This is a genomic window from Pseudomonas orientalis, assembly GCF_002934065.1.
In the GTDB taxonomy this organism is placed as follows: Bacteria; Pseudomonadota; Gammaproteobacteria; order Pseudomonadales; family Pseudomonadaceae; genus Aquipseudomonas; species Aquipseudomonas orientalis_A.
In genome coordinates this window covers 122,501-180,171 of the sequence record NZ_CP018049.1, presented here as the reverse complement: position 1 = coordinate 180,171, position 57,671 = coordinate 122,501, and the positions used below count along the sequence as shown (strand labels likewise).

Sequence of the window (57,671 nt, the reverse complement as noted above, 5' to 3'; positions counted from 1 at the left end):
ACTGCATTTCAGGGTTATTGCGCGCCGCCCATTGCACCGGCTTTGGACATCACGAAGCTGATGAACTGTTCGACGGTCATCTTCTGGCCGTTGAAGGTCACTTCGTTGTTGGCGTAGTGCAGCTTGGATACCACGTCGGTGCCCTCCAGGGTTGCCAGTTGCGTGCCCACGGCCACGCCGCTGACCATCTCGGCCGCCATTTGCGATTGCTGTTCGATGGCTTTCGGGTCAGTCACGCCGCCGACCTGGGCTTGCAGCGCGGCCACGTCGCTGATCATCGGTTTGGACAGGGTGAGATTGGCGTCCAGCAGCGCAATCATCTGCTTGCCCAGCTCAACCGGTGGCAGTTCCATGGAGGCCGGCTTGGCCAGGTCCAGGACAAGGTTGAACTTGCTCTCGCCATGGGTGGTTTTCAGCGACAGGTTTTCCACGGCCACTTGCGGCTTGGCGGCCAGTACCTGGTTGACGTTAGCTTCGGCCAGGGTCTGTTCGGCTTCGGTCAGTTGCAGCTCGGGCGCGGGTTGACCGGCAGCGGCGGCGGCTTGCACCGGCTGCATCTTGTCCTGGTAGAGCTTGGTCAGCACCAGCATTGCCGGGATGTCGACGTTTTTCATGCTGACGGCCATGGCGGCCGAGCCCACGGGCTTACCCTGGTAACCGATCTCGTCAATCTTGTAGTCGACGCGGCCGGCCAGGTTGTTGTCCTTGGTCTCGCTCGAATCTTTCTGCTCGAAACCCTTGAGGGTCAGCACCGACTTCTGCGGGCCGAAGGTGACCTTGGTGTCGGTCAGTTCAATGGTGTTCTGGCCGGTGTAGAAACCGAACGTGGATTTGGCCAGGTTGCTGGCAACGGTCAGGCCGGCCAGTTCAGCTGCGAACGCGTCGCCATTGGCATCGACGGCCGCGACCTTGAGGCTGTTCATGTAGCCGTCGGCCTTGACCTTCTGGCCTTCGGCGGTGCTGTCGAATTCCAGGTTGGCGCCGGAGAAGCTCACCGAGGACTTGTCGTCCTTGAATTCCAGGGGCAGCAGTTCGACGTTGCCGTTGACCGATCGGCTGTAGCCGATATTGGCCACGCCTTTGAGCGGCGACACGTCTTTGGCGGCGGCGAACCATTGTTCGGTGGTGGCGTTCTTTTCCAGTTCGTAGTGACTGGTGGCCATCACCGGCAGCCATTTCAGGGTGACCAGGCGCGAGAACGGCAGCGGGCCGTGTTCGATATGGTCGACGAACAGCAGCTCGGGGTTGGGGTTTTGCTCGCCGAACACACTGCCCTGGCCTTTGAGGCGGTAATGGGCGGTGCTGCTGAACACGCCACGTTCCAGGGAGACCAGCTCCAGGGACACGCTACCGTCCACGCCGGCCATGGAGGTCTGCAGTTCCTTGTTGGCGTTCTGGATCGCGGTTTGCAGGACCGGCTCCAGTTGTTTACCGGTGTACCAGGCGCCGCCTGCACTGACGACGCCAACGGCGACAACGAAACCCAAAAGAACGACTGCTGGCTTATTCATGAAGTGACCTGATCAAATCCTGTGAGAAGTGGGCTGTCTTCCTTGAACCCCGGAGGGGTCCTTGTAGGAGCGAGCTTGCTCGCGAAGAACTCATAGGCACCGCGTTTATTCAGAATGCACGCGTTACCGTTGACGTTTTTCGCGAGCAAGCCCGCTCCTACAGTAGTGGCCCGTGTGGCCGAAAGGCTGGGGAAGATTAGCACTGGCGGGCGCAAACGGCCCAGCCTTTCAGAGGGATCAGTTCATCAGGAGTTCAGGAGTACTCCAGCTCTATTTCATCCAACTGGTGATCAAAACTCTTCAGGCGCGCCGTCCAGGTGTAGACCAATACCTCAAACTCACGGTGTATCACCGCGTTGCCCGGGGTGTCGGCCTTGGGGTCGCAGAAATCCAGCTGATAGCGCTCACGAGCCATTTGCGTGGCAACATCGGACAATTCCCGCGCGTTATTCAGCCAATGCCTGCCGTCAGCGACCTGTCGATCCAGCACGACACATTGCGTCTTCAGCACTTCGAGGCTTTTTTCCAGGGGCGTGCCGGTGAGGTCGCCCATGACTTCCTGGAACGTGCGACCGGGTTGCCAGTAGCTGCCCCAGAAATAGCGGTCGAACACAGTTTCGACACGGCGCAGGGCCACCTTGGTGTCCCAGATTGCGACGCGGGTCTTGCCTTGTTCCAGCAGCTTTCGCTTCACGCGTTGGTTTTGATAGGAGGCCCAGGCCACCACGCCGATGGACAAGGTGCCGATCACCAGGCAGGCGCTGTCGAGAAAGACCATGGCCTTGTCGAGTTGGTGGGCGAGCATGACGCCGTAGAAATACGCGGCCGATAACAGCACCAGTGCGAAGAGCACGCACCAGAAAGCGGGAGCATAAGGGTTTTTCATTATTGGAATCCCCATGAGCAAACGCGAGCAGTGTCGAGTGAGGCTTCACGACGCCTCACCTCACAAAGCATAGCTATCACCTCACGGTTTGCCGGGTTTTATCCCTTGCGTTCGTCCGCTTTCCCAGCCGCCGCCCAGGGCCAGGAACAGGTCGATCTGGCTCATTGCAACCTGGGTGTTGGCCGCCGCCAATTGCGCGCGCATGGCGGTGTAGGTGCGGGTCGCCTGCAGGTCGGCGAGAAACGACTCGCGCCCGGCCTGGAAGAAGCGGTGGGTCTGGTCCGCCGCCTCGCGGGCCGAACGCTCGGCGTCGGCCAGCGCTTCACGGCGCTGCAGCATCGCGGTGTACTGCGCCAGGCCGGTCTGGGTTTCGCGGATAGCATTGAGTACCACCCCATCGAAATGCGCCAGGGCGCCCTGGGTCGCGGCTTCGGCTTCGTGAATGCGCGCGCGGGCGCCGTTGGTTGGCACTGTCCAGCTGATCATCGGGCCAAAGCCCCAGCGATTGGTCGCAGGCTGGCCGAGGTTGTCGAGCAGGCCCACCGTGCCCACCGTGGCGCCGATGGCGATGTCCGGGTACAAGGCGCCGGTGGCCACGCCGATGCGCGCGGTCGCGGCGGCCAGTTGGCGTTCGGCCTGGCGCACATCCGGGCGGCGCTTGAGCAACGTCGCACCGTCGCCCACCGGCAACAGCTGGGCGATGTGCGGCAACTCGGCGCAACTGCCGGTGCCGGCCGGCAATTGATCGAGGGGCTTGGCCAGCAGCATCGACAGACGGAACAACCCGGCCTGACGCGCCGCTTCGTAGCGCGGCATATCGGCGCGCAGGGATTTGTATTGGGTTTGCGAGCGCGTGACCTGGGTTTCATCGCCACGGCCGGCGTCGCGCAGGCGCTGGGTGAGCTTGGTACTTTGGGCTTGCAGGTCGAGGGACTCGTTGGCGATGGCCAGCTCTTCGTTGGCGGCGCAGACCTGGGTGTAGGCGCGCACCACATCGGCCACCAGGGTAATGCGTGCGATATCGGCGGCGGCCTGGGCCGCATCGGCGTTGGCCTGGGCGCTTTCGATGCCGCGCTGCAAGGTGCCGAACAGGTCGAATTGATACGAGGTGGTGATGCCTACGCTGCCGATGTTGCCCACCGGCACTTTGTCGGCCAGCAGAAAGGCTTCGCCGGACTCCTGCAAACGCTGCGCTTCAGCCTTGGCCCCGGCACTCCAGCCGCCGGCGGATTCGGCCTGCTGGGTCTGGTAGCGCGCGCGTTGCAAGTTGGCCGCGGCCACGCGCAGGTCGGTGTTGGAGGCCATGGCCTGGCGCACCAGTTCATCCAGGCGCGGGTCTTTGTACAGCTTCCACCAGTCCGTCGGCACGGGCGCCGACACCACGTTATTGCCCTCGCCGGCGATGGCACCTTGCAGGTCGTCACGGTTGACGGCGGCCGTGTCCGGCAGTTTGTAGTCCGGGCCTACCGCCTGGCAGGCCGACAGCAACACCCCCAACGCAGCGGTGGCCAGCAGTTGCTTCATGGCTGGTCTCCGGCATTGGTCTTGTCGTCGATGATCGACACGGTCGCGGTACGCCCGGCGATCATGCGGAAGTCCGCCGGCACGTCATCGAAGGCGATACGCACCGGAATCCGCTGGGCCAGGCGTACCCAGCTGAACGCCGGGTTGACGTTGGGCAGCAGGTTGGAACCGCTGCTGCGGTCGCGGTCCTCGATACCGGCGACGATGCTCTGCACATGCCCATGCAAGCGGGCGCTGTCACCGATCACGCGGATATCCACGCCCATGCCGACGCGAATGCCGTCCAGTTTGGTCTCTTCGAAATAGCCGTCGATATGGAAGGAGTTGCTGTCCACCACCGACAGCACCGGCCGGCCGGCGGTGACGAATTCCTGGGCGCGTGGCGCGCGGTCGTTGACGTAGCCGTCCACCGGGCTGCGGATCACCGAGCGGTCGAGATTGAGCTGGGCGGAATCCACCGTCACTTGCGCTTCGGCCAGCGCCGATTGAGCACGGGCCACGCGGGACTGGCTTTCTTCCAGTTGCTCGCTGGGCACCAGGTTGCCCAGGCCACGGTTACGCTTATACTCGCGCTGGGCCTGGGCCAGGGTTTCCTGGCGGTCGGCCACGGCGGCCTGGGCCTGGCGCAGGGCCAGCTTGAAACGGTCCTGGTCGACGGCGAACAGCACCTGGCCTTTGCTCACCAACTGGTTGTCGTGCACATCGACCCGCTGAATCAGCCCGGACACGTCCGGGGCGATCTGCACGATGTCGGCGCGAATGTGGCCGTCACGGGTCCAGGGCGCAAACATGTAGTACATGACCATGCGCCACACCACGACGACCGCGAAGCTCACGATCAACAGCGTCAGGACGACACGGCCGATAGTCAAAAAAGGTTTTTTCATGTCATCAGATATCGACTGAGTGAGTCCACCGCGCCCAGCAACAGCGCGTACAGCCCCACATTGAACAATGCCCGGTGCCAGACCAGGCGATAGAAGTGCATGCGCGTCAACAGCCCGTGCAGCACCAGGAACAACACATAGGTAATGCCCATCAGCACCAGCAGCGTGGGCAGGAAGACGCCGCTGATATCCAGGTCACCGATCATAGGGGCGCTCCATCCGGTAACGGCGCTTCGATTTCCGTGCCGCCAATGAACTCCACACCAGGCAACAGCGCCAGGCGCAGGCCGGCCAGGGCATGCAGCAGGTGCAGGCGCGTGTCATCGCCGTCTTGCAGGCCCTGGCCGTTGAGGGCGCGGCGCGTGCGGTCCAGGGTCATCAGCAGACCGCTGGGCGCGGGCAAGCGTTCACCGGCCTTGAGGCAGGCCTTGAAATAACCGCCCACGCCTTCCACCACCTGGTTGAGCAGCACGCGCGGCACGCCGAGGATGCGCGGCGAGTAGGCGAGCAGATCGAGCAGGTTCAGCGCCACGCGCAAGTCGCGCAGGGCGGTGCCGGTGTCCTGGCCCGTGAGGCCCAGGCGCGGCAGGTGCTGCATCAGGCGGTCGAGCATTTGGGCGGCCATGTGCCGATGTTCGGCCAGGGTGGCGGGTTCGGTAAGGCTGACGATGTCGCGCCAACTGAAACGGGTCAGGCGCTTGGCCGCCAGTTCGGCGCCGAAGGGCCGTGCAATCAGGGTCCATACAAAGGCAAACAGCAGGCCCACGGGCCCGGCCAGATTGACGTTGGCGAAGTTGAGGAAGTCCGCGTCATAGGCGCCCTGGATGCTGATGAACGACGAGGTGTTGACCAGCGTCAGCAGCATGCCCAGGTAGAACCGTGGCTGCACGGTGAGGGTGCCGATGCAGATGAACGGCACGGCGAACGCCAGCACCAGCATGGGGAAATCGTGCAGGTTGGGCAGCACCAGGAACAGATAGAGGCTGGCGAACAGCACCGACATGGCGGTCCAGAAAAAGAACCGATAGATCTGCGGCGCGGGGTCGTCCATCGAGGCGAAAAAGCTGCACGCCACCGCCGCCAGGATCACCGCACTGCCGCCGTCGGTCCAGCCCAGCAAAATCCACAACACCGAGGCGACGATGATCGCGGTGACGGTGGAAAACGCCGAGTAGAACATCAGGCCACGATCAAGAAATGGCGTAAGCCGGCCCAGGCGCCAGTGGCGGTAGACGGCGCGCCAGGTGTCCTGGCTTTCGCACTGAATGGCGGCTTGCAGGCTGCGGCAGTCCTGCCACAGGTCGACCCACTCACCGAGGCGATACAGGGCGTTGGAGAACAGCAGCGTGTGGCGGTCGTCCAGCGCTGCGCCCTGGGGTTGCGCGGCGTCGATCTTGTCACGCAGCACGCGCCAGCGTTCCAGTGGCGCGGTTTCGGTGGTGCTTTGCAGCCAGGCGTTGGCGGCTTGCAGCAACGGCGTGAGCCGATCGAGAAATTGCGGCGCGCGATGTTCAATGGCGTACACCGCATCGTCCAGGGCATCGATCACCGGCAACAGGTGGATCATGCGCCCGCGCAATTCCTTGGTGTTGCGCACCGTCTGCGGCCGCGCGCCTTCGTGGGGCAACTGGCCGATCATCAACTCGAGGGTGTTGAACGTGGCGACCATGCCGCCGCGCAGGCCGCTGATGGCTTCAGGCTCCACATCGCGGGTGAGAAAGCGCTGGCTGTAGACCTGGGCGTCGGTAAACCACTTGGCAACCGAGCCATCGAACACCGGCATCAGGCGACGCGGCCAGAACATCGCACCCACCACGGCCGCCACGGCGATGCCGAGGAAGATTTCCTCGGTACGCGCCTCGGCCACATCCCACACCGCCAGGGGGTTGTCCACCACCGGCAGGGCAATCAGCGGCAAGGTGTAGCCGGCCAGCATCAGGGCGTAGCTGTTGGCCGTGCGCAGATGCAGGGAAAGGAACAGCAAGGTGCCCGTCCACAGGGCGATCACCACCACCAGAATGTAGGGTGACTGCACGAACATCGGCACAAATAACACCGCCGCCGCCGCGCCCATCAACGTGCCGATCGCGCGGTACAACGCTTTGGAACTGGTGGGGCCGACAAACGGGCTGGAGACGATATACACCGTGGCCATCGCCCAATACGGACGCGGCATTTGCATGAGCATGGCGATGTACAGCGCGATCATCGACGCGGCGAAGGTACGCACCCCGTAGAACCAGTCGCGAGCAGGCGGAAAACCGGTAAAGAATCCGTTCAAGGCGCTACCGCCTCGGCCGCCTCGAAGGCGCGCAGCACGCGCAGCGCGGCTTCCAGATCGGTGGCGGCGATGTCTACCAGGACTTCCTTGCGCAGGCGCACCAGTTGGGCTTCCACTGCCTGCACCAGCTCACGACCGCGCTCGGTGAGGCTCAACGCCTTGGCGCGACGGTCATGGATGTCTTCGGTGCGGCACACATAACCGTCGCTGCACAGCCGGTCGAGCAGGCGCACCAGCGACGGGCTTTCCATGCCCGAAGCCTGGGCCACTTTGACCTGATGCACACCATCGCCCAGGCGGCCGATCATCAACAGCGGCACGGCGCAGGCTTCAGAGATGCCATAGCTCACCAGCGTGGCCTGGCAGATTTTGCGCCAGTTACGGGCGCCCACCACCATGCTGCTGCTGAGGTTCATCTGGAGTTGTTCGAGGGATTGGGACACTGGATAGTTCGCATACAGTTAGTTTGCTAACTATTAATATGGTGGAGGGATGAGGTGCCGTCAAGTTTTGAAACAATTTCTCGATGGGTGGAGCGATTCAGCGGCGACACCGCAGGACCAATGTGGGAGGGGGCTTGCCCCCGATGGCGGTGCGTCAGTTATTGACGCATTCGCTGACACTCCCCCATCGGGAGCAAGCTCCCTCCCATATTCAGATCTGGGAGGAATCGCTCTTTTACTCGCCAATCAACCTCATGGTCTCCTCTTCAATAAACCCAAACACCTCCTCCGGCACGCAGTACTGAAACTGCTTGCGTCGGTGCTTCGAGACCTTCCCCTCGTTATCCAGGCACATCATTACCAGCTTCGACAAATCACTCCCACGTACGTCGTAGCGTTGGTTTACCGCCTTGATCACACGGTCGTAGCGGTCGAGGAATTCGGTTTCTTCGCGCAGTTCGACTTCCAGTGCGCGGCGGGCCATTTGCAGGGTGAATTCGACGCAGCGGGTGGCGTCCCAGTAGCGGTAGATCGAGGGGTGACCGATGAAGTCGAACGCCATGTGGTCGGCGTCCAACCAAGTAACCTTCCAGAACTCCCGCGTCGGCTGGGAGAAGGTCTTGAGTGCCTCCAGATAGGCTTGCTCTTCGTGCTTCATGGCGACGGAGACCGGTAGCAACAAGCCATTTTCCAGTGCACCGTAGTGGCAAAGCGTCTGGTGAATCAGGAAGCGAGACAGGCGCCCGTTACCGTCCATGAACGGGTGCAGGAAGACGAAGCCGAAAGCGGTGACCGCCGCCGCAACCAAAGGATCGACGTCTCGCACGGGTTGGTTGGCGAAGGCCATCAGCTCTTCCATCAATTCCTGGCAAAGCGCGGGGGCTGGCGGTACGTAGCTCACACCGGCTGCGCCGCGCAGCCCGTTGTGCAGGTGGTTCTGTTCGTGGCGAAACGCGACGGCTTTGTCGAAGGGGTTGGAGACGGTGCTGTTTTGCAGCTCGACCAAGTAGTCCTCGGTGAGCAAACGGCCTTCGTGAGCCTGGCGCAGGAGTTGAACGAAGCGACGGGATTTTTCTTCGCTGGGTTGTTCTTTTTCGATGGCAAATGAATCGCGGGTTTCGTGCAGGTACGCCCACTGGATGGCGCGGTCCATCATTGCGGGTGGGAGGGTGGCCATGAAGGATTTGGCACGAGCCAATACATCAAGCGCCAACAACGCTTCCAGCTCAGGCGTTCGCTCTACGGTGGCGCAATAATGCAAAGAGCCCAAACCATTGAAATCCACTCGCCAACGACTGTTGCGAATACTTGGGCCAGTCACATAGCGCTGGGGGTCGAACAAGGGAACGACGCGCCCACGAACAGGAAGGGTGTGATCAAGCATTTTCCCGGTAAAGCCCTCCCAAAGAAAACAGGCTTTTCGGATAAACGCACCATTGGGCGAGTCGGCCAGCGCCTCCAGGAACGGTTCTGGGCCGAGCTGTTCAAATACCGGGGCAAGTAGCGCCAGATTCACGCCTTCATGCTTAAGTGCAAACAGTACGTGCTCAAACAGCGCATGTTTCGGGGGCGCCACCGAATGGGGCACCGCCAGACAGTCACCGATCAGGGTAATCCTGGTCACCGGCTTGATCATCGCAGCCCGCAGCGGTGCTATCACCTTTAGATCCAGCGCCTCACACAGGTGAGCGTATCCGACTGTCGGCATGGCGAGCCCTTTCAGAAAAAATTAACTTGAACGATTAAATCCCAGTTTTTTTTACCACTCACCAATTTTTTTTACATATTTGCGTTTTTCTGGATATTTTTTTACACCCCTCGACCATCCTGCAACGTCAGGTTCAACTCGCTGCGCAGGGGCGATTCCATGGAATGTTCCTCATAAACCTGTTCAACAGCGTCTAGCGGCAACCCTCAGGCTGCGGCGCCGGCACATTGCACAACACAAACAACCGCGCCCTGGCGCCTCCGCCGTCCTGGCGACTGAGTTCGCGCCAGCCGTTCGGCAGCGGCGCGAATTCATCCGGCGCTTCGTTGCTGCTGATCAACCATACCCGCCGCGTTTGAACAGGCAGTGCTGACAGGCGATCCAGGTAGATGCGCCCACCGTCCTGGTCCACCAGCGTGCCGAAACCATAGGCATTCGGTCGCGTCGAGGTGCCGTCGGGTTTGGGCGGGGTGTAAAGCTGCAACTGCGCGTCGGTCTGGTCGTAATACACGTAGCTGAGGTACCACATCATGTCGCTGAGGACGATGCGGTCGTCCTCCTGGTAATTTCGATTAACGAACTCCACCGGCACGTTGAATTGATCCTGTTCATCTACCTCGAAGTTGTTCTTCAGGCCCAGCAATTCCATGCCCACAAACAGCACCAACAGCGCTGCGCCCAACCATGACTGGCGTGACGGCAAGCGGTCGATGGCCATCGCCAGGACGATCGGCAAGCCCAGGGCGTACACCGTGAGATAGCGCTCGATAAAGACCGGCGAGATAAACGACACACCGTACACCAACAGCAACGGCAGCAAGAAAAACAACGCAGGCAAATGAGCCCCGGAGTTGCGCCATGCCGTTACCAGGACCACTGCGACCAACAGCAGCGGAAAGGCCCAGAACAGCGGCGCCCAGAAATCAACGCCTTCATCCTGCAACACGAACTGCCAGATCATAGAGGGCAGGGACAGCAGGTTGACCGGCTCCTCCCAACCAATGTCCCCGCCTACCTTGAGTTGTTCGACGTGCTGCACCAGGTCCAGAAGATTCGGCAGCCAGGGCAGGTACAACGCCACAATCGCGGCGTTGGCCACCCACCATGCCGGGCGCGTGATCAGACGCGGGCCTGGCGAGTGCAGCCCCAGGTACGCCCAGTGCACCAGCACGCACAGCGCGGTGAAATAATGGGTGTAGAAACCGGCGCTCATCAACAGCACATAAGCGGCCAGGTAACGCGTGCGCTCGGGCTGGCGCAGCCAGTAGACCAACGCCAGCGTCGCCCCCAACAGCCATACGCCGAGCAGCGAATACATGCGCACTTCCTGGCTGTAGCGCACCGCCGTCGGCAGCAGCGCCAGCAGGATGCCGGCCAGCAGCGCCGCGCGACGGGTGGACAGCTGCCGCGTCAGCCAGATCCCCAGGCCCACCACGACGGCACCGGGGATGGCGCTCATGCTCCTGATCGACCAGATGCTGTCGCCAAACACTTCGATCCAGCCGCGCAGCAGCACAAAATACAGCGGCGGATGCACATCGTGGGCGGCGTGAAACCACAGGTCGGCCAGCGCATATTCGCTGAGCAAGAGGCTCGAGCCTTCGTCACCCCAGATCGCCGCCGACGTCAGGTGGTAGAACCGCAGGACCATGGCCAGCGCCAGGATCGGCACCCACCAGAGGCGGCTGAGCCACCCGGCGCCGTCCCGGGTCAGGCGATTGAACGCAGGCAAGACCCGGACTTTTTCATTTTGCTCTACCACCGACCGACGCATATCGACTCCGTTACGACTGCCCTCTACAGGACACACCCTGCGCATGCGCAAACACCGCCACTTTAGGCCAAAAGCGGTGGGCCCGTTGCTGGAATCAGACAAATCAACAATTTGCGTAGGCCTTCACCGAAGCACTCGTAGGATCAGGCTATGATTGCCCTCCTCCACGGACTCAGGATCAAGGAAACGTTATGCGCATCGGTTTGCTGTCACCTCTGGCTCTGGCCTTGCTGGCCGTTATTCCCCTGGCGGCCCAAGCCAGTTCCGACGACTCGTGCTACCCCGACTGGCGGGTCTCGCGTGACAGTCTCGAACCGTGCAGCAACCAGCCTTTCCTCAGCCCGGGCAACGATAGCCGGGTCAACCTGCGCCTGTTGCTGGCCGATAAAAAAGCCGCGCCGCTGACGCCCAATGCCTTGGGCGAAGACGACTTGGCCCAAGGGTTCGGCCCGGTGCCGTTTCCGGTGTATCGCCTGATGCCGATTCCAGCCGCGAGCGATGAGCCCGATAACCAGGCGGACGATTCACGCACCGCCGAGCTCGACACCCTGCTCCAGCCGCTGGGCATCAAGCGCGAGGAATACAAGACCGCCGGCGAAGCCTTCCTCAATGGTGAAGGCAGCCGCTGCCGCAGCAACAATGACGACAGCGCCACGGCGTATATCAGCCAAGTGATCAAGGCCGATATGCCGCCGGCTGAGCGCGACGTATTGGTCAAAGCCCGTTTGCAGCTGCTGACGACCTGCGACTGGGACGGCCAGGTGGTGGACGCGCAGTTGACGCCCTCGGCCAACGCCCAACTGTTTCGCACTTATTTGCAGGCCGCCGCTGACTTCTACAGTGGCCGCTTCGGTGACGCCGAGCGCGGTTTCGCCGCCGCCGCGACCAGCGATGCGCCCTGGCTGAAGGAAACGGCGCTGTACATGAGCGCGCGCACCTCGCTGAACCAGGCCCAGGCCCAAGCGTTCGACGAATACGGCATGCCGCAGCGCGAGCAGGTGGACAAGCCCGCGTTGAACCACGCCGAACAAGGCTTTCTCGCTTACCTGAAAACGTATCCACAAGGCGATTACGTGGCCTCCGCCCGTGGCCTGCTGCGCCGGGTGCACTGGCTGGCGAACGACGATGCCAGGCTTGCCGAAGACTTCACCTGGCAGCTGACCGAGGCCACCGACGCCCAGCGCAATGTGAGCGTGGACGAATTGGTCGAAGAGGCCGACCTCAAGTTACTGATGGCCGGCAACACGTCGACGAACAGCCCGATGCTGCAGGTGGTCAGCGACCTGATGGCGATGCGTGCCCACACCCCGCCCCTGTTGAGCCGCGCAGACCTCGACAAGCAAAAGAGCACCTTTGCCAACGAACCGGCATTGTTCGACTACCTGCAAGCGGCGTATGCCCTGTACGTCGAGCATCAACCCGACACTGCCCTCAAGCACCTGCCGGCGGACGTGCCGTCAACCCTGGACTATTTCGCCTTCAGCCAGCAAACCCTGCGCGCCCTGGCCCTGGAAGCCAAACAAGACTGGGCAGGTGCGCAAGCCCTGTGGCTGCAACTGCTGCCGCTGGCCAGGCAACCGCTGCAACGCGACCAGTTGGAGCTGGCCCTGGCGATGAACTACGAGCGCAGCGGCCAACTGGCCAAGGTATTCGCCGCCGACTCGCCGATCAGCGCCAAACAGGTGCGCTACATTCTGCTGCGCAACGTCGCCGGCCCCGACCTGCTGCGCCAGCAGATCGCTAACGCCAGCGACCCGACCGAACGCCAGAGCGCACAATTCGTGCTGCTCTACAAAGACCTGCTGCACCGCCAGTTCGCGACCTTTGCCGACGACCTCAAGCAAGCCTCGTTGTCCGAAGACAAGCTCGGCACCAGCCTGGGCTACACCTACACCAGCGGCCAGACCTTGAAGCTGTTCCAGTGGAACGGTGACAAGGCCGAATCCGGCTACGCCTGCCCAGGCATCGCGCAAACCGCCACGACCTTGCAGGAGGATGCTAAAAACCCTCACGCCCTGAACTGTTTCGGTGAGTTCATCCTGCGCAACGGCCTGGACGGCATGCCCCTGGAACAACCCCGCGCCGCCGGGAGCCTGGGCAGCACCGCCTCGGACTTCAAGGGTGAGACCTTCTCGCGCCTGGACGGCTACAAGCAGGTGATCGCCAACGCCAAGGCACCGAAAACCGACAAGGCCTACGCACTGTTTCGCGCCATCAACTGCTACGCGCCGGCCGGCTACAACAGTTGCGGCGGTGAAGACGTGGCGCCGGCCGTGCGCAAAGGCTGGTTCCGCCAGCTCAAGAGCGGTTACGCCGACACGCAGTGGGGCAAATCGCTGCAGTACTACTGGTGAAGTCGCTGTGGCTGGGCTTGCTGTTGCTGGCGAGCCCGGCCTTCGGCGCCGTCGACGCCCGTGACTACGACGCCTTCTGGTTGTGGAGCGGCGTCACGCCCCAGCCGGTGCTCAAGCAGGCCAAAACCCTGTACATCCTCCAGGGCCAGATCAACTCCACGCGCCGCGCACCGCAACGCGGCGTGCAACTGATCGCCCAGGGCATGAGCGTGCCGCGCATCACCCAGGGCACTATCTGGGTGGTCTACCGCGCCCATACCTTGCACTGGCCGGAACCGGTCTACACCCAACTGCTCGGCCAGGTGCAACGCTGGCGTGACGCGGGCAACCCGGTGGTCGGCATCCAGATCGACTTCGACGCCCGCACCCAATACCTGCACGAATACGCCGCCTTCCTGCGCGACCTGCGCCAGCGCCTGCCGGCCGACCTGCGCTTGAGCATCACCGGCTTGATGGACTGGAGCAGCAACGCCGACCCGGCCGCCATCGCCCAGCTCAAGGGCGTGGTGGATGAAGTGGTGGTGCAGACGTACCAGGGACGCCACAGCATTCCAGACTACGCGGCCTATTTGCCCCGGATGAACCGGATGGGCGTGCCGTTCAAGGTCGGCTTGATTCAGGGTGGAGAGTGGGAGGCGCCGGGGTATTTGCAGGGGAGTGAGTGGTTTCGGGGGTATGTGGTGTTTTTGCAGAATCGTTGACACGTCGGTTGAATTTATGCAAGAAAGTGTCCTCTGTCCGCGGACAGAGGACACTAACTTTTGGGGCCATATGAAAAGTCAAGACATCGTAGTCCTGTTCAAACTGATCAGCCTCGAACTACGGGCCAAAGGGGAGCGGGTAAAAAAACGGGTGTTTTCTGTGGAGAAAGACACCGCGGCCCTCGGTTTTCAAAGTCTTGCGGCCTATATTGAAAACTTCGAAACCGTTCAACTTTCAACAATGGATGACTGGCGTGGGTGGGATGACGCAGACGAGGATTCTGAAGAACACGCTTCGCAAAACTACTCTGTGAGAGCGCTGTCTTCAGCTTTGGGTCTGAGCAAAACCGAAGTGTCTTCATCCCTGAATCGTTGCAGGGAAATCGGCTTGATTTATACGAGGCACATCGATGGAATCCCGCTGGTAAGAAGCACAGCGCTGCTGGATTTGGTTACGCACAGCATTCGCTATATTTTTCCGGTTAAGCCTGGCGCTATCGTCCGAGGCATTCCAACGGCCTTTGCCGCACCGGTATTGGCAGGCAAAGTGATGAGCGGAGGCGACCTTATTCCCGTCTGGCCAGATGCCTACGGAAAAAGCAAAGGGCAGGCAATTACACCGTTGTACAAAACCGTTCCCGGCGCCGTGAAGAAAGACGAGCTTCTCTATCATTTCCTGGCCCTCGTTGATGCCATCCGCATCGGCGGACCGCGTGAGACCAAAGTCGCCGACGCCATGCTGCGGGAGTGGATACTGTGACGTCCAACCGAACAATGATGCTGCAAATGCTTGAGGAGGTTGCCGAGGCCCTGGGCGAAGAGTTATGTGAGCAAGTTGCCTTTGTCGGTGGATGCACCACTGGAGAGGCGATCTGAGCCATTCGCTCATGGCCAACTCTCCAGCCCGCAAAACACTGCTCAACTGCATGAGCCACCGACGGGCTCATGAGCCTCACATTCAATCCATGCACGTTGCCCAAGACACGACATGGATCATGGCGACAGATGGATTCTGGGCCGAACTCTCAGCCGAAGATCAGTTCAAGGCCGTCGTAGAACGTACCCTTGACGGGTGCGCAACCGAAGACGACGTCACGTTCATGTTATTGCGTACGTAAAAAAGCTATTACCAAACGTAGGTTACGCTCGACACCACCTTTGGCCATTCGTCGTAGCAGCAATCCAAATTACTGGAGCACAGCGAGACGCAGGTCTTGTGGGTACGCCCGATTTCCTCCGATCACTGAACAGCCTGCAACGGATACACCGACTCCCACCCTCCTCCCAACGCCTTGTACAAGCCGACCATGGCCAACGACACGCCCGTGGAGCTTTCCACCCACTGTTCCTGGGTCGCCAGCAGCGCGCTTTGCACGGTGAGCACATTGACGAAATCCGCTACCCCTTCGACGTACTGCTGTTGCGCGGTGGTGAGCGCGATCTGGTTCTGGCGCACGGCTTCGGCCAGGCTGTCGCGGCGCAGTTGGCTGGCGTTGTAGCGGGTCAGTTGGTCGTCGATCTCATGCCAGGCGCGCAGCACGGTTTGCTGGTAGGCCAGCGCCGCTTCCTGTTGCTGGGCTTCACGTAAATCGACCATGCCTTGCAGGCGCCCGCCGTTGAACAGCGGCAGGCTCAATTGCGGGCCGAAGGCGAAGGCGCGTGAGCCCCAGGAGCCGAAGTCCGAGAGTTGCAGGGCCTGGGAGCCGAGGCTGCCGGACAGGGTGATGCGCGGATAGAAATCACCCTTGGCCACGCCGATGCTGGCAGTGGCGGCGTGCAAACGGGCTTCGGCCTGGCGGATGTCCGGGCGGCGCTCGGCCAGCTCCGACGGCAGGCCGATGGCGACCTGGCGCTGGGTCTGCGGCACGGCCGCGTCCTTGGACAGCTGCGTGTGCAGGGCTTGCGGCGGCTCGCCCATCAGCAGGCTCAGGGCGTTGATCAACTGATCCTGGCGCTGCTGCAGATCGGGCAGGCGTGCTTCGATGGCGGCGACCTGGGCGGCGGCTTCGGCCACGTCCAGGTCGGTCGCCACACCGTCGGCCAGACGTAGTTGCGAGAGCTTGAGGCTGTGGCGGGCGACGTCGAGGTTTTGCTCGGTGACGGCGCGGGTGTTCTGGACGCCGCGCAGTTGGATGTAGTCCTGCGCGGTCTCGGCCAGCACCGACAGCAACACGGCGCGGCGGTCGTTTTCGGCAACGTCCAGGGTGGCGTCGGCGGCTTCGGTCTCGCGCTTGACCCGGCCCCAGAAGTCCAGCTCCCAGGCAGCGGAAAAGCCCATGTCCCACTGGCTGAAGGCCGAGCGGCCGTTCTCGCCGGAAGGGTCGTTCAAGCCTTTAGCGCTGTTGCGCTTGCGCTGGTAACCGCCGCCCGCATCGACGTTGGGGTAGCGTTCGGCGGTGGTCACCTGGCGCACCGCGCGACTTTGTTGCAGGCGGCTGCTGGCCAGCTTCAGGTCGAGGTTATCGCTGAGGGCGCGACGCGTGAGCGCTGACAACTGCTCGTCGTGGAACACGTCCCACCAGCGCTCCTGCAACGGGTCGCTGCTGGCACGACTGGCTGCCTGACGCCCCTGGGGCTCACTCCATTGGGCCACCTGCGGGCCTTGCGGCCGTTGGAAATCCGGGCCGACGGTGCAGGCACTCAGGCTGATGAGGCTCAAGGTGAGCCAGGCGAGCTGTCTCATTGCTGGGCCACCTCAGGGTGGGGCGCGACCGCCTGTGTGTCGACACTGGCCTCCACCGACATACCGACGCGCAAGCGCTCGGTCAGCGGCTGATTGGGCTCCAGCACAATCTTCACCGGAATACGCTGCACCACCTTGGTGAAGTTGCCGGTGGCGTTGTCCGGCTTGACCGCGGCGAAGGTCACCCCGGTGGCCGGCGCCAGGCTTTCCAGGTGACCGTTGAGCAACTCGCCGTCGAGGCTGTCGACGCGCACTTGCACGGCTTGGCCGGCATGCATGTGGGACAGTTGCGTCTCCTGGAAATTGGCCACGACATAGGCCTCGGCCAGCGGCACGACCGCGAGGATCTTGCTGCCCGGGGTCACATAGGCGCCGACCCGTACCGCCCGCTCACCGACCATGCCGTCCACCGGCGCGACGATGCGCGTGTAGGACAGCTGATAACTGGCCATTTCCAGTGCGGCCTGGGCGCGCTTGAGCCCGCCTTCGGCGGCGTCACGCTGGGCCGTGAGGATTTCCACTTGCTTGCGTTCGGCGGCCAGCACTGCCGTGGACTTGGCCAGGCGCGCGGTGGCCTGGTCGATGCGGGTCTTGGCTTGCTGGGCGTTCTGCACGGTGCCTGCGCCGACGCCGGCGAGGTGGTTGTAGCGGTTCAGTTCGTGTTCGGCGAACGCCACTTCGGCACGGTCCGCCGCCACGGTGGCCTGGGCCTGGGCGATCACCGAGCTTTGGCGCTCCAGGGTCGCGCTGGCGTTTTTCAGTTGGGCCTGGGCGACCAGGGTGTCGGCATCGGCGGCCTGGGCGGCAGCGCGAAAGTCGCGGTCATCGATCAACGCCAACAGCTGGCCGGCTTTGACGCGCTGGTTGTCCTGCACCAGCACTTCCTTGATGAACCCGGCCACGCGAGGGGCGACCAGGGTGAAATCAGCGGCGACGAAGGCGTCGTTGGTGGTCTGGCTCCGGCTGCCCAGAAGGCCTGGCGCAACCAGGTACACCAGCACGCCGACGGCAAACACAGCGATAACGGAGACGGCCATTTTGTCTTTGCGTTTCATGAGAAATCCTTGGGGTCAGGTCGGTGCGCGAGGCGGAAAAATCCGCGTAGGCATCCAGAAAATCAGCAGGATCAACGCCACCGCGACACCGGCCATGACGACATACAGATCCGAAGAGGTGAGCACCACGACTTGCGCGTGCAGGCGCTGCGCCAGGCCCGGCGCGTCGCCGTCGGCCAGGGGCGAATTGCCCAGGCGGTCCACCAGCATGGTCGAGTGAAAATGCCCGCGCTGGGTGGTCAGCGTATCCAGCACAGCGGTGGCGATCACGGCGGACAGGCCCTTGACGGTGTTGAACCAGGCCGAGGCGAACGGCCCTTCGATGGGCTGGATACTGCCGGTGGACAGCATCAGCAGCGGCAGCACAGCCATCGGTTGGCCGAAAATCTGCAGCAGGTACCAGCCATAAAAATCATCGCGAATCCATGCCGACGTCAGGTGCGAACTGCCGATGCAGCCCAGCACCAGCATGCCCAGGCCTATCCCCAGCACCCAGCGGCAATCGACCCAGCGCAGGTTGCACAGCGCGGCCACCAGCGGCAGCGCGATCAGTTGCGGCAGCGCCATCAGCAGCATCACCGGCGCGGTTTGCAGGGGGCGGTAACCCTGGACCTGGGCGAGAAAACTCGACGGGATGATGATGACCGAGGTCAACACCATCAACACGCCGGCCAGCACGATCAACGCGAACGACAGGTTGCGCAGGCCGAGCATCTGCAATTTGAAGAACGGCAGCGGCTGCGACCACTCGTTGAGCATGAACAGCACCATCAGCAGCGTGCCGCCACTGAGCAGGAAGGTGATCAGGCCTGACTCGAACCAGTCCAGGCGATTGCCTTGCAACAGGCCGATCACCAGCATGCAGATGGCCGGGAAGCCCAACAGCAGACCACGCCAGTTGAACTGCTTGAAGCGCTCCAGGCGCAGCGGGTCCTGCGGCAAGCCGTAGGCCACGGCGGCCATCGCCAGCAGGCAAGGCCCGACGATCTGCCAGAACGCCCATTGCCAGCCGACGTATTCGGTCCACAGCGCCGCCAGCGGCGTGCCCAGGCTCGGGCCGAAGGTGGCCGTCAGGGCATAACCGGCCAAGCCGTATAACTTGACGTTGGCCGGCAGGAACCGCAGCGCCACGGTCATCAGCATCGGCGGCAACGCGCCACCGGCCAGGCCTTGCACCGTGCGCAGGAGCAGCAGGCTTTCGTAGTTCGGTGCGAACGGGCACAGGATGCCGAGCAGGGTAAACAGGCCGATGGCACACAGGGTGAAACGGCGCAGCGAGAGCGTCACCGCACACCACGGCGCGAACGCCATCGCCGCCACGGAGGTGGCGGTGTAGGCCGCGACCAGCCAGGTACCTTCGTCAAAGCCGATGTACAGCGCACCACGGATATCGGCGAGGGCGACCTTGGTGACCATCTCGTTGAGGCCGGACACCAGCACCGCCAGCAACACGCCGACCAGGCCGATGATGATGCGCGGACCGAATACCTGTGGGCTGGGCGCAGTGGGTTTGGCTGCGGCCTCGAAGGCGGGGGCAGCGAGGGATGTCATGGACAGGTAACTCGGAATAAAGAAATACCCGAGCAGTTTAATCAGGCTCTAGCATGACAAAAAGTTACTTGTTGTCAGCTTATAAGTGCGTCAGACGCAATCCAAATGCGGGAGGGGGCTTGCCCCCGATTGCGGTCTGCCAGCCACCTGATGTGAACCTGATACATCGCTATCGGGGGCAAGCCCCCTCCCACATTTGACCGAGCATGGCTTGGGATTTCAGGTGGGCTGAGCTTCGAGCCAGGTGGCGTGGCAGCTTTCGCGCATGGTTTCGCGCAGCCATTTGTGTGCCGGGTCTTTGTCAAAGCGTGGGTGCCAGGATTGAGCCAATACCAGCGTCGGCAATGAGATTGGCAGCGGGAATGCGCGCAACGGCAGCTTCAGGCGCGTGGCGCTCAGGAGCGCTTCCTTGGGCACCGGCAGCAGCAGGTCGGAGTCGGGCAGCATGAACATCGCACCGTGAAAGCCCGGGGCGATCATTGCCACGCGGCGCTCCAGGCCCTGGGCATTCAACGCGGTATCGATCGGCCCACGGGCGATGCCGCGCCGCGAGATGCTGATGTGGGAATAACTGGCAAACCGCGCGGCGGTGATCTCTGCGTCAAACAGTGGATGATCTTCCCGCGCCAGGCCGACGAAGGTGGTCGAGAACAGGTTCTGCACCTTCACTTCGGGGCTCGCCGGCAGGGTATTGCTCACGCGCAAGTCCAATCGCCCTTCGCGCAGCGCTTCGTCGTCGGTGTCGCCTTCGGGCACGAAGCGCAGCTCGCAGAACGGCGCCACGCGCTGCATGGTGTCGAACAGTCGCCCGCCATACACGCCGATGAAAAAGTCGTTGGCGCGCACGCTGAAGCGGCGGCGCAGGGTGCTCAAGTCCACTTGATCGGCCGAGCGAAACAGCAACGCCGCCTGCTCCACCACAGTGCGCACCTGGCCTTGCAGCTCCAGCGCCTTGGGCGTCGGCACCAGGCCGCGACCGGCGCGTACCAGGATCGGATCGCCGACCGCTTCGCGGATACGCGTGAGGGTGCGGCTCATGGCCGCCGGGCTCAGGTTCATCCGCCGCGCCGCGCCCACCACGCTGCCTTCATCGAGCAAGGCGTCGAGGGCGACCAGCAGGTTCATGTCCGGTAGTTGCATGCCAAGCACTCGTGATCGATCGGGAGTGAACTGGGCGCAATCCTAGCAGGCTTTACCGTTTCAGAATGGCGCATCGCCCTGGATGGTGGTACGGAACAATTTGCGCCGCAGGTGACTCGGGCAACCGGCGGCCAAGTGGATCAGCGAGCGGTTGTCCCAGAACACCAGGTCGTGGGGCTGCCACTGGTGGCGGTAGATGTTTTCCGGCAACACACTGTGAGCGTAGAGCTGGGCCAGCAGGTCGCGGCTTTCGTCATCCGGCAGGCCGACGATGCGGGTGGTGAAGCCTTCGCTGACGAACAGCGCCTTGCGGCCGTTTTCAGGATGGGTACGCACGATGGGGTGCACCACTTCGGCCACCTGGGCGAGCTGTTCAGGGGTCAGGGTCGGGCGCCAGTTACCTTCGAATTTGGTTTCGCTGTAACGCGCCGTGTAGGAATGCGCGGCGCGGCGCCCCTCGACGGCGTTGCGCAGGTGCTCGGGCAGTTGCTCCCAGGCCTTGTGCATGTCGGCAAACAGGGTGTCGCCGCCTTCGGACGGCAGTTCCTGGGCGTGCAGCATCGAGCCCAGGCTGGGCAGTTGCTTGTACGACAGGTCCGAGTGCCAGAACTTGCCCGCATCGCCCAGGCCGATGGATTGGCCGTTTTCGATGATGTTGGAGACGATCAGGATTTCCGGGTGGTTGGCCAGCAGGAACTGTTTGAGCACGTGGATCTGCAGCACGCCGAAGCGCCGACTGAAAGCGATCTGTTGTTCAGGGGTGATGCGTTGGTCGCGGAACACGATGACGTGGTGGTCCAGGTGCGCGCGGTGGATGCGGGCGAAGTCCTGGTCGTTGACGGGTTGGGACAGATCCAGGCCGACGATTTCGGCGCCGACACTGCCGGGGAAGGGGCGGATGTCGAAGGTTTGAAGGGTGGCGGGCATTGGGTTCACTTCCGGCGGACAGGGCAGTGAATTTATAGGCCTGAGAATGGAAGTTTAAATACTGTTAGGGCATATCCATATGCATTGGTGAGGCTGATGGCCTCATCGGGGGCAAGCCCCCTCCCACATTTTAAGTGTGTTCACAAATCAAGTGTGGGAGGGGGCTTGCCCCCGATGAGGCCGGAGCAGGCGATAGAGATCAACGCTCGTGCAACGCCTCCGCCCGCGCCTTGATGATCGGCTTGAGCAGATAGCTGAGGATGCTTTTCTTGCCGGTGATGATGTCCACCGAAGCGACCATGCCGGGGATGATCAGCAGCGGTTTTTCATCGGTGCCCAGGTGGCTGCGGTCGGTGCGCAGGGTGATCATGTAGTAGGTGGTTTTCTTGTCTTCATCGGTGATGGTGTCGGCGCCGATGCGTTCGAGCTTGGCCTTCAGGCCACCGTAGATGGTGTAGTCATAGGCGGTGAACTTGACCACCGCTTCCTGTCCAGGGTGCAGGAAGGCGATGTCTTGCGGGCGGATCTTGGCTTCCACCAGCAGGGTGTCGTCCAGCGGTACGATTTCGACCATGTCGCTGCCCGGCTGGATGACGCCGCCGACGGTGTTGACCAGCAACTGCTTGACGATGCCGCGCACCGGCGAGGTGACCAGGGTACGGCTGACGCGGTCTTCCAGGGCGCGGCCGGTGGATTCGGCCTTGTTCAGTTCGGTGCGCGCTTCGTTGAGCTGGGTCAGGGCTTCGCTGCGGAATTTGCCACGGGTCTCGTCGATCTTGCGCTGCACTTCCTTGATCGCCGATTCGGCGCGCGGGATCGCCAGGGTGGTGGCATCCAGTTGGCCTCGGGTTTCCATTTCGGCGCGCTTGAGGCGCAGCACTTCCACCGGCGACACCGCGCCCTGGGCCACCAGCGGCTCGGACATGTTGATTTCCTGGCGTTGCAGGGACAACTGGCTGCGGTACTGGCTTTGCTTGGAGGTGAACTCACGCAACTCCTGTTGGCGCTGCACCAGTTGCTCCTGCAAACCGCCGACTTCGTCTTTCAACTGCTGGCGGCGGCTTTCATACAGTGAGCGCTCGTTGGCGGCCTGGCTGGGCGCGGCTTTGAGCACATCGTCGGGAATCGTCAGCGGGCGGTCGTCCACCTGCGCACTCAGGCGCTCGACGCGCAGCTGCATGGCCAGGCGCAGCGCTTCGGTTTCCCCGGCGTTGGACACAAACCGCGTGTCGTCCAGGCGAATCAAAGGCGCACCGGCCTCGACGATCTGGCCTTCCTTGACGTACAGCTCGGCGACGATACCGCCTTCCAGGTTCTGGATTTTCTGCAGCTTGGACGACGGAATCGCCTTGCCGTCGCCTCGGGTCACTTCGTCGATTTCGGAGAAACCCGCCCACACCACCAGGAACACAAAGAACGCGATGATGGCCCAGATGGTCAGGCGGATGACCCGCGGCGCATCCTCGATCAGCGCTTTGTTGACCTCGGGCAGCGGCTGGCCCTGCAGCGAGTCGGAACCTTTGAAGTAGCGCCCGACCGCGCTCTTGATGGCATTAAGCGACACTGATCTGCCCCTTCTTCAACGCTTCCATGACCACGGCTTTCGGGCCGTCCGCGAGGATCTGCCCACGGTCAACCACCAACAGGCGGTCCACCAGGGACAGCAGCGAGGCACGGTGCGTCACCAGGACGACGGTCTTGTTTTGCACCACGGCATGCAGGCGTTGTTTCAAGCGTTCTTCACCGGTGTTGTCCATGGCGCTGGTGGGTTCGTCCAGCAGCAGGATGGGCGGGTTCAGCAGCAATGCACGGGCCAGAGCGACGTTCTGGCGCTGGCCGCCGGACAGGTTCTGCCCACGCTCACCGACCTGCAGTTCATAGCCTTGCGGGTGCAGGCGGGCAAATTCGTGCACACCGGCTAGCTCGGCGGCTTGCAGCACCATCTCGTCCTCGACGTAGCGTGCACCGCTGACCAGGTTGTCACGCAGGGTGCCGGCCAGCAGTTGGATGTCCTGGGCGACGTAGCCAATGTTGTGGCGCAGTTCGCTGACGTCGATCTGGCGCACGTCCACACCGTCCACCAGCAACGCGCCGGAGTCGGGTTGATACAGGCCGACGATCAATTTGGCCAGGGAGCTTTTGCCCGAGCCGCTGCGACCGATGATGCCGATCTTTTCCCCTGGCTTGATTACCAGGTTGATGTTTTTCAGCGCCGGATTCTGTTGGTTCGGGTAGGTGAAATTCAGGCCCCGGCACTCGATGGCGCCTTGCAGGGTGCGACGGCTCATGGGGCGCTCTTCGAAATTGCGCTCCTGGGGCAGCTCCATCATCTGGTCCACCGAGGTCATGGTGACCTTGGCCTGCTGGTAACGCGTGAGCAGGCCCGACAGCGAGGCCAGCGGGCTCAAGGCGCGGCCGCTGAGCATGTAGCAGGCAATCAGGCCGCCCATGCTGAGGTTGCCGTCGATGATCTGGTACACGCCGAACACGATCATGATCACGCCGGCCAGTTGCTGGATCAGCAGGGTCATGTTCATCGACAGGCCGGACAGCAATTTCACCCGCAGCTCGAGCCGGCTCAAAGTGCCGATGGTCTGTTCCCAGCCGTACTGGCGTTCGCTCTCGGCATTGTTGACCTTGACCGCATCCAGCCCGGCGAGGGTTTCGATCAGGCTCGACTGGCGTTCGGCGGCCAGGGCCATGGTGCGTTCCATGGTCGCGACCAACGGTTTTTGCAGGGCGTAGCCGATGCCCAGGGCAATCGGGAACGCCAGCACCGGAATCCACACCAAATGGCCACCGAGCAGGGCGATCACCAGGAAGATCAGCAGCGTGAACGGCAGGTCGATCAGGCTGGTGAGGGTCAGGGAGGCGAGGAAGTCGCGCAGGCTCTGGAACTCATGGATGTTCTGCGCAAAGCTGCCGACGCGCGCCGGGCGGTACTTCATCGACATGCCGACGATGCGCTCGAACAGGGTGGCGGAGATGATCAGGTCGGTTTTTTTACCGGCCAGGTCCAGGCACAGACTGCGCAGGCTCTTGAGCACCAAATCGAACAGATACGCGCCGCAGATGCCCACGGCCAGCACCCACAGCGTAGAGGTGGCCTGGTTCGGCACCACGCGGTCGTACACGTTCATCACGAACAACGGCGCGGCCATGGCGATGATGTTGATCAGGAAGCTGGCGGCGATGGCATCGGTATACAGCCAGCGCGAACGCTTGAGCGTGTCACGAAACCAGGAGCGCGCCCGGGGGATCAGCGTGCCGTGGTTAACGTCGAATTTGTGCTGCGGCTGGGCAAAGAAGACTTTGCCGGTGTAGTCGTCGACCAGCAGCTCGCGCTTGATCAGCACTTCACCGCCATCGCTTTCGCTGAGCAGCACCCGTGCCTGATCATCGCCTTCCCAGCCGAGCAGCACGGTACTGCGCCCGTCCTTGAGCAGCAGCAGCGCCGGTAACGCGATGGCCGGGATCTGTTCGAGCCTGCGTTGCAGCAGCCGCCCCTGCAGGCCGGCCCGCGCGGCGGCACGCGACAGCAACTCGGCACTCAGGCGCTGCGAAGGCAGCGGCAGGCCGGTGGTGAGCATGGCCGCGCTGGCCGGTTTCTGATGCAGGGCGCAGAGTGCCAACAACCCGTCGAGTAACGGGTCGTCGTGCAGCGTGCGTGGATCATGACTGAGATGAACTCGACTGACTTCGGATTCCACGCGGTGCACTCTCGACTAACAGATGGGGCTATGGGGTGACTCAGTTCATTCCAGGCAGTTGAACTTTGGGCTTCACATCGTTTTGCACGACGGAGGCCATTGGAGCGACGACGCCTTGGCTTTTGAGCAATTCGCCCATGGTCGCCTTGATTCGGTACTGAGTAAATAACTGAATATTCTTGATCTCTTCCAGGCGACGCGAAGCGGTGAACAATTCGTTCTCGCTGTCGAGCAAGTCCAGCAGGGTACGTTGGCCCAGGCTGAACTGTTGCTGGTAGGACGTGCGCACGCGGGTGCTGTGGTCCACGTACTGCTGGGCCACCGGCAGTTGCGCGTTGGCGTTGTTCAAGGCGTTCCAGGCCAGGCCCAGTTCTTCATTGAGCTGGCGCAAGGCGTTATTGCGGATGTCCAGGGCCTGGTTGGCCTGGTATGACTTCGACTGCAGGTCGGCCTTGTTGCTGCCGCCGGCAAACAGGTTGAAGCGCATGCGCACCATGGCTTCCCAGCCGTTGCTGTGGTTGGCGTCACCGGAGACGTTGTTGTCGGCGTTGGTGCCCAGCTCAGCGTCAAAGCGTGGATAGAAGCTGGATTTGGCGGCCGCGTATTGCTTCTCGGCGGCGGAGATGTCCGACTCGGCCGAGCGCAGCACCGGGCTGTTGTCGAGCATCTGGCGCCGCGCTTCATTCAGGTCGGCCGGGAGCATGGCCATGAACGGCGCCGGGCGCTCGAGCTGGTCGGGCATCTCGCCAACGGCACTGAGGTAGTTGGTTTGCGCATCCGCCAGGTTGGTCTGCTCGGTGATCAGGTTGTTGCGGGCCTGGGCCAGACGCGCTTCGGCCTGGTCCTGGTCGGCGCCGTTACCGACGCCGCGCTGGGTGCGCAACTTGATCTGATCGTAAATGCGTTCGTGGTTGCGCAGGTTTTCTTCGGCCAGGCGCACGAACTCGCGGCGGGTCAGCACTTCCAGGTAGACCTGGGCAACGGTCAGCGCGGTGCGCTCGGACGTACCGAGCAACGAATAGGCACGGGAGTTGACGTTGGCCTGTTGACGCCCGACTTCGCTGGAAGTGGCGAACCCATCAAAGATCATTTGCTGCAGGCGCAGGCTGGATTCACCGCGATTGAGGGTTTCCCAGTGGTTGCCGCCCGTGCCATTGGTGGCGCGGGTGGACGCGTTGTCGGTGCCTGCACGGCCGTAGCCGGCGTTCAAATCGACACGCGGAAGATAACCACCCTGTGCGGCGCGCAATTGGTAATCGGCGGCGATGCGGCTGTTTACACCGGCCTGAATTTCAGGGTGCACATCCAGTGCCTGCTGCATGGCTTGAGGCAGCGTCTGGGCTTGTACAAAGCTGGCGGCGAGAACGAACGGTATTGCCTTGAACAGGTGCAGACGCATTAAAAATTCCCCAGGACTTCTTGTCTCAAATCACAGCGATTGGCGCCGCCGCGTCGGATAATGGCTAGCGTAATGACCGTACGTCGGAAAGTTCAAAAAGCGGAACTGCTTCACACATGTAGGACGGTTCGCCGCATAAATATCAATGTGACATTACGGGGGCGATTGTTTAGGATGGCGACCATAAGGTCAATAGTTTGGCATAAACTAGATAGCTAAAAATTCTAGCCAATAATTTGACGTCAGTAAGTGTTCAGACTACGCCCCCTCCAGTTTGGCCCTCCCTCTTGAGCGGCCACATGGAATCATCAGAAACGGATCGCCGGAGAAATATTTAATGAGCAATGTTGTTGCCATCGTCAAAAGCATTGTTGGTCAAGTGTTCGTTATTTCTCCGGAAGGGGCACGCCGTGTTCTGGTTGAGGGTGATCGCCTGTTTGCGGGCGACCAGATTGATACGGGCCTGTCGGGCGCAGTGAGCCTGGAGCTGGCTGACGGACGCACGCTGGACCTGGGCCGCGACACCCAGTGGAGCGCCGACATGCCGGACTCCACCGCCGACCTGGCCGCCGCCACCGAACAGGCCGCGCCGTCGGTTGCCGAGCTGCAGCAGGCCATCGCCGCCGGCGCCGACCCGACCACCGAACTGGAAGCCACTGCCGCCGGCGCCACCGCTGCCGGTAATGGCGCGGCGGGCGGCGGCCACAGCTTCGTGGTGCTGGACGCGACCGCCGGGCGTGTCGATCCGACCATCGGCTTTCCCACCGCCCCTATCGGCCAGGGCACAGCAACGCTGAATACCTTTAATGGTGCTCAAGCTTCTGCAGGCAACGGCAACCTGGCGCTGCAGCCTTCGACCCTGAGCCTGAGCGCCACCCCGAGCATCACCGAAGCCGGGGGCGTGCTGACGTATACCGCCACCGTGACCCAGGCCGGCACCAGCGACTTGACCATCACCCTGTCCAACGGCGCGGTGATCACCATCCCGTCCGGCCAACTGACCGGCACCGTCAACGTGCCACTGGCGCCTAATGACAGCCCGTACCTCGACGCCAGCCAGATCAGCGTCAACGTCACCGGCACCACCGGCGGCAACAACCTGGTACTGACCCTCGACCCTAACCCGGCCGTGACGCAGATTACCGACACCATCGACACCACCACCGTGACCTTGACGGCTGGTTCGAACGTGACTGAAGGTGGCCAGATCACCTACACCGCGACATTGACCAACCCGGCGCAAACCCCGGTGAGCGTCACCTTGAGCAATGGCTCGGTGATTACCATCAAGGCGGGTGAGTCCACAGGTACTGTTGTTGTCGATACGCCGGCCAATGACGTCTACGTTAATGGCTCGACCGTCAGCACCACTATTACCGGCGCAACCGGCGGCAACTTTGAAAACCTGGTGCCGAGCACGACGCCTGCGGTCACCACTATTACTGATGTGGTCGATACCACTACTGTCACGCTGACGGCCGGTTCGACCGTGACCGAAGGTGGTCAGATCACCTACACCGCGACATTGACCAACCCGGCACAAACCCCGGTGAACGTCACCTTGAGCAATGGCTCGGTGATTACCATCAAGGCGGGTGAGTCCACAGGTACTGTTGTTGTCGATACGCCGGCCAATGATGTCTACGTTAATGGCTCGACCGTCAGCACCACTATCACCGGCGCAACCGGCGGCAACTTTGAAAACCTGGTGCCGAGCACTACGCCTGCGGTCACCACCATTACTGATGTGGTCGATACCACCACTGTCACGCTGACGGCCGGTTCGACCGTGACCGAAGGCGGTCAGATCACCTACACCGCGACCCTGACCAACCCGGCACAAACCCCGGTGAGCGTCACCTTGAGCAATGGCTCGGTGATTACCATCAAGGCGGGTGAGTCGACGGGTACTGTTGTTGTCGATACGCCGGCCAACGACGTTTACGTTAACGGTTCGACCGTCAGCACCACCATTACCGGCGCAACCGGTGGCAACTTTGAAAACCTGGTGCCGAGCACTACGCCTGCGGTTACTACCATTACTGATGTGGTCGATACCACCACTGTCACGCTGACGGCCGGTTCGACCGTGACCGAAGGCGGTCAGATCACTTACACCGCGACATTGACCAACCCCGCGCAGACGCCGGTGAGCGTTACCTTGAGCAATGGCTCGGTGATTACCATCAAGGCGGGGGAATCGACGGGTACGGTGGTAGTCGATACTCCGGCCAATGACGTCTACGTTAATGGTTCGACCGTCAGCACCACCATTACCGGAGCTACCGGCGGCAACTTTGAAAACCTGGTGCCGAGCACGACGCCTGCGGTCACCACTATTACTGATGTGGTCGATACCACTACTGTCACGCTGACGGCCGGTTCGACCGTGACCGAAGGTGGTCAGATCACCTACACCGCGACATTGACCAACCCGGCACAAACCCCGGTGAACGTCACCTTGAGCAATGGCTCGGTGATTACCATCAAGGCGGGTGAGTCCACAGGTACTGTTGTTGTCGATACGCCGGCCAATGATGTCTACGTTAATGGCTCGACCGTCAGCACCACTATCACCGGCGCAACCGGCGGCAACTTTGAAAACCTGGTGCCGAGCACTACGCCTGCGGTTACTACCATTACTGATGTGGTCGATACCACCACTGTCACGCTGACGGCCGGTTCGACCGTGACCGAAGGCGGTCAGATCACCTACACCGCGACCCTGACCAACCCGGCACAAACCCCGGTGAGCGTCACCTTGAGCAATGGCTCGGTGATTACCATCAAGGCGGGTGAGTCGACGGGTACTGTCGTAGTCGATACCCCGGCCAATGATGTCTACGTCAACGGGTCGACCGTCAGCACCACCATTACCGGCGCAACCGGCGGCAACTTTGAAAACCTGGTGCCGAGCACTACGCCTGCGGTTACCACTATTACTGACTCGGTCGATGCCACCGCCGTTACGCTGACTGCCGACACGACCGTCACCGAAGGCGGTCAGATCACTTACACCGCGACCCTGACCAACCCGGCACAAACCCCGGTGAGCGTCACCTTGAGCAATGGCTCGGTGATTACCATCAAGGCGGGTGAGTCGACAGGTACGGTCGTGGTCGACACACCGCCGAACGATGTCTACGTTAATGGCAGCACCGTCAGCACCACTATTACAGGCGCAACCGGCGGCAATTTCGAAAGCCTGGTGCCGAGCACGACTCCGGCACTCACCACCATTACCGATTCCGTCGATACCACGACCGTCACGCTGACCGCGCCGGCTGCAGCGAACGAGGGTGGTCAGATCACCTATACCGCGACCTTAAGTAATAAGGCTGGTACTGACGTCACGCTGAAGCTGGATAACGGCTCAAGCATCACCATTAAAGCTGGTGAAACCGTCGGCACCGTGACCGTGCCTGCGCCAAGCGATGACGTGTTCATCGACAAGAGCACACAGACCGTTCAGATCACCGAAACCACCGGCGGTAACTTCGAGAAATTGGAAGTTGCGGGCAACGGTGCGACCACCACGATCAATGACACCATCGACAAGGTCGATGTAGTTCTGAGCGCTACCACCACCGTCGGCGAAGGCGGCAACATCGTCTACACCGCCAGCCTTGTGGATAAGAACGGCGTGCCGGTGACTAACATCACCAACCCGCTGACCGTGACGCTGGATAACGGCCAGAACATCACCATCGGTGTAAACCAATCGAGCGGCAGCGTTTCCGTTGTTGCGCCGGATGACGTGTATAAGGGCGACCAGACCGTCACCACTGCTATTCAAACCGTCACTGGTGGCGAGCACTTTGAGAATTTGGTGCCCGGCACCACACCCGTTAACACCACTGTTACCGATACACCGGGTACCGACAACACCACCACTGTGACACTGACGGCTCCGACCCAGGCGAATGAAGGTGGTCAGATTACGTACACCGCGACCTTGAGCAACAAGGCCGGTACTGACGTCACGCTGAAGTTGGACAACGGTTCGAACATCACCATCAAAGCCGGCGACACCGTCGGCACCGTGACCGTGCCTGCGCCTAGCGATGATGTGTTTATCGATAAAAGCACTCAGACCGTCCAGATCACTGAGACCACTGGCGGCAACTTCGAAAGACTGGAAGTTGCTGGCAACGGCGCAACGACAACGATCAACGACACCATCGACAAGGTCGATGTAGTTCTGAGCGCTACCACCACCGTCGGCGAAGGCGGCAACATCGTCTACACCGCCAGCCTTGTGGATAAAAACGGTGCGCCGGTGACTAACATCGCCAACCCGCTGACCGTAACCTTGGATAACGGCCAAAGCATCACCATCGGCGTAAACCAATCGAGCGCCAACGTTTCGGTTGTTGCGCCGGATGACGTGTATAAGGGCGACCAGACCGTCACCACTGCTATTAAAACCGTCACCGGCGGCGAGCACTTCGAAAATCTGGTGCCAGGCACTACGCCCGTCAACACCACCGTTACTGATACCCCAGGCACTGATAACACCACTACCGTCACGCTGACGGCTCCGGCCCAGGCGAACGAAGGTGGTCAGGTCACGTACACCGCTACGCTTTCCAATAAAGCGGGCAGTGACGTCACGCTGAAGTTGGATAATGGCTCGAGCATCACGATCAAAGCCGGCGATACCGTCGGTACCGTGACTGTCCCTGCGCCAAGCGATGATGTGTTTATCGATAAGAGCACTCAGACGGTCAAGATTACCGACGCAACGGGCGGCAACTTTGAGAAATTGGAAGTTGCCGGCAACGGTGCGACCACCACGATCAACGACACCATCGACAAGGTTGATGTAGTCCTGACCGCCACCACCACCGTCGGTGAAGGCGGCAACATCGTTTACACCGCCAGCCTTGTGGATAAGAACGGCGTACCGGTAACCAACATCACCAATCCGTTGACCGTGACGTTGGATAACGGCCAGAGCATCACTATCGGCGTGAATCAGTCGAGCGGTTCTGTTTCGGTTGTTGCACCGGATGATGTGTACAAAGGCGATCAGACCGTCACCACTGCTATCAAGACTGTCACTGGTGGCGAGCACTTCGAGAACTTGGTGCCTGGCACCACGCCAGTTAACACCACCGTTACTGATACCCCAGGCACTGATAACACCACTACTGTCACGCTGACCGCACCAAATGCTGTTAACGAAGGTGGGCAAATCACGTACACCGCGACCTTGAGCAACAAGGCCGGTACTGACGTCACGCTGAAACTGGATAACGGTTCGAACATCACCATCAAAGCCGGTGAAACCATCGGCACTGTGACCGTGCCTGCTCCAAGCGATGACGTGTTTATCGACAAGAGCACTCAGATCGTCAAAATCACCGACGCTTCTGGCGGCAACTTTGAGAAATTGGAAGTTGCGGGCAACGGTGCGACCACCACGATCAATGACACCATCGACAAGGTTGATGTAGTTCTGACCGCCACCACCACCGTCGGTGAAGGCGGCAACATCATTTACACCGCCAGCCTTGTGGATAAAAACGGTGCGCCGGTGACTAACATCACCAACCCGTTGACCGTCACACTCGATAACGGCCAGAACATCACTATCGGTGTAAACCAATCGAGCGGCAGCGTTTCGGTTGTTGCGCCGGATGATGTGTACAAAGGCGATCAAACCGTCACGACCGCCATCAAAACCGTCACCGGTGGCGAGCACTTTGAAAACCTGGTGCCAGGTACCACAGCGGTTAACACCACTGTTACCGATACCCCAGGCACTGCTGATACCACTACCGTCACGCTGACCGCGCCAACTGCCGTCAACGAAGGTGGCCAGATCACTTACACCGCTACGCTCTCTAACAAAGCGGGCAGCGACGTCACGCTGAAACTGGACAACGGCTCGTCGATCACCATCAAGGCCGGCGACACCGTCGGCACCGTGACCGTCCCAGCGCCTACCGATGACGTGTTCATCGACAAGAGCACTCAAACCGTCAAGATTACCGACGCAACGGGCGGCAACTTTGAGAAATTGGAAGTTGCTGGCAACGGCGCAACTACCGCGATCAACGACACCATCGACAAGGTCGATGTGGTACTGACCGCTACCACCACCGTCGGCGAAGGCGGCAATATCGTTTACACCGCCAGCCTTGTGGATAAGAACGGTGCGCCGGTAACCAACATCACCAATCCGTTAACCGTCACCTTGGATAACGGCCAGAGCATCACCATCGGTGTGAACCAATCGAGCGCCAGCGTTTCGGTTATTGCGCCGGATGACGTCTATAAAGGCGATCAGACCGTCACCACTGCTATCAAGACTGTCACTGGTGGCGAGCACTTCGAAAATCTTGTGCCAGGCACTACGCCCGTCAATACCACCGTTACTGATACACCGGGCACTGATAACACCACCACGGTGACACTGACGGCTCCGGCCCAGGCGAACGAAGGTGGCCAGATCACGTACACCGCGACCTTGAGCAACAAGGCCGGTACTGACGTCACTCTGAAACTGGATAACGGTTCGAGCATCACGATCAAAGCCGGCGACACTGTCGGCACAGTGACCGTTCCTGCTCCAAGCGATGACGTGTTCATCGATAAGAGCACGCAGACCGTTCAGATCACTGAAACTACCGGTGGCAACTTCGAAAAACTGGAAATTGCTGGCAACGGCGCAACGACAACGATCAACGACACCATCGACAAGGTCGACGTTGTCCTGACCGCCACCACTACCGTCGGCGAAGGCGGCAACATCGTCTACACCGCCAGCCTTGTGGATAAAAACGGTGCGCCGGTGACCAACATCACCAACCCGTTGACCGTGACGTTGGATAACGGACAGAGCATCACTATCGGTGTAAACCAATCGAGCGCCAGTGTTTCGGTTGTTGCGCCGGATGATGTTTACAAGGGCGACCAAACCGTCACCACCGCTATCAAAGGTGTGACCGGTGGCGAGCACTTCGAAAACCTCGTTCCAGGTACCGACAAAGTCACTACAACCGTGACTGATACACCACGTACTGACGACACCACCACTGTTACGTTGACTGCACCAAGTGCCGTTAACGAAGGTGGCCAGATCACTTACACCGCTACGCTCTCTTACAAAGCGGGCAGCGACGTCACGTTGAAGCTGGATAACGGCTCATTGATCACTGTCAAAGCCGGCGATACCGTCGGCACTGTGACCGTGCCTGCGCCAAGCGATGACGTGTTCATCGACAAGAGCACACAGACGGTCAAGATCACAGACGCAACGGGCGGCAACTTCGAAAAGCTGGAAGTTGCAGGCAGCGGTGCGACTACCACGATCAACGACACTATCGATAAAGTCGACGTGGTTCTGAGCGCCACCACTACTGTTGGCGAAGGCGGCAACATCGTTTACACCGCCAGCCTTGTGGATAAGAACGGCGTGCCGGTGACTAACATCACCAATCCGTTGACCGTGACGTTGGATAACGGCCAGAGCATCACCATCGGTGTAAATCAATCGAGCGCCAGCGTTTCGGTTATTGCACCGGATGATGTCTACAAAGGCGATCAAACCGTCACGACCGCCATCAAAACCGTCACCGGTGGCGAGCACTTTGAAAACCTGGTGCCAGGTACCACAGCGGTTAACACCACTGTTACCGATACCCCAGGCACTGCTGATACCACTACCGTTACGCTGACCGCGCCAAGCGCAGTCAACGAAGGTGGGCAGATCACCTACACCGCGACCTTGAGCAACAAGGCCGGTACTGACGTCACGCTGAAGTTGGATAACGGTTCAAACATCATCATCAAAGCCGGTGAAACCGTCGGCACTGTGACCGTCCCTGCGCCAAGCGATGACGTGTTCATCGACAAGAGCACCCAGACGGTCAAGATTACTGACGCAACAGGTGGCAACTTCGAGAAGCTGGAAGTTACTGGCAACGGCGCAACTACCGCGATCAACGACACCATCGACAAGGTCGACGTTGTACTGACCGCCACCACTACCGTCGGCGAAGGCGGCAACATCGTCTACACCGCCAGCCTTGTGGATAAAAACGGCGCGCCGGTGACCAACATCACCAACCCGCTGACCGTGACGCTGGATAACGGCCAGAGCATCACTATCGGTGTAAACCAATCGAGCGCCAGCGTTTCGGTTGTTGCACCGGATGATGTTTACAAGGGCGACCAAACCGTCACCACCGCTATCAAAGGTGTGACCGGTGGCGAGCACTTCGAAAACCTCGTTCCAGGTACCGACAAAGCCACTACAACCGTGACTGATACCCCAGGTACTGACAACACCACGACTGTCACGCTGACCGCACCAAATGCTGTTAACGAAGGTGGCCAGATCACCTACACCGCGACCTTGAGCAACAAGGCCGGTACTGACGTCACGCTGAAACTCGATAACGGGTCGAACATCACCATCAAGGCCGGCGATACCGTCGGCACTGTGACTGTCCCTGCGCCGACCGATGACGTATTCATCGACAAGAGCACGCAGACGGTCAAGATCACAGACGCAACGGGCGGCAACTTCGAGAAATTGGAAGTTGCTGGCAACGGCGCAACCACTGCGATCAACGACACCATCGACAAAGTCGACGTTGTACTGACCGCTACCACCACCGTCGGCGAGGGCGGCAATATCGTCTACACCGCCAGCCTTGTGGATAAAAACGGCGCGCCGGTGACCAACATCACCAACCCGCTGACCGTCACACTGGATAACGGCAAAACCATCACCATCGGTGTGAACCAATCCAGCGGCACGGTCACCACCGTGGCACCGAATGACGTCTACAAAGGCGATCAAACAGTCACCACTGCAATCAAGACTGTCACCGGTGGCGAGCACTTTGAAAACCTGGTGCCAGGTACCACAGCGGTTAACACCACTGTTACCGATACCCCAGGCACTGCTGATACCACTACCGTCACGCTCACCGCGCCAACCGCCGTCAACGAAGGTGGCCAGATCACTTATACGGCCACGCTCTCTAACAAAGCGGGCAGCGACGTCACTCTGAAACTGGATAACGGTTCGTCGATTATCATCAAGGCTGGCGATACCGTCGGTACCGTGACCGTCCCAGCGCCAAGCGATGACGTGTTCATCGACAAGAGCACGCAGACGGTCAAGATCACAGACGCAACGGGCGGCAACTTTGAGAAGTTGGAAGTTGCTGGCAACGGCGCAACCACTGCGATCAACGACACCATCGACAAAGTCGACGTTGTACTGACCGCTACCACCACCGTCGGCGAAGGCGGCAACATCGTTTACACAGCAAGCCTTGTGGATAAAAACGGCGCGCTGGTGACCAACATCACCAACCCGCTGACCGTCACCTTGGATAACGGCCAGAGCATCACTATCGGTGTAAACCAATCGAGCGGCAGCGTTTCGGTTGTTGCGCCGGATGATGTGTACGAAGGCGATCAGACCGTCACCACTGCTATCAAGACTGTCACCGGTGGCGAGCACTTTGAGAACCTGGTGCCAAGTACCACAGCGGTTAACACCACTGTCACCGATACCCCAAGCACCGCTGATACCACTACCGTTACGCTCACCGCGCCAACCGCCGTCAACGAAGGTGGCCAGATCACTTACACGGCCACGCTCTCCAACAAAGCAGGCAGCGACGTTACGCTGAAGCTGGACAACGGCTCGTCGATCACCATCAAGGCCGGCGACACCGTCGGCGCCATCACCGTGCCTGCTCCAAGCGATGACGTGTTTATCGACAAGAGCACTCAGATCGTCAAAATCACCGACGCTTCTGGCGGCAACTTCGAAAAACTGGAAGTCGCAGGCAACGGCGCAACCACCACGATCAATGACACCATCGACAAGGTCGATGTAGTACTGACCGCCACCACCACCATCGGCGAAGGCGGCAACATCGTCTACACCGCCAGCCTTGTGGATAAAAACGGCGCGCCGGTGACCAACATCACCAATCCGTTGACCGTGACGTTGGATAACGGCCAGAGCATCACTATCGGCGTGAATCAGTCGAGCGGTTCTGTTTCGGTTGTTGCGCCGGATGATGTGTACAAGGGCGACCAGACCGTCATCACTGCTATCAAGACTGTCACCGGTGGCGAGCACTTCGAAAATCTCGTTCCAGGCACCACGCCGGTTAACACCACCGTTACCGATACACCGGGTACCGACAACACCACCACCGTTACCCTGTCCGCGCCGAGCGCAGTCAACGAAGGTGGCCAGATCACTTACACGGCCACGCTCTCCAACAAAGCAGGCAGCGACGTTACGCTGAAGCTGGACAACGGTTCGTCGATTATCATCAAGGCTGGCGATACCGTCGGCACCGTCACCGTGCCTGCGCCTACCGATGATGTGTTCATCGATAAGAGCACTCAGACGGTCAAGATCACAGACGCAACGGGCGGCAACTTCGAGAAATTGGAAGTCGCAGGCAACGGCGCAACCACTGCGATCAACGACACCATCGACAAAGTCGACGTTGTACTGACCGCCACCACCACCGTCGGCGAAGGCGGCAACATCGTCTACACCGCCAGCCTTGTGGATAAAAACGGTGCGCCGGTGACCAACATCACCAACCCGTTGACCGTGACGTTGGATAACGGACAGACCATCACCATTGGTGTGAATCAGTCGAACGGTTCTGTTTCGGTTGTTGCGCCGGATGATGTTTACAAAGGCGACCAAATCGTTACGACCGCGATCAAAGGCGTTACTGGCGGCGAGCACTTCGAAAACCTCGTTCCAGGTACCGACAAAGTCACTACAACCGTGACTGATACCCCAGGTACTGACAACACCACGACTGTCACGCTGACCGCACCAAATGCTGTTAACGAAGGTGGCCAGATCACCTACACCGCGACCTTGAGCAACAAGGCCGGTACTGACGTCACGCTGAAACTCGATAACGGTTCGAACATCACCATCAAGGCCGGCGATACCGTCGGCACTGTGACTGTGCCTGCGCCTACCGATGATGTGTTCATCGATAAGAGCACTCAAACGGTCAAGATTACCGACGCAACGGGCGGCAACTTCGAGAAATTGGAAGTCGCAGGCAACGGCGCAACCACTGCGATCAACGACACCATCGACAAAGTCGACGTTGTACTGACCGCTACCACCACCGTCGGCGAGGGCGGCAATATCGTCTACACCGCCAGCCTTGTGGATAAAAACGGCGCGCCGGTGACCAACATCACCAACCCGCTGACCGTCACACTGGATAACGGCAAAACCATCACCATCGGTGTGAACCAATCCAGCGGCACGGTCACCACCGTGGCACCGAATGACGTCTACAAAGGCGATCAAACCGTCACGACCGCCATCAAAACCGTCACCGGTGGCGAGCACTTTGAAAACCTGGTGCCAGGTACCACAGCGGTTAACACCACTGTTACCGATACCCCAGGCACTGCTGATACCACTACCGTTACGCTGACCGCGCCAAGCGCAGTCAACGAAGGTGGGCAGATCACCTACACCGCGACCTTGAGCAACAAGGCCGGTACTGACGTCACTCTGAAACTGGATAACGGTTCAAACATCATCATCAAAGCCGGTGAAACCGTCGGCACTGTGACCGTCCCTGCGCCAAGCGATGACGTGTTCATCGACAAGAGCACCCAGATCGTCAAGATTACCGACGCTTCCGGCGGCAACTTCGAGAAGCTGGTAGTTGCGCAAAACAGTGCAACGACAGCGATCAACGACACCATCGACAAAGTCGATGTGGTTCTGAGCGCTACCACCACGGTTGGCGAAGGCGGCAACATCGTCTACACCGCCAGCCTTGTGGATAAAAACGGTGCGCTGGTGACTAACATCACTAACCCGCTGACTGTCACCCTGGACAACGGCAAAACCATCACCATCGGTGTGAACCAATCGAGCGGCAGCGTTTCGGTTGTTGCACCAGATGACGTCTATAAAGGCGACCAAACCGTCATCACTGCTATCAAGACTGTCACTGGTGGTGAGCACTTCGAAAATCTCGTTCCAGGTACCGACAAAGTCACAACAACAGTGACTGACACCCCAGGTACTGATAACACCACCACCGTTACCCTGACCGCGCCGAGCGCAGTCAACGAAGGTGGCCAGATCACGTACACCGCAACCTTGAGCAACAAGGCCGGTACTGACGTTACGCTGAAACTTGATAACGGCTCGTCGATCACCATTAAAGCCGGTGAAACCGTCGGCACCGTCACCGTCCCTGCGCCAAGCGATGACGTGTTCATCGACAAGAGCACCCAGATCGTCAAGATTACCGACGCTTCTGGCGGCAACTTCGAAAAACTGGAAGTCGCAGGCAACGGCGCAACCACTGCGATCAACGACACCATCGACAAGGTCGACGTTGTACTGACCGCCACCACCACCATCGGCGAAGGCGGCAATATCGTTTACACCGCCAGCCTTGTGGATAAAAACGGCGCGCCGGTGACCAACATCACCAACCCGCTGACCATCACCCTGGATAACGGCAAAACCATCACCATCGGGTTGAACCAATCCAGCGGCACGGTCACCGCCGTGGCACCGAATGACGTCTACAAAGGCGATCAAACCGTCACCACTGCAATCAAGACTGTCACCGGTGGCGAGCACTTTGAGAACCTGGTGCCAAGTACCACAGCGGTTAGCACCACTGTTACCGATACCCCTGGCAGCACCGACCTGACCAGCGTCACGCTGAGCGCGCCAAGCGCCGTCAACGAAGGTGGCCAGATCACCTACACCGCGACTTTGAGCAACAAGGCCGGCAGCGACATGGTGGTGCAGTTGGACAACGGTTCCAGCATCACCATCAAGCAGGGTTCGACCGTGGGCACGGTGACGGTGGCGGCACCAAGCGATGACGTGTTCATCGACAAGAGCACTCAAACCGTCAAGATCACCGGAACCACCGGTGGCAATTTCGAGGGTGTGACTGTCACACCGGGTGGCGCAACCACCACGATCAACGACACCATCGACGATGTGACGGTGGTGCTCAAGGCCACGGGCTCGGTCAGCGAGGGTGGGCAGATTGTCTACACCGCGTCGCTGGTCGACAAGAACGGCGCGGCAGTCACCAACCTCGGTTCCGACCTGGTGGTGAAGCTGGATAATGGCTCGACCATTACCATCGGCAACGGCAAGTCGAGTAATTTCACCACGGCCACCGCGCCTAACGATGCGTATGTCGGCGCCAATGACGTCACGACCAAAATCAGCGGCGTCGTCAGCGGCGGCGACAAATACGAGCACTTGATGGTTGATGGCAGCACCGTCGTCACCAAAGTCACGGATGTGGTCACCAACACCACCCTCAGCCTCAGCGGCGACGCATCGGTGACTGAAGGCGGCACCGCGCATTACACGCTGAACTTGAGCAACCCGGCGCAAACCGATCTGACCGTCACGCTCAAGTACAGCGGCACGGCCACCGACGGCTCGGATTTCAATGGCGTGTACACCGTGAAGATTCCGGCCGGCGCCAGCAGCGTGCCGTTTGATATCCGCACGCTGGACGACAAAATCACCGAGCCGACGGAAAAAATCGTCATCACTATCGACAAGACCACCGGTGGCAATTTCGAGAACCTGGTGATCGACAAGGGTACCGTCAGCACCGATATCCTCGACAACGATGCACCGCCGGTCATCGACCTGGACGCGAACAATTCCAGCGGCGCCAGCGGCAACGATTACAAGACCACCTTCACCGAAGGCACCGCCGGGCAGGGTGTGTCGATTGCCGACACCGATATCAGGATCACCGACCCGGACAGCACAATGCTGACCGGCGCAACGGTCACCCTGACCAACGCGCAAGCCGGTGATAGCTTGAACCTGGGCAACGGCGTCAATGGCATCAGCGTCAGCACCAATAACCAGACGGGCGTCATCACCCTGACGTTGTCGGGCAGCGCGACGCTGGCTGACTACATGCAACGCATCCAGAACATCACGTTCACCAACAACAGCCACGACCCAAGCACCACGCCGCGCACCATTACCGTGACGGTGACCGACGGCGGCAACTACTCCAACGTCGCCACCACCACCGTCAACGTGCTGGCCGTCAACGATGCGCCAGTGGCAACGGGCGGGGCCGTAACCGGTACCGAAGACACTGCGCTCGCGCTGACCTGGGCCAACTTCGGCGTGACCGACGTGGACTCGCCACAAGCCAGCCTCGGCGTGAAGATCACCGACCTGCCGGTGGCCGGCAAGCTGCAATACCTGGCGGCCGACGGCACCACCTGGACCAACGTGACCAGCGGCCAGACCTTTACCAAAGCCCAGGTCGATGGTGGTCAGTTGCGCTTTATGCCCAACGCCAACGAGTCCGGCGCCGACGGTTATGGCGGCACCGGCATCGGTAACAAGCAGTCCGATTACGCACAGTTCAAGTTCCAGCCTACCGACGGCAAGGACCTGGGCAGCAGCGCCACGGTGAAAGTCGATATCACCCCGGTGGCCGATGCGCCGACCCTGAGTGTGGCTGACAATAACGTCACCTCGACCGGCCTGATCAAGCAGAGCTGGAGCAGCATCTCGGGCCTTGGCACCAACGGTAATGGCGCCGCACCGGACGTACTGAAAAAAGCCATTGATGGCGCCGGCACGCCCAACAGCAGCGCGGTCATAACCAACGTCGAGTCCACCGAAAACGTCAATGCCGGCTCGGGTGCCAAAATCTCCGGCCTGATGTACATGGAAGCCGGCAAGAACTACACCTTCAGCGGCGTCGCCGATGACAGCCTGCTGATCAACGTCGGCGGTAAAGACGTGGCCAGCGGCTTGTGGGGCACCAACAGTGGCAAGTTCAGCGGCACGTTCACGCCAACGGTCAGCGGCTATTACAGCCTTGAGATCTACCAGGCCAACCAAGCGGGGCCTGGCAGCTTCGACGTCAACCTGTCGATCAACGGCGGGACGGTGCAGAACCTGAGCACCGGCACCGTGCCGCTGTACACCGGTATCACCGACCTGACCAACGCCGGCGTGACCGTGTCCGACCTGCATGGCAGCCACGGTGACGGTTACTACGTGGGCTACAAGCTCAACGAAGGCCTGGAAAACGGCAGCGTCAAACTGTCCAAGATCACCACCGCGCTGACCGATACCGACGGTTCGGAAACCCTGGCCGTGAAGATCGGTGGCATACCGGCAGGTTCGGTGCTTACCGACGCTGCGGGACACACCTTTACCGCGACCAAGACCGTGGGCGAAGTCAACGTCAACGGCTGGGACCTGGGCTCCCTGACCATCAAACCGCCGACCTATTACAGCGGCCAGTTCAACCTCACCGTTACCTCGACGTCTACCGAGAGCATCGGCGGGTCGGCGAGCACCACCGCGCAATTGCCCGTAACTGTGTACCCCGCCATCTACAGTTCGGTCACCGGTACCTCGGGCAGCGACTCGATCATCGGCACCGATGGCAACGACATTGTTGTGGCCGATATCGGTGGCCTGAACGTGGTGCAGGGCAAGAACTACAACATTGCCTTCATGGTGGACAGCTCCGGCAGCATGAGCACAGCGTCGATCAACGCGGCGAAGTCGTCGCTGACCACGGTGTTCAACTCGCTCAAAGACAGCCTGGGTGCCAACACGTCGGGCACGGTGAATATCTTCCTGGCCGACTTCGATAGTCAGGTGAACAAGTCGATCGCCATCAACCTCAATGCCCCCAATGCGCTGACCCAGCTCAAAGCAGTGCTGGACTCGATGGTGTCGGAAGGCGGCACCAACTACGAAGACGTGTTCAAGACCACCGCCAACTTCTTCCAGAGCGACCTGGCGACCAAAAACACCGGTGCGACCAACCTTACGTACTTCATCACCGACGGCCAGCCGACGTTCTACCAGAGCGGTGAGCAGACCAACCCGACGCTGTACGGCAACGTCAAGTTCGATGATGTGGTAACGACGGCCAACTACACGCCCGGGACCGCGGTCGGCAAGTACCTGGATAACACCCATTACTTGAGCATCGACGCCTCGGGTGCCGCTCAACTGCAAACCTCGAACGGCTTCTGGTGGACGGCCTACAACCTGGGCACGGTTCGCGCCCAGGGCGATGGCACCTTTGAGTTGTCCAACCTTGACGGCCGAGGCAACAGCACCGACACGGCAACACTGGCCAACTCCAAGAGCGCCTTCGCGCTGCTGGGCGGGCTTTCGCATGTGGAGGCGATCGGCATCAACAGCGACATCAGCTTAAGCGACCTGAAGCCTTACGACAGCGATGGCAAGCCACAGGCCAATATCGATCCGAAGGACCTGGCCAATGCCATCCTCGGCCATACCGAGGCGACTCTGCCAGGCGCGGACACCGTCAGCGGTGGCGACGGCAATGACATCCTGTTTGGCGACCTGGTGAGCTTCAGCGACGTGACCGGTGAGGGTTACAACGCGCTGCAGGCTTTTGTGGCACAGAAAACCGGTATGGCCGTCTCGTCGGTCACCACCTCGAACGTGCACCAGTACGTCACCGAGCATTACGCGGACTTTGACGTATCCGGCGCCAAGGATGGCAATGACACGCTGATCGGCGGTGGCGGCGATGACATCCTGTTCGGCCAGGGCGGCAACGACGTGCTGGACGGCGGCAAGGGCAATGACATCCTCTTGGGCGGCACCGGTAACGACACGTTGATGGGTGGCCTGGGCAACGACATCCTGGTCGGCGGTTCGGGTGCCGACACCTTCATGTGGAAGGCCGGTGACTTCGGCAACGACGTGATCAAGGACTTCACGGCGTCGGAAGGTGATCGGATTGACCTGCGCGACTTGCTCAAAGGCGAGACGGACAGCACCATCGACAACTACCTCAAGATCACCACGGTAGAAGGCGTGTCGACCCTGCAAGTGAGCAGCGAAGGCAAGCTCAACACCGCTGGCGGCGTGGCCAATGCGGATGTGACCATCAAGCTGGAAGGCAACGATTGGTCTCATACCAGCATCAACTCGCTGATCAGCGGTGCAGATCCGACCATCAAGATCGATCACACCGTCTAAGCTTGGATAAATTGGCCGCCCTCGAGGCGGCCGATTTATCCTGGCGATACGTTGCTGGCCCCGGCGGCCGGTTGCATCGCATACTCGCGTTTATCAACACACGGCCAGCCTATGGGGCTAAAGGTGTGTGGCTCATCTTCGAGGGGTTCTTATGTTTTACGTGCAACGTGATGCACAGGGCGCGTTGAGTCGCGTAGAGGCCGCCGCCTTTGCCGAATCCACCGACACACTGCCGGCCGATCACCATGAGATCCAGGCCTGGTACGCCAACGAAGTGGTGGAAACCAGCCTGGCCCAACTCAAGCAGAGTGACCTGGAGATGATTCGGGTGCTGGACGATTTGATCCAGGTGCTCACCCGCAAGGGCGTTATCAGCGTGACGGACCTGCCGCCCGCAGCCCAGGCCAAACTGATGGACCGTAACCAGGCGCGGGAAGCGTTGGGCGGGTTGAGTCAGTTGATCAATGATGATGAGAAAGGGCTTATCTGAGCCCTGAAGTTGCGCCGACTCTAAAATGTGGGAGGGGGCTTGCCCCCGATAGCAGTAGACCAGGCGATACTTAGGCGACTGATACACCGCTATCGGGGGCAAGCCCCCTCCCACATGTGTTCTGCGTTATTTCCAGGGCGCCGGCTCGCCGAACAGCTGGCCCTGCACACCAAAAATCCCCATCTCGCGAATCACCTTCAGCTCACCCTCGGTCTCCACACGTTCGGCAATCAACGGTAGATCGATGCTGTGGGCCGCGCGCTGGATGGCTTCGATAAACAGGCGCTTGTCGCTTTCCTGATCGATGGCGCGGATGTAGCTGCCGTCGATTTTCAAGTACGCCAGGCCCAGGCGGGCCAGGTTGCCGATCATGCTGAAACGCCCACCGAAACGCTGGAGGCTCAGGGAGAAGCCCAGTTCGCGCAGGCGCTGGGTCATCTGTTCCAGCACAGGCTGCTCCGGCAGTTGCTCTTCACCGATTTCCAGGGTGAGGCGCGGGCCGAGGTTGCTGTGCTGGCGCAGCAGGTCATAAATGCGCTGCAGGGCCTCTGGGTCCTGCAAGGTCGCGGCTGAGAGGTTCAGCGCCAGACTATCGCTGTGGCCGGTCATCTGTTTGAGCACCTGCTCCAGCATCAAGCGGTCCAGGCGGGCGGACCAGCCGAAACGCTCGAGCCACGGCAGGAAACGCCCGGCGGGTATGGTATGGCCGTCAACGTCGTGCAAGCGTGACAGCACTTTGTAATGCAGGACTAATTGCGGATCCTGGCTGGCGACGACCGGCTGGAAGTACAGCTCGAAACGCTGCTGGGTCAGCGCCTGGTCCAACAGCGTGTGCCAGGCGTGGTGATCGTCACCGACTTTGGCGGCGGCACCGTGGTCGAGGCACACCCAAGTGCTGTCACCCTGCCCTTCGGCTTGCGCCAGGGCCTGGTCGGCGCGGGTCAGCAGCGCCTGCGGCGCATCGCCATGGTTGAAGGGTGCCAGGCCGATATAGGCCACGGGCGCGACATCGCTGGCACCGGTGGCCTGCAGGCTGAGTAAGGTGCTTTCCAGGTTCTGCGCCAATTGCAGCGCTTCCTCTCGCGTCAGCCCAGGCGCCAGCACGGCGAATTCGCCGCCACGGATCCGGGTCACGAGGTTGTGGGTTTCCGGGTACGGCTCGCATTGGCGCAACAGCTGTTCGCCGACCGCTTGCAGCAGCTGGTCGGTACGCTGGCCCCCCAGGCGCTGGTTCAAGCCGGCCAGGTCCTTGACGCGCAACACCAGCAAGTAACCCGAGTTGGTTTCTTCGGGGTCGCTGACACGGGCGTTGAGCTGCATCTCGAAGTAACGCCGGTTGGCCAGACCGGTGAGGTTGTCCTGATAGGATTCGGTGCGCAGCTTTTCGCTGCGCTCGGCCTGCTCCTGGAACAGTGCCTTGAGCTTTTCCACCATCTGGTTCATCGCCTGCACCACCCGGCGCAGTTCCGGCGTGCGCGGCAGGTCGGGCAGGCTGAGGAATTCTCGGCGGGCGATCGCGTGGGACTGTCTGACCATGTAGTCCAACGGTTTCAATTGGCGGCGCAGCAGCAACCCGCCAAGCACCACACTGACAGCGCCGCACAGCAGCAACCAGCCAAGGCTGCCCAAGGCGCTCTGCCAGAGTTTGGCCAGGGCGAACATCGGATGGCTGACCACCTCGACGCGCGCCGCCTGCTCCCAACCACGGCTCACCAGCGCATCGCCACCGGCCGGCTCCAGGCCGATCAATTTAACGAACCAGTTGGGTACGCCGTTGCTGTCCGGAATGCCGCTGCGCTCAACGATGGTTTTGTCCGTTGCCAGGTCCACCACGCGGATACTGGCGTAGTAACCGCTGTCGAAGATCGAGCTGACCAGCAGCTCCACCATGGCCGGGTCATCGATATTGGGGGTGAGCGACAGCGCCAGCGCCGTCGCGGCGTCCTGCGCATGGGAGCGCAACTGGTTGACGTATTGCGTGCGCGAACTTTCCAGGCTGACCATGAAGCTGCCGCTGAAGGCGACCACCAGGAACAGACAGATTGCGATCAACAGCTGTTTGAACAAAGACATCCGATCAGTTACTCCTAGTTGGCAGGCTCGGCTGGAAAGCCTTCCGCACGCATTTTTCTCAACACATCCTGCCAGCGCGACAAGCGTTTGGTATCGCCGACCTTCTTGTTGCCCTTGGCGCCGGGCAGGTAAAGGCCCTCGGCGTTGAATGAATACACCGGGATCAAATCGGTACGGCGGGTAGCCGGCAGGATGTCGTCCATCAGGCTGTCGAGCACCAGCGGGATCGCGTCGGGGGTGGAATAGTAGGTCAAGACCATGTGCGCGCGATTCTGACGCAAGGCCTTGACGTAGGTAATGCGCAATTTGTCGCTGGACACACCCAGGTGACGCAAACTGAAATACTTGGCGATCGCGTAGTCTTCGCAGTCACCGGCGCCCTTCCAGAGGGCTTCGATGGGTGTCTCCCAATAATCGACCGCGTGCCAGAGATCGATGTCTTCGACGTAGGTCATTTGTTTGTTGAAAAACAAGTTAACGATCTTGAGCTGTTCTTGTTCGCTGACCTGCTTTTGACTGGTCAACAGCCGCTGCCAGGCGTCAATACGCTGCTGGCCTTCGCCCAATGGCCCGTACAGGGCGCTGGCCTTGCGGCTGATCTGCGAGAAATCCCAATCGGCATGCAGCCCGCCAAGCATCAGGCCGGCCAATAAGATTGCTGATAAAAGCCAGCAAAGAACTCGATAGGGAATAAAACTTACCGCCAAGGCGTTCGGTCCATGAAGAGAGACGGAATTTCAGAGGATGGTGAAGCTTCGTCCCGGAAAAAACAATGGCATAGTGAGATCATCGATCGGTAGAGCGACTTTGTAACCGCCCTCTGTGAGACGCACAAAATACACGCTGTAAGCCCTTACAAACGGAAACTTTGGTGGTTTGACAAGCGCTTGGGTCATCTCTAGTGTGCATTGGATCCAATAAACACACTTATTATTCAAGAAAGGAGGCCAGCGTAACCGTGACGCCGAAGCCGAACCCTTTAAGCAGCATCAAGGTCAGCGGACCAATTCCCGCTCATCTTGCCCGCGCCGTTATTGAAGAAACGTTGCGCAACGCCATTCTCGATGGACGGTTGCCCTGTGGCACCGCTATGCGCCAGCAAGAGCTCGCCAGCCTGTTCGGCGTCAGCCGCATGCCGGTGCGCGAAGCATTGCGCCAGTTGGAAGCACAATCCCTGCTGCATGTGGTGACCCACAAGGGTGCGGTGGTCGCGCCATTGATCGAGGACAATTCGGCCGAGACTTATGCCCTGCGCATGCTGTTGGAGTCCGAGGCCTTGCGCTTGTCGATCCCACTGCTCACTGAGGCTGATATCGCCGAGGCAGAGGCCTGTATCAATGCGCTGGAGTGTGAGAAAGACTACAGCGAGATTGGCCGCCTCAATCGCCTGTTTCACATGGTCTTGTATGGCAAGGCGCCTAACCATCGATTGCTCAAACTGGTGGAGCACGGGCTGAATGAGGAAGAGCGGTTTCTGCGCTTCAACCTTGAAGCCATGGGACTGGGCGAGACGTCACAGGAAGACCACCGCGAGTTGCTCAGCCTGGTGGTGCAAAAGAAAATCGACGAAAGCATCCTGACATTGCGTAATCACTTGATGCGCGGCATGGAGGTCATCAATACATACCTCAATGGCATCGAAACTGCGAATAGAGAACGTACGTAAGGCGTTCGCACCTTTCTTTTAGCCTTTACACCGCGCGGCACAGTTCCTTGTCAGGAAGCGTCCCGCGCTGTTAACGCTGTAGTCAACTCGCAAGTCATAATAATCGGCGTTATATAACGAAATCTCCCACATCTGAAACAACTCTCTCTCTCGGAAGCTTATTTTCGAAAAAACATCTAATACATTTACAAGCTCATCCAAACGTTTAATCAGTTTACTATCATCCACCAACCCAATAGACCTTTTAATCAGCTGGCAGCGCAATGAGTGCGGGCCAGGCGTGTGTATACACACCAAAGTCAATCTTCTGTCTAACAACTACAAAACTCCATTACTGCAACTAAAGCAGTCGCAACAATTTTATAGGCGTCAACCATGCATCATCATTTGCTTGAACAGAAAAAACTGCAACTGTGCAACCATCCGTTATTCGTAGAAATAACTTCGCATAGCAAACTACAACGCTTTATGGAGAGTCATGTATTTGCGGTCTGGGACTTCATGACCCTGACCAAACGCCTGCAACAAGATCTTACTTGTACCCAGATACCATGGCTTCCGCCAACTGATCCACAGGCCGCACGCCTGATCAATGAAATCGTGCTGGGCGAGGAGTCGGATGAACATCCGACGCGGGGCCACTGCAGCCACTTTGAACTGTACCTGGACGCCATGGTGGAAGTGGGCGCCAACACCCGCGTCATCACGCGATTCATTGACCTGCAACATCAGGGCGTGGAGGTAAGCGCAGCGTTGCAAATGATCGGTGCGCCGGCCGGTGTGCCCCGTTTTGTCGACAGTACATGGCAGATCGCACTCAGTGCCCCGACTCACTGCGTAGCGGCGGCCTTTCTGCATGGTCGCGAGGGCGTCATTGCATCAATGTTCGAGCGCCTTCTGTTTAGCAGCCCCTTCATTGCTCGGCAGGCGCCCACGTTGTGTCACTACCTCAACCGTCATATCGAGCTGGATAGCCAGGAGCATGGACCGGCGGCGGAGCAGGTGCTCCAGCGTCTGATCGGCGCAGACCCGATTCGCCAGCAACAAGCCGATAGCGTTGCCCTCGAGGCGCTGCAAAGCCGCATGACCTTCTGGGATGACGTGCAGACCTCGATGCAAGAGGTTCATCCATGAGTGCTATCGACTACCGCTCCTTCGCCGAAGACTGGGAGCGTCGCGCAACCATTCGCACTCGCCCGCGCCGCATGTTGGAAAACGACGGCAAGCTGATCTTTCCCCTTTACCGCCAACCGCTGGTGCTGAGTGCGACCTTTCTCGAGCACTGCCCGCAATCGCGCGACTTTGTGCTGGCGCAAAGCTTTTATCGATTCATCCATGACATCGTGATTTTTGAAACCGAGATCGTCGACAAGACTGCCCGCAGTATTGCCAAGAATCGCTTCCCGCTGCCCCTCCCCCTCGCCTGCCGCTACGACGCGATGACCGTCGTGGTGGATGAGGATTACCACGCCCTGGTAGCCCTGGACTTCCTGCAGCAAGCCGTCGAGTTGACGGGTATCGAACCGCTCGACCTGTCCGGACAGATCGAACTGAGCCGCGCCTTGCCGGCAGCTCAGGCGCAGGCACCCGAGCACTTGCGCGATGCGGTTGAGTTGATCGTCGTGGCCATCGCCGAAAACACTGTCACCCATGACGTGGCAGCCTTTTCCAAGGACGACAGTGTCAAGTCGTCCGTGCGCGGCCTCATGGCCGATCACCTGTTTGATGAAGGGCGCCACGCACAGTTCTGGACACAGTTGGTGCGCATCTATTGGCAGTCGGCAAGCGCGGAGGATCGCGACTGCATCGCCGCTGTGCTACCGACGTTCCTGGCCCATTACCTGACCAACGACCTACAGAAAAGCTTCGACCTGCAGTTGATCGAACACTTGGATATCACTGCCGAAATTCGTTTGGCGCTGCAGGGTGAAATCCTGGCGTTGGACTTTCCCATCACTCGTCAGCACCCGTTGGTCGACAACATCATGAGCTTCCTGCATCACAGCGGTGTACTGCACACGCCTGGCGTGGCCCGAGCGCTGGACAGCTACCTGCGCGCACCGGGGAGATTGGCATGAGGCGCTTGACGATTGAATGGGGCGGTGCCGGCCAGACGCTGGAGGCGCTCAAGCATGTGCTGGAACAATACGGGCATACCGCCGGGACGGGCACGGTCGACCTGGTCATTGAGGACGGTAGCCAGCCACCGTCAGCCTTATCCACCGACGCTTGCTGGATGAGCCTGCGCGTGGGCATCGGCCCTGTGTCCGAAAATGGGCTACCCGAGCTTCAGTTTCGCTGCTACGACCGTGAGCGGCGCCTGCGGGCCGTGCACAACGTCGCCGATGAGCCCAGTGGCAACGGCCAGCGGTTGCGCCGTCGTGCGGAACACACCCTGGTGGAATGGGCAGCCTCGTTGGTCAGCGGATTCTCAAGAGACCCAGGCTTTTTCTGTGCGATGACCCACTCCGACACCTCGCCCGAACAGGGCTTGCAAGGGCTGGAGGCGCTGGCGTTCATGCACCGATTCAATCGTACGGCAGATCCCGCGCTGCTTCGCACGGCACAGGTGCCCATGATCGAACGCTTGCAGGCCAGCCTTGGCGCCTTCGCCAATCGTACAGCGCTGAATATCGCGGATGGCGTGGTGACTTATCGCCAACTTCATGAAAAAGCCATGGCGATTCAGCAACGCTTGCTGCCCCTGTTGGAGGGCAATGGAACCCCATCGGTGGTGGGTGTGTGCCTGGAAAAATCTACCGAGCTCTACGCGAGCATTCTGGCCGTGCTGGGTTGCGGCGCGGTGTATCTGCCGCTGTCTCCGGATCATCCGGTAAAACGCCAGCACAGCATGCTGACAAGCGCAGGTGCCTGCGTATTACTTGCCAATGGCGTGCATCCATTGCGCGATCATTTCGTTTCACTTGATGTGGGTACGCTTGCCTCACACGATATCGACCCTACTCAACCGCTGATGCGTCATGGTCACGGCGCCGACGCGCCGTGCATGGCACTTTTCACTTCCGGCACCACCGGGCAGCCCAAGGGGGTGCTGCTCAGCCAATATAATCTGGCGCATTTCACCGCCTGGCTCAGTACCCGTGTAGCGCTGGATGATAGGAGTCGTGTCCTGCAATTTTCGCCGCTGAGCTTTGATTCGTCGCTGATCGATATTTTTCCCGCCTTGATGGCAGGCGCAGAGTTGATTGTGCCCAACGCAGACCAGCGTCACGATCCTCGCCAATTGGTCGAGTTGATTCGCCTGAAGGGAATCACCCATGCTTTCCTGCCACCGGCACTGCTCAGCATTCTGCCGCTGGACCAGCCTTTGGGCCTCTCTCACCTGCTCACCGGCGGCGATTTCTGCGAGCCCTACGTGATCGAGCGACTGGCAGGTCAATGCCAACTGCACAATCTCTACGGCCCCACCGAAGCCACGGTACTGGCAACCCATCGAATATTTCGGCTCGGTGACAGCAATCGCAACATCGGTTTGCCCATTTCCAACACTCAGGTCCTGATCCTCGACGACCACTTGCAACCGGTGGATGAGCAAGTCATGGGCGATCTGTACATCGCAGGCCCCGGAGTCAGCCAGGGCTATATGAACGGACTACCACAAGCTGACTCTCCGTTCGTCAAGCTGGCGCTGCCTGACGGACAATGGTTGCAGGCTTACCGCAGCGGCGATCTGGCGCAATGGACGCCGGAGGGTATCGAGTTGGGCGGTCGACGGGATGATCAGGTCAAGATCCGCGGTTTTCGAGTAGAGCCTCAGGAAATTGAACAGTGCTTGCGCAGCAGTCGGTTGTTTCGCCAAGTAGCAGTGGTGATTGATCAGGCGTGCAGAATCCTTGTCTTTGCTGCCCAGCCCGAACCCGGCGCTACGTTGGCCAGGCTGAAGGATCACGGCCAGCAATGGCTGCCTGAGCATATGCAACCCGTCGCCTGGAGCGAGTTGCCGAGCCTGCCCTCTTCGAGCAACGGCAAGATCGATCGCAAGGCGTTGCGGGCAGCACCGAGTACCCGCACCGAGGAGGTGACTCGTTGCGGCACGCACACGCCGATCCAGGCGCAGTTGGTGAACTTGTGGGGGGAGTTGTTAGGGTTGCCTGTCAGTGAAGTGTCGATCGATGACAGCTTTTTCAACCTGGGTGGCCATTCGATCCTGCTGTCCACCCTGTTGCTGCGCCTGCGTGAGCAGTTTGGCCGCAGTTTGTCCTTAAGCCAGTTTTTTGAAGCGCCGACAATTCGGACTCTGGCCTTACAGATGGAAGGAGCAGCAGTGCCGGATACATCTTTCAGCCAAATGGAAAACGATGCATCCCGAGCATTAAAACTTGAGGTGCTACCTGAGCACCGCGCCGGAAATCCACGCAAGGCGATTGTCACGGGGGCCAACAGCTTCGTCGGCGTGCATATCGTCCAGGCATTGCTGGCAGGTGGGGCGCAAGAAGTAGCGTGCCTGGTACGGGCGCTCCCGGGCCAGTCGGCGGCGGATCGATTCACTCAGGCGTTGCGTGAATACCGACTGGACCTGCTGGACCTGAGTCGAGTGCAGGTGTACGCCGCGGACCTGCGCCAACCACGCCTGGGCCTTTCCTGTGAGGCATACGAGCACCTCGCCCGCAACCATGGCGTGCTTGTGCACAATGCGGCGCAGGTCAACCATGTAATGGACTACACGGCGCTCGCCAAAGCCAACGTCGAACCGGTGTTTGAATGCCTGCGTCTTTGCGAAACCCACTGTAAGAAAGTTTTCAATTTCATTTCGACGCTGTCGGCCTGCAGTAGCATCGACACTGATCGGTATGTACTCGAAGTACCTGCCAGCCGCGCGTTGCCGCTCTATGTGAAAAATGGTTACAACCTCTCGAAATGGGTGGCCGAGCGATTGCTGGGGCGGGCAGTCGAGCAAGGAGCCTGGGTGAATATTCATCGACCGGGAAACATCAGTTTCAACAGTCAGAATGGCGTCTGCCAACCCGATAAAAATCGCTTGATGTTGATGCTCAAGGGTTCGCTGCAGTTGGGTAGGGTCCCTCGAATGGAAGGGAACTTCGACTTGATGCCGGTGGACTTCCTGGCGCGCTTCATCGCGTTTCACAGCACCCGTTTTGTCGCTGGGCGAAACGTGTTCAACCTGCACAATCCACAGCCGTTGAGCTGGGACCAGTACCTTGATGCGTTCAGCCAGGCCGGACACACTTTTGAACGGATAAGCCTTAAACAGTGGCAACGGGCATTGCGAACGGTACGCCACGACAACGCGTTGTTCGGCGTACTGGGCTTTTACCTTGATGGGGTGGGTGAGGACATCGGCGACACTTCGATGATCCATTACAGCAATGCCCAATGGGGGGTGGCGCAAATGGGCACACACTACCCGCCAAAGAGCCCCGCATTGTTGCGCAAAGGCTGTGACTACCTGAGGACCATCGGCTTTCTCTGAGTGGCTCCAGAGCAGTCGGAGCGGGAGCCTTGCTCCGACTGCCGCCAAGGATCAGATTTTGAAGCTATCGACCAATTGCTTCAATCGGCTGGCCTGCTGGGACAGCGCATCGCAGTCCTTGAGCGTCTCGTTGAGGTTGGCCACGCCTTGCTGATTCAGCAGATTGATCTGATTGATGTCGACGTTGAGGGTCTCAACCACCGCCGTTTGCTCCTCGGTCGCTGCAGCGACCGATTGGTTCATGCCATCAATCTCCACGATTCGCTGCGTCACGCTGACCAGACGCTCGCCGGCCTGGTTAGCCACTTCAACGCTTTCTTCGCTGGACGCCTGGCTGGCGTTCATGGTGGTCACGGCTTCACGCGACCCCACTTGCAGGGAAGTGATCATCTTGTGAATCTCTTCTGCCGATTCCTGGGTACGGTGAGCCAGGTTACGCACCTCATCAGCAACCACGGCAAACCCACGCCCAGCTTCGCCGGCACGGGCCGCTTCGATGGCCGCATTCAGCGCGAGCAAGTTGGTTTGCTGGGAGATGCCCTTGATCACATCGAGGATGTGGCCAATGTTGTCGGTACTGGCGTTAAGGGTCTCGATCTGAGTGCAGGACAGGCTGATTTTCTGCGACAGCTCCGACATTGCCTGGATGGTTTGCTCCACCACCTTGCGACCGTCGTCAGCTTGTTCACTGGCACCGCTGGCATGCTGCGAAGCATCAGCGGCGTTACGTGCGATTTCCTGGGTGGCGGCGCCCAGCTCGTTGATCGCTGCCGCCACGCTGTTGGTACGTGCACTCTGCTCGTCAGAGCCGATGATCGATGCGTTGGACGATGCCATCACACGCTGGGACAAGTCATGCACCTGCCGTGTCGCCGAGGACACTTCGGAAATCGAGGCGTGTATGCGCTCAACAAATTGATTGAATGCGCTGCCGACTTCGCCGAACTCGTCTTTGCTCGTGACGTCGAGGCGTCGGGTCAGATCACCTTCGCCCTGGGCAATGTCCTTCATGGCCACGCCCATGGTGGTCAGCGGACGCAACAACACCTGAATCAACAAACTCAACAGCACGGCAATCGCTACCACGGCGATGAGCATCGCTATCAACGCTGAAGTGCGAAATTTACCCAGTGCGGCATAGGCTTTGTCTTTGTCGATAGACAGACCGATGTACCAGTCAGCCCCCGGCAACCCGCTGATTGGCGTAAACGAAAGAATGCGGTCCTGTCCATTGAGGACAACGTCCTGGTTAACCTTCTCGATACGCACCTGGGTACCAGGATAGATATCTTTAAGGTTTTTCATCACTTGGTCCTGGTCAGGACTGACGATGACTTGGCCATCCCCACTGACCAGGAACGCATGGCCAATACCGCCGAAATCCACCGAGTTGATGATCTTCACCAAAGTTTGCAGGCTCAAGTCTCCACCCACAACGCCCAACAACTCGCCGTTCTTCTTCACCGGCATGGCGATCGTCACGATCTGGCCGCCCACAGCCGCCATATAAGGCGGAGTAAGCATGGTTTTGTCGGCTACTACCGCTTGTTTGTACCAAGGGCGCTGACGCGGGTCGTAGCCTTCGGGCATCTTCGCATCAGGACGTTGGGTGAACACACCGTTGGTTTGACCCACATAGGTGAACTGGAAGTTGGCGGTGAACGCCGGTTGATCGACCAACCCGGGAAGGTCGGCGCCGCTCCCTTGATGGGCCACGTTTTGTGCCAGGTTTTCCAGAACCAGAATGCGGCCGCTGAGCCAGTTCTGCACGCTGCTGGCGGTAAGCTCGCCGGATTGCTGGATGGAGGACGCCAGGTTTTGCCTGATCGTGTTGCGCTGTAGGTAATCGTTATAGAGCGTGAACAGCGCGAAGGCCAGAACCACGACGCCTGACGCCGCCAACAGAATTTTATGACTGAACTTGAGATTCATTTCATCGACTTCTTTTGCCAAAGGGGGGTGAGCGTGCCGAGTGGAACATTCCATGTAACGCGATAGGCGGACTCTGTGACCGCTCTATTTCGGTGCACGCATGGCTCGTCAGGCTTTCGGCCAAAAAGCGATAAATCTTAGAGATTTGTGTGAATCTTCCTCTTTTAGAGCAAGAGGCCGACAGGCGGTAGAAGTGCAGTCAGTTATCGGTCAAGTGCAGCCTTAAACGACAAAACCCCTGTCTGCGTTAGCAGACAGGGGTTTCGGAATTCAATCTTGACGATGACCTACTCTCACATGGGGAAACCCCACACTACCATCGGCGATGCATCGTTTCACTGCTGAGTTCGGGATGGGATCAGGTGGTTCCAATGCTCTATGGTCGTCAAGAAATTCTGTGTACCAGGCCGTTGCATTGGCAACGTACCGGTGAAATTCATGAGCTTCTACATAAACAAAACCCCTGTTTGCGTTAGCAAACAGGGGTTCTGGAATTTAATCTTGACGATGACCTACTCTCACATGGGGAAACCCCACACTACCATCGGCGATGCATCGTTTCACTGCTGAGTTCGGGATGGGATCAGGTGGTTCCAATGCTCTATGGTCGTCAAGAAATTCGGGTACTGAGTCGTGACCAGATGGCCTCGCTTCAGCAAATTGGGTATGTGATAGTTTTCGGTGTTTTGTGAGCGTCGAACTTTCGGTTCATCTCGTCTTCACACACCGCAATCTGATGCTCCTTAGAGTAGTCAAATTGCTTGGGTGTTATATGGTCAAGCCTCACGGGCAATTAGTATTGGTTAGCTCAACGCCTCACAGCGCTTACACACCCAACCTATCAACGTCGTAGTCTTCGACGGCCCTTCAGGGAACTCAAGGTTCCAGTGAGATCTCATCTTGAGGCTAGTTTCCCGCTTAGATGCTTTCAGCGGTTATCTATTCCGAACATAGCTACCCGGCAATGCCACTGGCGTGACAACCGGAACACCAGAGGTTCGTCCACTCCGGTCCTCTCGTACTAGGAGCAGCCCCTCTCAAATCTCAAACGTCCACGGCAGATAGGGACCGAACTGTCTCACGACGTTCTAAACCCAGCTCGCGTACCACTTTAAATGGCGAACAGCCATACCCTTGGGACCGGCTTCAGCCCCAGGATGTGATGAGCCGACATCGAGGTGCCAAACACCGCCGTCGATATGAACTCTTGGGCGGTATCAGCCTGTTATCCCCGGAGTACCTTTTATCCGTTGAGCGATGGCCCTTCCATACAGAACCACCGGATCACTAAGACCTACTTTCGTACCTGCTCGACGTGTCTGTCTCGCAGTCAAGCGCGCTTTTGCCTTTATACTCTACGACCGATTTCCGACCGGTCTGAGCGCACCTTCGTACTCCTCCGTTACTCTTTAGGAGGAGACCGCCCCAGTCAAACTACCCACCATACACTGTCCTCGATCCGGATAACGGACCTGAGTTAGAACCTCAAAGTTGCCAGGGTGGTATTTCAAGGTTGGCTCCACGCAGACTGGCGTCCACGCTTCAAAGCCTCCCACCTATCCTACACAAGCAAATTCAAAGTCCAGTGCAAAGCTATAGTAAAGGTTCACGGGGTCTTTCCGTCTAGCCGCGGATACACTGCATCTTCACAGCGATTTCAATTTCACTGAGTCTCGGGTGGAGACAGCGCCGCCATCGTTACGCCATTCGTGCAGGTCGGAACTTACCCGACAAGGAATTTCGCTACCTTAGGACCGTTATAGTTACGGCCGCCGTTTACCGGGGCTTCGATCAAGAGCTTCGCGTTAGCTAACCCCATCAATTAACCTTCCGGCACCGGGCAGGCGTCACACCCTATACGTCCACTTTCGTGTTTGCAGAGTGCTGTGTTTTTAATAAACAGTCGCAGCGGCCTGGTATCTTCGACCGGCATGAGCTTACGGAGCAAGTCCTTCACCCTCACCGGCGCACCTTCTCCCGAAGTTACGGTGCCATTTTGCCTAGTTCCTTCACCCGAGTTCTCTCAAGCGCCTTGGTATTCTCTACCCAACCACCTGTGTCGGTTTGGGGTACGGTTCCTGGTTACCTGAAGCTTAGAAGCTTTTCTTGGAAGCATGGCATCAACCACTTCGTCGTCTAAAAGACGACTCGTCATCAGCTCTCGGCCTTAGAATCCCGGATTTACCTAAGATTCCAGCCTACCACCTTAAACTTGGACAACCAACGCCAAGCTGGCCTAGCCTTCTCCGTCCCTCCATCGCAATAACCAGAAGTACAGGAATATTAACCTGTTTTCCATCGACTACGCTTTTCAGCCTCGCCTTAGGGACCGACTAACCCTGCGTCGATTAACGTTGCGCAGGAAACCTTGGTCTTTCGGCGTGGGTGTTTTTCACACCCATTGTCGTTACTCATGTCAGCATTCGCACTTCTGATACCTCCAGCAAGCTTCTCAACTCACCTTCACAGGCTTACAGAAC

29 protein-coding genes and 3 rRNA genes (1 of these 32 cut by a window edge) are annotated in these 57,671 nt (G+C 59.8%); 9 read left to right on the top strand and 23 right to left on the bottom strand.

The genetic code is table 11. From position 1 onward, the window contains the following. Positions 1-14: 14 nt before the first annotated feature. The 9 genes from BOP93_RS00740 to BOP93_RS00700 all read right to left on the bottom strand — a co-directional run bounded on the left by BOP93_RS00740 (position 15) and on the right by BOP93_RS00700 (position 11,014). Positions 15-1,511 carry a YdgA family protein gene (locus tag BOP93_RS00740; RefSeq protein WP_104501214.1) on the bottom strand — a complete coding sequence of 499 codons (1,497 nt, stop codon included), beginning with the start codon at positions 1,509-1,511 and terminating at the stop codon, positions 15-17. Positions 1,512-1,764: 253 nt separating this feature from the next. Continuing rightward, on the bottom strand, positions 1,765-2,397 hold the full coding sequence (locus tag BOP93_RS00735) for an NADH:ubiquinone oxidoreductase subunit N (RefSeq protein ID WP_104501213.1): 633 nt from the start codon (positions 2,395-2,397) through the stop codon (positions 1,765-1,767). A gap of 81 nt (positions 2,398-2,478) precedes the next feature. After that, positions 2,479-3,921, bottom strand: coding sequence for an efflux transporter outer membrane subunit (locus BOP93_RS00730; protein ID WP_065932707.1), 1,443 nt, complete (start codon positions 3,919-3,921; stop codon positions 2,479-2,481). Continuing rightward, a complete protein-coding gene (locus BOP93_RS00725) occupies positions 3,918-4,808 on the bottom strand; it encodes an efflux RND transporter periplasmic adaptor subunit (protein WP_104501212.1) in 891 nt (296 codons plus the stop codon). Before BOP93_RS00725 ends, BOP93_RS00730 begins: the two co-directional genes overlap by 4 nt. Beyond that, positions 4,805-5,014 carry a DUF1656 domain-containing protein gene (locus BOP93_RS00720; protein WP_065886631.1) on the bottom strand — a complete coding sequence of 70 codons (210 nt, stop codon included), beginning with the start codon at positions 5,012-5,014 and terminating at the stop codon, positions 4,805-4,807. The genes BOP93_RS00725 and BOP93_RS00720 overlap by 4 nt, the downstream gene beginning before the upstream one ends. Continuing rightward, positions 5,011-7,089 (bottom strand): FUSC family protein, encoded by a 2,079-nt coding sequence (locus BOP93_RS00715; protein ID WP_104501211.1) that lies wholly within the window; start codon positions 7,087-7,089, stop codon positions 5,011-5,013. The genes BOP93_RS00720 and BOP93_RS00715 overlap by 4 nt, the downstream gene beginning before the upstream one ends. Then, complete coding sequence (locus BOP93_RS00710; RefSeq protein WP_065886629.1) at positions 7,086-7,505, bottom strand: MarR family winged helix-turn-helix transcriptional regulator; 420 nt, start codon at positions 7,503-7,505, stop codon at positions 7,086-7,088. Before BOP93_RS00710 ends, BOP93_RS00715 begins: the two co-directional genes overlap by 4 nt. Before the next feature lie 262 nt (positions 7,506-7,767). Then, positions 7,768-9,240, bottom strand: coding sequence for a Fic family protein (locus BOP93_RS00705; RefSeq protein ID WP_104501210.1), 1,473 nt, complete (start codon positions 9,238-9,240; stop codon positions 7,768-7,770). A 193-nt stretch (positions 9,241-9,433) separates the two neighbouring features. Further along, positions 9,434-11,014, bottom strand: coding sequence for a glycosyltransferase family 39 protein (locus tag BOP93_RS00700; protein WP_104501209.1), 1,581 nt, complete (start codon positions 11,012-11,014; stop codon positions 9,434-9,436). 191 nt (positions 11,015-11,205) lie between these two features. Here BOP93_RS00700 and BOP93_RS00695 point away from each other — a divergent pair, with 191 nt between their 5' ends. The 3 genes from BOP93_RS00695 to BOP93_RS00685 all read left to right on the top strand — a co-directional run bounded on the left by BOP93_RS00695 (position 11,206) and on the right by BOP93_RS00685 (position 14,829). Continuing rightward, entirely contained in the window at positions 11,206-13,368 is a 2,163-nt protein-coding gene (locus tag BOP93_RS00695) for an outer membrane assembly lipoprotein YfiO (protein WP_104501208.1), read from the top strand. After that, positions 13,365-14,069 (top strand): DUF3142 domain-containing protein, encoded by a 705-nt coding sequence (locus BOP93_RS00690; RefSeq protein WP_104501207.1) that lies wholly within the window; start codon positions 13,365-13,367, stop codon positions 14,067-14,069. Before BOP93_RS00695 ends, BOP93_RS00690 begins: the two co-directional genes overlap by 4 nt. Before the next feature lie 70 nt (positions 14,070-14,139). Beyond that, entirely contained in the window at positions 14,140-14,829 is a 690-nt protein-coding gene (locus tag BOP93_RS00685; RefSeq protein ID WP_104501206.1) for a hypothetical protein, read from the top strand. 480 nt (positions 14,830-15,309) lie between these two features. Here BOP93_RS00685 and BOP93_RS00680 read toward each other — a convergent pair whose 3' ends face one another. From BOP93_RS00680 to BOP93_RS00645, 8 genes are all read right to left on the bottom strand, one after another. Then, positions 15,310-16,752, bottom strand: coding sequence for an efflux transporter outer membrane subunit (locus BOP93_RS00680; RefSeq protein WP_104501205.1), 1,443 nt, complete (start codon positions 16,750-16,752; stop codon positions 15,310-15,312). Further along, the gene (locus BOP93_RS00675) at positions 16,749-17,807 is read right to left on the bottom strand and encodes an HlyD family secretion protein (RefSeq protein ID WP_104501204.1); all 1,059 of its coding nucleotides are present in this window, start codon (positions 17,805-17,807) and stop codon (positions 16,749-16,751) included. Before BOP93_RS00675 ends, BOP93_RS00680 begins: the two co-directional genes overlap by 4 nt. A gap of 15 nt (positions 17,808-17,822) precedes the next feature. After that, the gene (locus tag BOP93_RS00670; RefSeq protein ID WP_104501203.1) at positions 17,823-19,358 is read right to left on the bottom strand and encodes an MFS transporter; all 1,536 of its coding nucleotides are present in this window, start codon (positions 19,356-19,358) and stop codon (positions 17,823-17,825) included. Positions 19,359-19,577: 219 nt separating this feature from the next. Beyond that, on the bottom strand, positions 19,578-20,498 hold the full coding sequence (locus BOP93_RS00665) for a LysR family transcriptional regulator (RefSeq protein WP_104501202.1): 921 nt from the start codon (positions 20,496-20,498) through the stop codon (positions 19,578-19,580). Between the two features lie 60 nt (positions 20,499-20,558). Then, a complete protein-coding gene (locus BOP93_RS00660; protein ID WP_104501201.1) occupies positions 20,559-21,425 on the bottom strand; it encodes a TauD/TfdA dioxygenase family protein in 867 nt (288 codons plus the stop codon). A 199-nt stretch (positions 21,426-21,624) separates the two neighbouring features. Further along, positions 21,625-22,989 carry an HlyD family type I secretion periplasmic adaptor subunit gene (locus BOP93_RS00655; protein WP_104501200.1) on the bottom strand — a complete coding sequence of 455 codons (1,365 nt, stop codon included), beginning with the start codon at positions 22,987-22,989 and terminating at the stop codon, positions 21,625-21,627. Next, entirely contained in the window at positions 22,979-25,135 is a 2,157-nt protein-coding gene (locus BOP93_RS00650) for a type I secretion system permease/ATPase (RefSeq protein ID WP_065894044.1), read from the bottom strand. Before BOP93_RS00650 ends, BOP93_RS00655 begins: the two co-directional genes overlap by 11 nt. 40 nt (positions 25,136-25,175) lie before the next feature. Then, the gene (locus BOP93_RS00645; protein WP_104501199.1) at positions 25,176-26,534 is read right to left on the bottom strand and encodes a TolC family outer membrane protein; all 1,359 of its coding nucleotides are present in this window, start codon (positions 26,532-26,534) and stop codon (positions 25,176-25,178) included. Between the two features lie 337 nt (positions 26,535-26,871). On the opposite strand from BOP93_RS00645, the gene BOP93_RS00640 reads away from it, so the two are divergent. Beyond that, positions 26,872-43,578: a LapA family giant adhesin gene (locus BOP93_RS00640; protein WP_104501198.1), complete on the top strand. Its 16,707-nt coding sequence runs from the start codon at positions 26,872-26,874 to the stop codon at positions 43,576-43,578. 151 nt (positions 43,579-43,729) lie between these two features. Beyond that, positions 43,730-44,068, top strand: coding sequence for a tryptophan synthase subunit beta (locus tag BOP93_RS00635; protein ID WP_065884439.1), 339 nt, complete (start codon positions 43,730-43,732; stop codon positions 44,066-44,068). Between the two features lie 126 nt (positions 44,069-44,194). On the opposite strand, the gene lapD is transcribed toward BOP93_RS00635, so the two are convergent. Together lapD and lapG are read right to left on the bottom strand one after the other, a co-directional pair. Further along, positions 44,195-46,141, bottom strand: a complete 1,947-nt coding sequence (gene lapD / locus BOP93_RS00630; RefSeq protein ID WP_104501197.1) for a cyclic di-GMP receptor LapD — start codon at positions 46,139-46,141, stop codon at positions 44,195-44,197. A 14-nt stretch (positions 46,142-46,155) separates the two neighbouring features. Next, positions 46,156-46,848: a cysteine protease LapG gene (gene lapG / locus BOP93_RS00625; protein ID WP_104501196.1), complete on the bottom strand. Its 693-nt coding sequence runs from the start codon at positions 46,846-46,848 to the stop codon at positions 46,156-46,158. 251 nt (positions 46,849-47,099) lie between these two features. On the opposite strand from lapG, the gene BOP93_RS00620 reads away from it, so the two are divergent. The 4 genes from BOP93_RS00620 to BOP93_RS00605 all read left to right on the top strand — a co-directional run bounded on the left by BOP93_RS00620 (position 47,100) and on the right by BOP93_RS00605 (position 53,259). After that, positions 47,100-47,807, top strand: coding sequence for a GntR family transcriptional regulator (locus BOP93_RS00620; protein WP_104501195.1), 708 nt, complete (start codon positions 47,100-47,102; stop codon positions 47,805-47,807). Between the two features lie 375 nt (positions 47,808-48,182). Further along, on the top strand, positions 48,183-48,941 hold the full coding sequence (locus BOP93_RS00615; protein ID WP_104501194.1) for a DUF3050 domain-containing protein: 759 nt from the start codon (positions 48,183-48,185) through the stop codon (positions 48,939-48,941). Beyond that, complete coding sequence (locus BOP93_RS00610; protein ID WP_104501193.1) at positions 48,938-49,885, top strand: diiron oxygenase; 948 nt, start codon at positions 48,938-48,940, stop codon at positions 49,883-49,885. The genes BOP93_RS00615 and BOP93_RS00610 overlap by 4 nt, the downstream gene beginning before the upstream one ends. Next, positions 49,882-53,259, top strand: coding sequence for an amino acid adenylation domain-containing protein (locus BOP93_RS00605; RefSeq protein ID WP_104501192.1), 3,378 nt, complete (start codon positions 49,882-49,884; stop codon positions 53,257-53,259). Before BOP93_RS00610 ends, BOP93_RS00605 begins: the two co-directional genes overlap by 4 nt. 51 nt (positions 53,260-53,310) lie before the next feature. On the opposite strand, the gene BOP93_RS00600 is transcribed toward BOP93_RS00605, so the two are convergent. The 4 genes from BOP93_RS00600 to BOP93_RS00585 all read right to left on the bottom strand — a co-directional run. Next, positions 53,311-55,191, bottom strand: a complete 1,881-nt coding sequence (locus tag BOP93_RS00600; protein WP_104501191.1) for a methyl-accepting chemotaxis protein — start codon at positions 55,189-55,191, stop codon at positions 53,311-53,313. A 274-nt stretch (positions 55,192-55,465) separates the two neighbouring features. Continuing rightward, positions 55,466-55,581 (bottom strand): 5S ribosomal RNA (gene rrf / locus BOP93_RS00595). 109 nt (positions 55,582-55,690) lie between these two features. Then, a 5S ribosomal RNA gene (gene rrf / locus BOP93_RS00590) occupies positions 55,691-55,806 on the bottom strand. A gap of 157 nt (positions 55,807-55,963) precedes the next feature. After that, a 23S ribosomal RNA gene (locus tag BOP93_RS00585) occupies positions 55,964-57,671 on the bottom strand (it continues 1,184 nt past the right edge of the window).

Coding starts and splice junctions, on each gene's coding strand:
- BOP93_RS00710 (WP_065886629.1), bottom strand. CDS start 7,505: ATGAACCTCAGCAGCAGCATGGTGGTGGGCGCCCGTAACTGGCGCAAA.
- BOP93_RS00610 (WP_104501193.1), top strand. CDS start 48,938: ATGAGTGCTATCGACTACCGCTCCTTCGCCGAAGACTGGGAGCGTCGC.
- BOP93_RS00615 (WP_104501194.1), top strand. CDS start 48,183: ATGCATCATCATTTGCTTGAACAGAAAAAACTGCAACTGTGCAACCAT.
- BOP93_RS00600 (WP_104501191.1), bottom strand. CDS start 55,191: ATGAATCTCAAGTTCAGTCATAAAATTCTGTTGGCGGCGTCAGGCGTC.
- BOP93_RS00645 (WP_104501199.1), bottom strand. CDS start 26,534: ATGCGTCTGCACCTGTTCAAGGCAATACCGTTCGTTCTCGCCGCCAGC.
- BOP93_RS00685 (WP_104501206.1), top strand. CDS start 14,140: ATGAAAAGTCAAGACATCGTAGTCCTGTTCAAACTGATCAGCCTCGAA.
- BOP93_RS00635 (WP_065884439.1), top strand. CDS start 43,730: ATGTTTTACGTGCAACGTGATGCACAGGGCGCGTTGAGTCGCGTAGAG.
- BOP93_RS00670 (WP_104501203.1), bottom strand. CDS start 19,358: ATGACATCCCTCGCTGCCCCCGCCTTCGAGGCCGCAGCCAAACCCACT.
- BOP93_RS00735 (WP_104501213.1), bottom strand. CDS start 2,397: ATGAAAAACCCTTATGCTCCCGCTTTCTGGTGCGTGCTCTTCGCACTG.
- BOP93_RS00605 (WP_104501192.1), top strand. CDS start 49,882: ATGAGGCGCTTGACGATTGAATGGGGCGGTGCCGGCCAGACGCTGGAG.
- BOP93_RS00695 (WP_104501208.1), top strand. CDS start 11,206: ATGCGCATCGGTTTGCTGTCACCTCTGGCTCTGGCCTTGCTGGCCGTT.
- BOP93_RS00720 (WP_065886631.1), bottom strand. CDS start 5,014: ATGATCGGTGACCTGGATATCAGCGGCGTCTTCCTGCCCACGCTGCTG.
- BOP93_RS00660 (WP_104501201.1), bottom strand. CDS start 21,425: ATGCCCGCCACCCTTCAAACCTTCGACATCCGCCCCTTCCCCGGCAGT.
- BOP93_RS00680 (WP_104501205.1), bottom strand. CDS start 16,752: ATGAGACAGCTCGCCTGGCTCACCTTGAGCCTCATCAGCCTGAGTGCC.
- BOP93_RS00700 (WP_104501209.1), bottom strand. CDS start 11,014: ATGCGTCGGTCGGTGGTAGAGCAAAATGAAAAAGTCCGGGTCTTGCCT.
- BOP93_RS00705 (WP_104501210.1), bottom strand. CDS start 9,240: ATGCCGACAGTCGGATACGCTCACCTGTGTGAGGCGCTGGATCTAAAG.
- BOP93_RS00730 (WP_065932707.1), bottom strand. CDS start 3,921: ATGAAGCAACTGCTGGCCACCGCTGCGTTGGGGGTGTTGCTGTCGGCC.
- BOP93_RS00675 (WP_104501204.1), bottom strand. CDS start 17,807: ATGAAACGCAAAGACAAAATGGCCGTCTCCGTTATCGCTGTGTTTGCC.
- BOP93_RS00640 (WP_104501198.1), top strand. CDS start 26,872: ATGAGCAATGTTGTTGCCATCGTCAAAAGCATTGTTGGTCAAGTGTTC.
- BOP93_RS00725 (WP_104501212.1), bottom strand. CDS start 4,808: ATGAAAAAACCTTTTTTGACTATCGGCCGTGTCGTCCTGACGCTGTTG.
- BOP93_RS00740 (WP_104501214.1), bottom strand. CDS start 1,511: ATGAATAAGCCAGCAGTCGTTCTTTTGGGTTTCGTTGTCGCCGTTGGC.
- lapD (WP_104501197.1), bottom strand. CDS start 46,141: ATGTCTTTGTTCAAACAGCTGTTGATCGCAATCTGTCTGTTCCTGGTG.
- BOP93_RS00665 (WP_104501202.1), bottom strand. CDS start 20,498: ATGCAACTACCGGACATGAACCTGCTGGTCGCCCTCGACGCCTTGCTC.